40 protein-coding genes and 4 pseudogenes (1 of these 44 only partly in view) are annotated in these 57,671 nt (G+C 70.0%); 33 read left to right on the forward strand and 11 right to left on the reverse strand.

Annotation, left to right across the window (positions count from 1 at the left end; translation table 11 throughout):
* Positions 1 to 6: 6 nt before the first annotated feature.
* The 10 genes from ACFXAE_RS05200 (at position 7) to ACFXAE_RS05245 (ending at position 13,537) form a co-directional block, all read left to right on the forward strand.
* A protein-coding gene (locus ACFXAE_RS05200; RefSeq protein ID WP_384708229.1) for an IS5 family transposase occupies positions 7 to 809 on the forward strand; the annotation gives its coding sequence in 2 pieces (ribosomal slippage) (positions 7 to 348 and positions 351 to 809; 801 coding nt in all).
* A gap of 78 nt (positions 810 to 887) precedes the next feature.
* Positions 888 to 1,868, forward strand: a complete 981-nt coding sequence (locus tag ACFXAE_RS05205; protein ID WP_384708231.1) for a hypothetical protein — start codon at positions 888 to 890, stop codon at positions 1,866 to 1,868.
* Positions 1,869 to 2,101: 233 nt separating this feature from the next.
* Positions 2,102 to 4,042: an ATP-binding cassette domain-containing protein gene (locus ACFXAE_RS05210; RefSeq protein ID WP_384708234.1), complete on the forward strand. Its 1,941-nt coding sequence runs from the start codon at positions 2,102 to 2,104 to the stop codon at positions 4,040 to 4,042.
* A 61-nt stretch (positions 4,043 to 4,103) separates the two neighbouring features.
* Positions 4,104 to 5,240: an NUDIX domain-containing protein gene (locus tag ACFXAE_RS05215; protein ID WP_384708237.1), complete on the forward strand. Its 1,137-nt coding sequence runs from the start codon at positions 4,104 to 4,106 to the stop codon at positions 5,238 to 5,240.
* A gap of 57 nt (positions 5,241 to 5,297) precedes the next feature.
* Complete coding sequence (locus tag ACFXAE_RS05220) at positions 5,298 to 6,791, forward strand: NUDIX domain-containing protein (protein ID WP_384708240.1); 1,494 nt, start codon at positions 5,298 to 5,300, stop codon at positions 6,789 to 6,791.
* A 29-nt stretch (positions 6,792 to 6,820) separates the two neighbouring features.
* Complete coding sequence (locus ACFXAE_RS05225) at positions 6,821 to 8,056, forward strand: M15 family metallopeptidase (protein WP_384708243.1); 1,236 nt, start codon at positions 6,821 to 6,823, stop codon at positions 8,054 to 8,056.
* 205 nt (positions 8,057 to 8,261) lie between these two features.
* Positions 8,262 to 9,089: an NUDIX domain-containing protein gene (locus tag ACFXAE_RS05230; RefSeq protein WP_384708246.1), complete on the forward strand. Its 828-nt coding sequence runs from the start codon at positions 8,262 to 8,264 to the stop codon at positions 9,087 to 9,089.
* Between the two features lie 31 nt (positions 9,090 to 9,120).
* Positions 9,121 to 9,570, forward strand: coding sequence for a class I SAM-dependent methyltransferase (locus ACFXAE_RS05235; protein WP_384708249.1), 450 nt, complete (start codon positions 9,121 to 9,123; stop codon positions 9,568 to 9,570).
* Positions 9,571 to 10,345: 775 nt separating this feature from the next.
* A complete protein-coding gene (locus tag ACFXAE_RS05240; protein WP_384708252.1) occupies positions 10,346 to 10,825 on the forward strand; it encodes a hypothetical protein in 480 nt (159 codons plus the stop codon).
* A gap of 726 nt (positions 10,826 to 11,551) precedes the next feature.
* Positions 11,552 to 13,537, forward strand: coding sequence for a polyprenyl synthetase family protein (locus ACFXAE_RS05245; RefSeq protein WP_384708255.1), 1,986 nt, complete (start codon positions 11,552 to 11,554; stop codon positions 13,535 to 13,537).
* A 60-nt stretch (positions 13,538 to 13,597) separates the two neighbouring features.
* On the opposite strand, the gene ACFXAE_RS05250 is transcribed toward ACFXAE_RS05245, so the two are convergent.
* The 3 genes from ACFXAE_RS05250 to ACFXAE_RS05260 all read right to left on the reverse strand — a co-directional run bounded on the left by ACFXAE_RS05250 (position 13,598) and on the right by ACFXAE_RS05260 (position 16,391).
* A complete protein-coding gene (locus tag ACFXAE_RS05250; protein WP_384708258.1) occupies positions 13,598 to 14,425 on the reverse strand; it encodes an ABC transporter permease in 828 nt (275 codons plus the stop codon).
* Positions 14,422 to 15,027: an ABC transporter ATP-binding protein gene (locus ACFXAE_RS05255; protein ID WP_384708261.1), complete on the reverse strand. Its 606-nt coding sequence runs from the start codon at positions 15,025 to 15,027 to the stop codon at positions 14,422 to 14,424. Before ACFXAE_RS05255 ends, ACFXAE_RS05250 begins: the two co-directional genes overlap by 4 nt.
* Before the next feature lie 356 nt (positions 15,028 to 15,383).
* On the reverse strand, positions 15,384 to 16,391 hold the full coding sequence (locus tag ACFXAE_RS05260) for a terpene cyclase (RefSeq protein ID WP_384708264.1): 1,008 nt from the start codon (positions 16,389 to 16,391) through the stop codon (positions 15,384 to 15,386).
* A 516-nt stretch (positions 16,392 to 16,907) separates the two neighbouring features.
* Here ACFXAE_RS05260 and ACFXAE_RS05265 point away from each other — a divergent pair.
* Positions 16,908 to 18,257, forward strand: a complete 1,350-nt coding sequence (locus ACFXAE_RS05265) for a cytochrome P450 (protein ID WP_384708267.1) — start codon at positions 16,908 to 16,910, stop codon at positions 18,255 to 18,257.
* 50 nt (positions 18,258 to 18,307) lie between these two features.
* Here ACFXAE_RS05265 and ACFXAE_RS05270 read toward each other — a convergent pair whose 3' ends face one another.
* Positions 18,308 to 25,684, reverse strand: a complete 7,377-nt coding sequence (locus ACFXAE_RS05270) for an SDR family NAD(P)-dependent oxidoreductase (RefSeq protein ID WP_384708270.1) — start codon at positions 25,682 to 25,684, stop codon at positions 18,308 to 18,310.
* A 157-nt stretch (positions 25,685 to 25,841) separates the two neighbouring features.
* Here ACFXAE_RS05270 and ACFXAE_RS05275 point away from each other — a divergent pair, with 157 nt between their 5' ends.
* From ACFXAE_RS05275 to ACFXAE_RS05305, 7 genes and pseudogenes are all read left to right on the forward strand, one after another.
* Positions 25,842 to 26,870 (forward strand): 3-oxoacyl-ACP synthase III family protein, encoded by a 1,029-nt coding sequence (locus ACFXAE_RS05275; protein ID WP_384708273.1) that lies wholly within the window; start codon positions 25,842 to 25,844, stop codon positions 26,868 to 26,870.
* Entirely contained in the window at positions 26,867 to 27,808 is a 942-nt protein-coding gene (locus ACFXAE_RS05280; RefSeq protein WP_384708276.1) for an alpha/beta fold hydrolase, read from the forward strand. The genes ACFXAE_RS05275 and ACFXAE_RS05280 overlap by 4 nt, the downstream gene beginning before the upstream one ends.
* Positions 27,805 to 29,382: an AMP-binding protein gene (locus tag ACFXAE_RS05285; protein ID WP_384708280.1), complete on the forward strand. Its 1,578-nt coding sequence runs from the start codon at positions 27,805 to 27,807 to the stop codon at positions 29,380 to 29,382. Before ACFXAE_RS05280 ends, ACFXAE_RS05285 begins: the two co-directional genes overlap by 4 nt.
* On the forward strand, positions 29,379 to 30,419 hold the full coding sequence (locus ACFXAE_RS05290; RefSeq protein WP_384708283.1) for an NAD-dependent epimerase/dehydratase family protein: 1,041 nt from the start codon (positions 29,379 to 29,381) through the stop codon (positions 30,417 to 30,419). Before ACFXAE_RS05285 ends, ACFXAE_RS05290 begins: the two co-directional genes overlap by 4 nt.
* Positions 30,383 to 30,643, forward strand: a complete 261-nt coding sequence (locus tag ACFXAE_RS05295; protein ID WP_384708286.1) for an acyl carrier protein — start codon at positions 30,383 to 30,385, stop codon at positions 30,641 to 30,643. Before ACFXAE_RS05290 ends, ACFXAE_RS05295 begins: the two co-directional genes overlap by 37 nt.
* Entirely contained in the window at positions 30,640 to 31,869 is a 1,230-nt protein-coding gene (locus ACFXAE_RS05300; protein WP_384708289.1) for a beta-ketoacyl-[acyl-carrier-protein] synthase family protein, read from the forward strand. Before ACFXAE_RS05295 ends, ACFXAE_RS05300 begins: the two co-directional genes overlap by 4 nt.
* Before the next feature lie 178 nt (positions 31,870 to 32,047).
* Positions 32,048 to 32,679, forward strand: a pseudogene (locus tag ACFXAE_RS05305) (transposase); the annotation flags it as partial.
* Between the two features lie 5 nt (positions 32,680 to 32,684).
* Here the strand turns inward: ACFXAE_RS05305 and ACFXAE_RS05310 are convergent.
* Entirely contained in the window at positions 32,685 to 33,368 is a 684-nt protein-coding gene (locus ACFXAE_RS05310; protein WP_384708292.1) for a transposase, read from the reverse strand.
* 86 nt (positions 33,369 to 33,454) lie between these two features.
* A pseudogene (locus ACFXAE_RS05315) lies at positions 33,455 to 33,781 on the reverse strand (transposase); the annotation flags it as partial.
* 683 nt (positions 33,782 to 34,464) lie between these two features.
* On the opposite strand from ACFXAE_RS05315, the gene ACFXAE_RS05320 reads away from it, so the two are divergent.
* The 3 genes from ACFXAE_RS05320 (at position 34,465) to ACFXAE_RS05330 (ending at position 40,867) form a co-directional block, all read left to right on the forward strand.
* Positions 34,465 to 34,839 (forward strand): rhodanese-like domain-containing protein, encoded by a 375-nt coding sequence (locus ACFXAE_RS05320; protein ID WP_384708295.1) that lies wholly within the window; start codon positions 34,465 to 34,467, stop codon positions 34,837 to 34,839.
* A gap of 574 nt (positions 34,840 to 35,413) precedes the next feature.
* Positions 35,414 to 40,627, forward strand: a complete 5,214-nt coding sequence (locus ACFXAE_RS05325) for a DUF6531 domain-containing protein (RefSeq protein WP_384708500.1) — start codon at positions 35,414 to 35,416, stop codon at positions 40,625 to 40,627.
* A 6-nt stretch (positions 40,628 to 40,633) separates the two neighbouring features.
* Entirely contained in the window at positions 40,634 to 40,867 is a 234-nt protein-coding gene (locus ACFXAE_RS05330; protein ID WP_384708298.1) for a bacteriocin immunity protein, read from the forward strand.
* A 645-nt stretch (positions 40,868 to 41,512) separates the two neighbouring features.
* Here ACFXAE_RS05330 and ACFXAE_RS05335 read toward each other — a convergent pair.
* The 5 genes and pseudogenes from ACFXAE_RS05335 to ACFXAE_RS05355 all read right to left on the reverse strand — a co-directional run bounded on the left by ACFXAE_RS05335 (position 41,513) and on the right by ACFXAE_RS05355 (position 44,777).
* Positions 41,513 to 41,824 carry a transposase gene (locus ACFXAE_RS05335; protein ID WP_384708301.1) on the reverse strand — a complete coding sequence of 104 codons (312 nt, stop codon included), beginning with the start codon at positions 41,822 to 41,824 and terminating at the stop codon, positions 41,513 to 41,515.
* Positions 41,825 to 41,963: 139 nt separating this feature from the next.
* A pseudogene (locus ACFXAE_RS05340) lies at positions 41,964 to 42,047 on the reverse strand (IS5/IS1182 family transposase); the annotation flags it as partial.
* Positions 42,048 to 42,102: 55 nt separating this feature from the next.
* Positions 42,103 to 42,528: pseudogene (locus ACFXAE_RS05345) on the reverse strand (transposase); the annotation flags it as partial.
* 198 nt (positions 42,529 to 42,726) lie between these two features.
* Positions 42,727 to 43,611, reverse strand: coding sequence for a ParB N-terminal domain-containing protein (locus tag ACFXAE_RS05350; RefSeq protein WP_384708503.1), 885 nt, complete (start codon positions 43,609 to 43,611; stop codon positions 42,727 to 42,729).
* 800 nt (positions 43,612 to 44,411) lie between these two features.
* A complete protein-coding gene (locus ACFXAE_RS05355) occupies positions 44,412 to 44,777 on the reverse strand; it encodes a VOC family protein (RefSeq protein WP_384708304.1) in 366 nt (121 codons plus the stop codon).
* 84 nt (positions 44,778 to 44,861) lie between these two features.
* Here ACFXAE_RS05355 and ACFXAE_RS05360 point away from each other — a divergent pair, with 84 nt between their 5' ends.
* The 12 genes from ACFXAE_RS05360 to ACFXAE_RS05415 all read left to right on the forward strand — a co-directional run.
* A complete protein-coding gene (locus ACFXAE_RS05360; protein ID WP_384708307.1) occupies positions 44,862 to 45,809 on the forward strand; it encodes a helix-turn-helix transcriptional regulator in 948 nt (315 codons plus the stop codon).
* Between the two features lie 861 nt (positions 45,810 to 46,670).
* Positions 46,671 to 47,816: a nucleotide disphospho-sugar-binding domain-containing protein gene (locus tag ACFXAE_RS05365; protein ID WP_384708310.1), complete on the forward strand. Its 1,146-nt coding sequence runs from the start codon at positions 46,671 to 46,673 to the stop codon at positions 47,814 to 47,816.
* 33 nt (positions 47,817 to 47,849) lie between these two features.
* A complete protein-coding gene (locus ACFXAE_RS05370; RefSeq protein WP_384708313.1) occupies positions 47,850 to 48,335 on the forward strand; it encodes a PhzA/PhzB family protein in 486 nt (161 codons plus the stop codon).
* A gap of 129 nt (positions 48,336 to 48,464) precedes the next feature.
* Entirely contained in the window at positions 48,465 to 49,091 is a 627-nt protein-coding gene (locus ACFXAE_RS05375; protein WP_384708316.1) for an isochorismatase family protein, read from the forward strand.
* Complete coding sequence (locus ACFXAE_RS05380; protein ID WP_384708319.1) at positions 49,088 to 50,974, forward strand: anthranilate synthase family protein; 1,887 nt, start codon at positions 49,088 to 49,090, stop codon at positions 50,972 to 50,974. Before ACFXAE_RS05375 ends, ACFXAE_RS05380 begins: the two co-directional genes overlap by 4 nt.
* A 168-nt stretch (positions 50,975 to 51,142) precedes the next feature.
* The gene (locus ACFXAE_RS05385) at positions 51,143 to 51,976 is read left to right on the forward strand and encodes a PhzF family phenazine biosynthesis protein (protein ID WP_384708322.1); all 834 of its coding nucleotides are present in this window, start codon (positions 51,143 to 51,145) and stop codon (positions 51,974 to 51,976) included.
* Positions 51,969 to 52,646, forward strand: coding sequence for a phenazine biosynthesis FMN-dependent oxidase PhzG (gene phzG / locus ACFXAE_RS05390; protein WP_384708325.1), 678 nt, complete (start codon positions 51,969 to 51,971; stop codon positions 52,644 to 52,646). Before ACFXAE_RS05385 ends, phzG begins: the two co-directional genes overlap by 8 nt.
* Before the next feature lie 98 nt (positions 52,647 to 52,744).
* Positions 52,745 to 54,358: an amino acid adenylation domain-containing protein gene (locus ACFXAE_RS05395; RefSeq protein ID WP_384708328.1), complete on the forward strand. Its 1,614-nt coding sequence runs from the start codon at positions 52,745 to 52,747 to the stop codon at positions 54,356 to 54,358.
* On the forward strand, positions 54,355 to 54,597 hold the full coding sequence (locus tag ACFXAE_RS05400) for a phosphopantetheine-binding protein (protein ID WP_384708331.1): 243 nt from the start codon (positions 54,355 to 54,357) through the stop codon (positions 54,595 to 54,597). Before ACFXAE_RS05395 ends, ACFXAE_RS05400 begins: the two co-directional genes overlap by 4 nt.
* A 19-nt stretch (positions 54,598 to 54,616) precedes the next feature.
* Complete coding sequence (locus ACFXAE_RS05405) at positions 54,617 to 55,642, forward strand: 3-oxoacyl-ACP synthase III family protein (RefSeq protein WP_384708334.1); 1,026 nt, start codon at positions 54,617 to 54,619, stop codon at positions 55,640 to 55,642.
* Positions 55,643 to 55,820: 178 nt separating this feature from the next.
* Positions 55,821 to 57,320 (forward strand): methyltransferase, encoded by a 1,500-nt coding sequence (locus tag ACFXAE_RS05410; RefSeq protein WP_384708337.1) that lies wholly within the window; start codon positions 55,821 to 55,823, stop codon positions 57,318 to 57,320.
* Between the two features lie 80 nt (positions 57,321 to 57,400).
* Positions 57,401 to 57,671: the 5' end (the start) of a 3-deoxy-7-phosphoheptulonate synthase gene (locus ACFXAE_RS05415; RefSeq protein ID WP_384708339.1), read on the forward strand. It continues 968 nt past the right edge of the window; only the first 271 of its 1,239 coding nucleotides appear in the window; its start codon is at positions 57,401 to 57,403; its stop codon lies beyond the right edge, outside the window.

Below are 57,671 nucleotides of genomic sequence, written 5' to 3' on the forward strand. Positions count from 1 at the left end.
TGAGGCATGACGATCGTGGAGCGGCTGGTCCCGGACGGGTTGTGGGAGTTGTTTCAGCGGGTGGTGCCGCCCGCTCCGACACGGCCGCAAGGCGGTGGGCGGCGTCGTTACGGTGACCGTGAGGTGCTCGCGGCGATCGTCTTCGTGGCCACCTCCGGCTGCACGTGGCGGCAGTTGCCGCCGGTCTTCGGTCCGTCGGGGCCGACCGCGCACCGGCGTTTCACCGAGTGGAGTGCCGCCCGGGTCTGGGCGAAGCTGCACCGTCTGGTCCTGGACGAGCTGGGCTCGCGCGGGGAGCTGGACTGGTCGCGGTGCGCGATCGACTCGGTGAACATGCGGGCCCTGAAAGGGGGGACCTGAGGGGTCCGAATCCTGTCGACCGGGGCAAGAAGGGCTCGAAGATCCATTTGGTCACCGAGCGGGCCGGTCTGCCCCTTTCCGTCGGCATCTCCGGCGCGAACCTCCACGACAGCCAGGCCCTCAAGCCCCTCGTCCGTGGCATTCCGCCGATCCGCTCCCGGCGCGGCCCGCGCAGGCGGCGGCCCGCCAAGCTGCACGGCGACAAGGGCTACGACTACGACGACCTGCGCCGGTGGCTTCGCGAGCGGGGCATCCGGCACCGCATCGCCCGCAGGGGCATCGAGTCCTCCACCCGGCTGGGCCGGCACCGCTGGACCATCGAACGGACGATGTCCTGGCTGGCCGGCTGCCGCCGCCTGCACCGCCGCTACGAACGCAAAGCCGAACACTTCCTCGCCTTCACCGCCATCGCCTGCAGCCTCATCTGCTACCGCAGACTCGCCAAATGAGACGACGTCTTAGAGGAGCGCATCAACCACCTCACCGGGCTGACCGTCGCGCCCGCAGGTGCGAGCCACCATGACCTGGTGGCCCGCACCTGCGGGGTCCTCAACTACGCCGCGCTGATCGCCTCCGACGTCGGCCTGCCCGACCTGGCCGCCGGCCTGTGCTGGCGCCAGCACCAGGTCTTCGCCGACGCTGGCCGCCTGAGCGGACCGATCGCGGTCATGTCGCTGATGCCGCTCGTCAACCTCGCCCGGCTGCTGACCCGAGCCGGCCAAGGCGAGACTGCCTACAGCTTGTTGATCTGCCTCAACGACGCTGCCCGGCACCGGAACAAGACCGACATCGACGGCCGCACCGTCGACCTGTCTGCTCTGACCGGCACGGACGAGGACCACCGCACGGTGTGTCAGGAGCTGTGGGTCACCCTGCTCGTGGACGGCGCCCGCGCCCTCGCCCAGATCGGGCGGTGGACCGACGCGGCCGACGCCATGGCCCAGCATCGGGGCATTGGCAACCGGCTCCTCGACGGCCGTCAGATCAAGATCATGGCCCTGATGGAGCAGGGCCTGGACCAGCAGGCCCGCGACCTGATCGACACCACCCAGCCCACGGAGCCTTGGGAGAGAGCCATCGCCCTCCTCCTGCACGCCCACTGCCGGCCCGCAGACGCCCCCGTCCCTGAACTCGACCTCGACCGCACCCTTGAGGAGGCCGTCCAGTTCCTTGCCCACCCCGATCCGCCGGCCGCCGCCTTCCAGACCCGGACGGGTCTGTCAGCCCTGGAACTGGACCGCACCGGACGACATGCCGCCCGCGTACTCGACTCCCTCGTCAGCGTCGCCCGACTCGACGCCTACGCCGCACGAGACGCACTGCACCACCCCGTCGCCGCTTCTGCTCTGGACGACGGGGCGACAGATGCGCTCAACGCGGTGATCGCCGCGGCCGGACTGGGATCCGGCGTCCTGTCCGCCCACCACCATGAGGCTCTGACGGGCGCGGTCGGCCACGCCGAGACAGAGCTGGAAAGGCTGCTGCAGGCCGAACCAGATCCCGGCTAGGAGGGGTCGACCGGGATGGCCCGCCGTACTGCCCTCGCTGTTTGGCGGTGTCAGCGTTTCGGCCATTTCCTGCCCGCAGCCGCTCCAAGCGAGACCAGGGATCCCGCGCCCGCGGGGTTCCCTGACGCAGGAAATAGCGGGCTCCCCAGCACGACCGAATGACGTGTGTTCGATATCGCAGCCGTGTCGTTAGACCTCACGACTCTGCCGCAGCGACCGTCCTAGGGGGAACGATGACCTCGGCCATTACGCAGGACCAGCCGCCGCAACCACCAAAGGGGACCGCGCCGGACGACGAAGCGCAGGAGGCCGGTGTTCGAGAGGAGGAATACCTCTACCGCGACGAATCAAGGCTCCAGGCCGGCTCCCTGCTGACCTCCCGCACCATGGCGCGGCGCCTGCCCTCGCTCGTGCGGCGCTCGGTGCAGATGGCCTGGCGCGTGGACCGCGGCGCGACCATCGGCCTGCTGGTATGCCAGATCGGGACCGGCGTCCTCGCTGCCCTCAGCCTCCTGGCCGTCACGGGCACGATCACCGCGCTGATCTCCTCGGGCGACATCACCGAGCGGCTGTGGGACGCCGCCCCGCAGCTGGCCGTGATCGCCGCCGCCACCGGCCTGCGCACCCTGCTGGGCATCACCGTCGTCTGGCTGACCGGCCGTCTGCGCCCGGTGCTCGGCCGGGCAGCGGAGCTGACGATGATCGAGGCCGCGCTCGGCGCGGAATTGGCCGCCAACAACAAGCCCGGCTACAACGACGCCTACGACATCGCCGACCGCGGCGCCCAGGTCACCCCCGACCTCGTCGAAGAAGCGCAGGACGTCCTCGCGGCCACCGCCACGCTCGCGGCCGGCGCCACCGTCCTGACCGTCCTGCACCCCCTGCTCCTTCCCCTGCTCTTTCTCGCCTGCCTGCCGCAGGCCGCCGCCTACGTCCGCTCCGCCCGCGTGATCTACCTCGCCGGGCTGGAGACCTCCGGGCGGCGCCGGATGCTGGGCAAGCTGCGCTGGCACATGGCCTATCAGGAGTCCAGTGAGGAGATGCGCGCCTGCCTGGCCGGCCCTTTCCTGATCGGCCGGTACCGGCGGCTGGCCGCCTCGGTCAACGCCGCCGAACGCCAAGCCGCGAACACCGGTGCCTGGATGGGACTGGCCGGAGCAGTGGCCGGCGGGATCGCCTCGACCGCGGTGTGGGCGGCGCTGCTGTGGCTCCTGGCCTCCGGGCGGATGAGCCTGGCGGCCGGCGGCGGCGCCGTCTTCGCCCTCCAGACCGCCACCGGCTCGGTGCGCGGCATCATCAACGGCGGGGCCCGCCTGGTGCGCACCGGCTGGTACGTACAGGACTGGCAGAACTTCCTCGACAACGCCCACGGCCAGGCCATGACCGACTCCCGCGGCACCGCGCCCGTGACCACGGCCCCGGAGCGTTTCGAGGTCCGCGACGTCACCTACCGCTACGACGGCGCCCCGAAGGACAGCCTGAGCAACGTCTCCCTGCACGTGCGGCGCGGGGAGATCCTGGCGCTGGTCGGGGAGAACGGCTCCGGCAAGACAACCCTCTCGCGCCTGCTGTGCGGGCTGCTGCTGCCCACCGAGGGCGACGTGGCCTGGGACCACGCCTCCACGGCGGACCTGGACCCGTGGGGGTCCTGGGAGCACGTCGCGCTGGTCCCGCAAAAGTTCACGTACCTGCCGCTGACGATGCGCGACAACATCACGTTCGGGCAGGGCGACACCAGCGACGCGGCCCTGCTCGCCGCATGCGAGGCGTCCGGCGCCGCGGAGATGCTGCCGGGCCTCCGCTCCGGCCTGAACACCCTCCTGACCAGCGAGTGGTTCGGCGGACAACAGCTCTCCGGCGGGCAGTGGCAGCGTCTCGTCCTCACTCGCGCGTTCCACCGGCAGGCGGCGCTGCTGGTGATGGATGAACCCACGGCCGCCCTCGACGCCCGCGCGGAGCACCGGATCTTCGCCGGCCTGCGCGAACTGGCCAAGGACCGCGCCATCCTGCTGATCACGCACCGGCTCACCAACGTGGCCGTCGCCGACCGGATCGTGACCCTGGACCAAGGGCGGATCGTCCAGGAGGGCACCTACGCCCAGCTCACCCAGGAGCCAGGTCTCTTCCGGACCCTGTGGGAGCTGCAGCGCCGGATGAGCGGCGACACCCCCTGATCACCCCTAGCCGTTCCGCGCTGCCCACTCGCCCGTACACCGTCTCGGAAGGCAGAGATACGTGACCTCTCCCGTCTCCCCTTCGGATCACGTCTCACCGCGTGCCGCTCTGCCAGCAGCGCAGTACGCCGCAACCCGGCATGCGGCGTGGCTCGGCGCCGCCGCGATCATCACCGACGAGGTCGGCCGGGTCCTGCTGGTGCACCACACCTACCGCGAGGACGACTCGTGGCTGCTGCCCGGAGGCGTCGTCGAAGCCGGCGAACACCCGCACGTCACCTGCAGGCGCGAGATCACCGAGGAACAGGACCTGGATCTACCCCTGTCGGCCGTGCTCGCCGTCCACTCCTTCTCCCCGCACCACCCCGACCTTCAGCCCGCCACGGCATGCCCCGGCGAGATCCGGTTCGTCTTCGACGGGGAAACCCTCCACCCCGACCAGGTGGAGGCGATCCGCCTGCCGCGCGAGGAGCTGTCCGAGTACGCCTTCCTGGAGACCCGGGACGCGGTGCAGCGGCTGCGGCCCGTGGACGGGCAAATCATGCTCGCCGCCTACCGTGCCCGGCTCGGGAACACCGCCACCGCTCACCTCGCCGACGGCCGGCACATCCACGACGTCCCGGCGCTGGACCGCCATGACGTCCACGTCCGCTACTGGCCTCCGTGGGACAGCCCTCTCAATCGCGGCCCCGTCCCCGGGCCGCTGCCCGTGCAGCAAGCCTGGGCGTGGTGCTTCGTCCCCGACGGCCGGGTCGTCCTGGTGGCCGACACCGGCCCGCGGGGTGCGCTGCCGATGCTGCCCGGCGGCACCGTGGAGACGACCCACGTGACTCCCGAGGACACCTTGCACCGCGAAGCCGCCGAGGAAGCCCAGCTCACCCTGACCGAAACGGTGCGACTGGGCTGGGTGCTGGACGAGACCGGCGAGGTCTACGGCGGAGTGGGGTCCAACGCCCGGCTCCGCCTGGCCGCCCGGGTCACCGGCATCGGGCCGGCGGCCGTCGACCCCGCCTCCGGCCACCCCTTCGCCCGCCTGCTCGCCACCCCCGCCCAGGCAGCCGCCCTGCCGGGCTGGGTCCCGCCCGGCGCGCGGCAAGCCCAGCTCGCGGCGGAGACGGCACGCGAGCGGTGGGGCCTGCCCACCGCTCGCCCCGCCGCCATCGAGGAGATCCCGGTGGAGGGGATGCGGCTGAGCTGACCCGAACACGCACCCCGCCTCGACTCCTCCCGCTCCACGCCCCTCTGAGGTAGCCCCATGCCGTTGTCGCACGACCACATCCGCACCACCGTCGAGACCTACCTCGCTCGCCACCCTCACGAGCGCGAGCAGCTCGGCGGCCTCCTGGACGCCCTCGAACGTCCCACCGACATCGCCAGCCGCTCCACCTACACCGGACACGTCACCTGCGGCGCGATCGTGGTCGACCCGCTCGGCCGCGTCCTGCACGTGCTGCACCTGGCGAGCGGGAAGGTTCTCGCTCCCGGTGGACACGCCGAGCCCGAGGATGAGTCCCTGGCAGCAGCGGCGCTGCGGGAGCTGCACGAAGAGACCGGGATCCCGCCGCAGGCCGTGGCACCGTGGCCCGGCTACGAGACTGTGCCGTTCGACATCGACACCCACGACATCGACACCCACCCGGGCAAAGGCGAACCCGGCCACCAGCACTTCGACCTCCGGTTCCTCTTCCGCCTGCACCCCGCAACAGATGTGCCCATGGTGCTGCAGGAAGAAGAGGTCGGCGGCATCGAGTGGCGTCCCGTGGACAGGGTGACCTCCCCCTCCCTGCGCGACAAGCTGCTCAAGCTCCCGCCCAAGACCGAACCGGATACGGCCAACGCCTCCGCCCTGATCTACAACGACCGCGGCGAGTACCTGCTCCACCTGCGTGACTACTTCCCCGGCCAGATCTGGGAGCCGGGCATGTGGTCCCTGCTGGGCGGCGGCCGAGAGCCCAAGGACGCCACCCTGGAAGACACCGTCCGGCGCGAACTGGCCGAGGAAACCGGTCTCCACATCGCCGACCTCACCCCGTTCGGCACCGAGTACGCCTCCGACGACGCCGGCGCGACCGTGCCCATCGCCATCTACGCCGGCCGCTGGAACGGCGATCCCCGCGAACTCCACCTGACGGAAGGGGTGATGCTGGCCTGGTTCACCCCCGACGACCTCCACCGCCTGCGCATCGCAGACACCACCAGCGACCTTGTACGGCGCCACGCCGCCGGCCTCCCGGCCAACGCTTCCCGCACTGCGTCGCAGAGCGGGCTCTCGTCGCACGAGGAGCGTCGCCCAGCTTCGCCGCACGGCACGGTCCTCAACGTCATCGGCGTCCACCTCTACCTGGAGCGGCCCGACGGGACGGTGTTGCTCGGGCTGCGCCACCCCGACTCCGCGTTCGCGCCGTCCACCTGGCACGTCCTGGCCGGCCACTGCGAGCAGGAGAGCGCCATCACCTGCCTGATCAGGGAGGCCCGAGAGGAAGCCGGCCTGCACATCGAGCGGCAGGACGTCGAACTCGTCCACGTCGTCCACCACATCGACCGCGCCGGGGACCGGCCCCGCATCGGCCTGTTCTTCCGCGCCCGCGCCTGGAGCGGCGAGCCGGAACTACGCGAGCCGGACAAGTGCACCCAGTGGAAGTTCTGGGACCCCGCCGCGCTGCCCGACAACCTCGTTTCCTACACCCGCCAAGCCATCGCAAAGATCCAGAACGGGGACCTGTACAGCGAGACGGGCTGGCGCACATGACCGGCACTCCGAGCGGCGCACACCGTCGTGTGTCCACTGCAACTGCGGCCGGCCGTGAGGACACCCGTCTGGTGGTGATCCGCGGCAACTCGGCGTCAGGCAAGTCAAGCGTGGCCCAGGGCTTGCGAGATCACTACGGCCGCGGTATCGCGATCGTGGGCCAGGACGTGATCCGCCGGAACGTGCTCAGGGAACATGACACCGCGCGTGGCGCCAACATCGCCCTGCTGGGCAGGATCGCACGCGAAGCACTGAACGCCGGCTTTCACGTGGTGCTTGAGGGGATCCTGTACGCCGACCGCTACAGCCACTTGATCACGTCTCTGGTGCGGGACCACCGCGGCGTCTCCTGTTGCTACTACCTGGACGTGCCGCTGGAATCGACGTTTGTCCGACACGCGTCGAAGGCGGATGCCGCGTACCTGGCGCAAGTCACCGACAGCCACCTCGCCTCCTGGTACCGCGAGCTGGATCTGCTGCCCGGCGGTCTGGAGACCGTGATCCCGGCCGACAACACGCTGCAGGACACCGTCGCGCGAATCGTGAGCGAAACCGACCTGGCCTCTGCCTCCCCCATCCCGCCACCGCAGTGCAAGCCGTCGCAGGGAGACTCGATGAACCCTCTGGTGTTGATGTCCGATCCGCGGGTCGCCGCGATCCCGGTGCGCGAGTGCGGGGAGCCGCTCGTCGACGTGCGTGACCACAGCTTCCGCGTCGATCCCCGCAAGCAAGATCCACTGGGCGCGTTCGCCCACGTCCGCGAGGGCGTCCTCGCCCGGCTGGAGCACGCCCGCTCGCTCCTGCCCGCTGGCACCGACCTGCTGTTCATCGAGGGCTACCGGCCGCTGGCCCTACAGCAGCACTACTTCACCGAGTACCGGGACGAGCTGGCCTCCGCTCACCCCGGCTGGACTGCTGAGCAGCTGCACCAGGCCGCCAGCCGGTACGTGTCGCCGCCGGAGATCGCGCCCCACTCCGCGGGCGCGGCCGTGGACGTAACCCTCGTCGACCAGGACGGCCACGAACTCGACCTCGGCACCCGCGTCAATGCCTCCCCCGAGGAGAGCGACGGCGCCTGCTTCACTCACGCCCCGAACCTCAGTGATTGCGCGCGCCACCACCGCACGCTGCTGCTCAACGCTATGGAGAACGCAGGTTTTACAAACTATGCGACCGAGTTCTGGCACTTCTCGGTAGCGGATCGGTACGACGCGCTGATGCGGCAGGAGCCGCACGCGCGCTACGGACCGATCGAACTGCCCTAGCGAGCCGGCATCCTCGTCCACTTTCTCGCCACCCACGCCGATCCGGAACCACAGGAGCGCGGCCACCGCACCCTGGCGCGCCTGCGATCCCAAGGCCGCAACGGACGGACCGCATCGAACGGAGGCACGCGTGCCTGACGACACCCAGCAGGCGATCCCAGCCGTCCCGAGTCCGGCGACCGGAGGTGAACCACAAGAGCACCACATGCACCTGCTCGGGCGGTACTACCGCCAAGTGGAAGCAGGCCGCAAGACGATCGAAGTGAGGGTGGCCACCCCGCAGAAGCGCGCCGTCGCAGTCGGTGACACGGTCGTCTTCCACGACCGGGACACCGGGCGGGAACTCGACGTCATCGTCAAGCGGATCACCCCGTACCACTCCTTCGAGGATCTGCTCAGCTCGGAGGACACCGTGCGCATCGACTCGGACGGGCCGCCCGGAGAGCTGCTCGCCAACCTCCGCAGCATCTACCCGCCGGCCAAGGAAGCCCTCGGCGTTCTCGCCCTCGCATTCGACCACCGCACTGCCCGGCCAGGCCGCCCCATGCCGATGACGCCCACGCAGTACGCGCAGACCGTCCCCCACCACACGGTGTACGGCTGCCTGTACATCCGCGACGAACACGACCGGCCGGTCCAGCTCCGCTCGGTCTACGGCTCGAGACTCTGGCAGTTCCGGGGCGGCAACCTGGACGTTCCAGGCGAGGACCCGCTGCAGACCGCACGGCGAGAGGCGGTCGAGGAGACGGGCCTCGAACTCGGTCTGGACACGCCGAAGCTGCTTCTGACGCACTTCCTTCATGCCGGGCCGCGCCTGCCGCTGAACAAGGTGGGGCTCATCTTCGACGGAGGCCAGCTGACCGCCGACCAGCTCGGCCGGATCCGACTCGATCCCGCAGAGCACGACATGTGGGCCGTCCACGACCTCGCGACCTGGCAGGAGCTGATGGCGCCGCGCGCCTTCGCCCGCCTCGACGCCATCGAACGAGCCCGGCGCGGCGAGGGCCCCGCCTACCTGATCACGCACACCTGATCTCCCCAGCACCCTCACCCAGGAGGCAACCGTGCCCGCCGAGGACACCAACACCCGGGCCTGGCAGATCTACGGCCAGCGTCAACTGGCCCGCGCCTACACCCCGCCCATCCCCGACCGGCTCGGCTGGACGCCCTGGGAAGGGATCGGACCGGGTGCAGAAGTCCTCGGTGACATCGCCGGCCGCCGAATCCTGGACATCGGGTCCGGAGCCGGCCACCACGCCGTCCACCTCGTCCAGGCTCACGGAGCCCGCGTCACCAGCATCGAGCTGTCCCCGACCCAGCATGAACGCGCCGTCTCCGCCCACGCCGACGTTGACGGCGTGGAGTTCGTCCAAGCAGACGTGACCGAGTACCTGGCCGGAGCCGAGCCGTTCGACGCCGCGTACGCGATCGGGACGCTGGCCTTCATCGACCCGCACCGTTCGCTGCCGGCATTGCGCGACGGCCTGCGTCCGGGCGCCCCCTTGGTCCTCTAGCTCCTGCACACCGACCTGCACGGCCGCGGTCCGTCCACGGAAATGGCGCCGCGCGAGCAGATGATCCTGCTGCGCGACGACCCACCCCTGCCGACACAGATGTGGGTCCTGGTGTGACGACGCAGCCTTGTTGGCAAGAGCCGGAATCGGCTGCCACTGGTCAGAGAGCTATGACGCAACGTAGTTGGCAAAGGCAACGCAAATTAGTCGGTGACCTGTTATCACAGATTGTGATCGGTCCGGCTGCTCTCGACGAGGCACCGCACCGACTTCGAATGCTCTGTCAGGCCCTGATTGTCCGCCGGTGCCAGGGCGGCGCTTCCAACGGCAGACCAGAGTGAGCGCGCCCCCGCAGAGCCTCGATGCGCCGTCCCTCACACGGGGGACAGAGCGCCACCAGGTAGGGGTGACGCCTCTACCGTTCTGGCAAGGCGTCACGCGGTGCCGGTGACCATCAAGGGGGGCGCGTGCGCAAGCTCCTACGGCATGCCTTCTGTTGTATCCGCTGGCCAGCGCCATGTGACAGGGCTCCAAGTCGCTAGATCACCAGCCCACATGCCGGGAAAGTGCCCGTATCCTGCACCTGCGTTCGTTCTGTGATCGAGCGACAGGCCGTTCCGGACCAGCCCGTTCAAGTAAAGGAGCATCAACCATGGCCTCTCGCCGTATGAAGTGCACTGTTCTGACGACCGCGGTGGCCTCCGCTGCGGTCTTGGCCGCCTCGGCGCAGGCGCTGACCGCACCGTCTCAGCCGCCTGCCTCGGCCTCCCGATCCATGACCGTCACTCCTCAGATGCTGAACGCGGGCGCCCAGAGGCAGGCAGCCCCGCTGCCTCCGGCATGTTCGGAGGCCATCTTCAAGACGCAGGAGAAGTTCCCCACCACCCGCTACACCGTTCCCGACGAGCCGTGGAACGCCCTGCTGGGTGAGATGAGCAGGCTGACCGAAGCCGAGCAGGCGGAGTTCACCGAGAGCGCCTGCGCGGCGTGGAACAGCTGGGCCACAGCCAACGGTCCCGCCGTGGCGCAGGACCTCGACACCCGCTGGCAGAACGCGGCCGCGCCCGCGTGCAACAAGTTCGCCGTCGCGACCATGGGCTCGGTCAAGAAGTACGCGCCCACCATCCCTGCCGAGACCCGCAAGCTGGAAGTCGTGGTCAAGAAGGTCTGGCAGGGCGCCATGACGAAGCTTTCCACCGAGGCCCCGGACGCGGCATGCCGCACCGCATACACCAAGGTCAAGGCCGGCTGGTAGGCGCGAATGCCGGCACGCTGACGGGTGTGGCGTGGGGGCGGCTGGCGCCGCCCCTGTTGCCGGGTGCTGGCGGGCGGGTCGTCGGTAGCGGGACCGCTAGCGGTTGATCAACGGGGTGTTGTGTGGGTTGCCGACGGGTTCCTCGGGACGGGACCGGCCGGAGCGTTATGGGCCGGCGAGAGGTTCGCCCGCTGGGAGGCGGACGGCACGCTGCCCGCCTGCTTCAGGAACTCCAGGTCAGGGACGACTCGGCCAGGTCGGTGGAGTGGGTGTTGTCGGTCGCCTCCACCGACCCGGCCGGGCCCCCTCAGCGCGCCGCTGACGCTCATGGAAGCGGGCGGCGGCGGAGACGGACTGGAGATGCGCCATGTTCGGCGCCCGGCTGGTTCCGCAGAAGGAAGTGGCCGCACTACACGGAGAGGTTGGAGAAGGGCTCACTGGCCAGCGTCACAGATCAGCAGATTAGACCAGTTCATGCGATTAGGTGGTTTAAGTCAGGACTGTGCGCGCACTGCCACAGGTTTCTGTTTCCTGGTGCGAGACGCGGGGGGTGGTCACAACGGGGAGCGGATACTGCGACGTCCTGCTGCTGCGTGTCGGCTGTCCTCCCGCTCGTTGAACACCGACCAGTGTCAGGAGCGCAGAATGCCACCCTCTGGGATTGACCCTGCCGTTTTTCCGTGTCTGGAGGCGGACTTGGACAGGGTCCGTGACGCTCTGGGACCGGTGCGCATCCAGGGCAGACCCGAACTCGACGCGCTCACTCAGGAAGGGCCCGGTACGTCCCGCGGCCTGGTCCGTCCCACCCTTGCTCTGCTCTCGTACTACGTTCTTACGGATCCTTCGGTGCCGGCCGATGACCGGGCCGTGCGTGCCGCCGCGGCCGTCGAGCTGCTGCACCTGGGCGCGCTCTACCACGATGACGTCGTGGACCACGCTCACGAGCGCCGGGGCCGCCCCAGCGCCAACGCGGTGTGGGGTGAGCACCTCGCCATCCTCGCCGGGGACTGCGTGATGCTGACCGGCCTGAGCATGCTGGCGCAGCTGGGGCAGCGTGAAGTCATCGCCGGGACGATGGCGAACGAGCGGATGTGCGCCGGCATGGTGATGGAGGCGGCCGACCTGTATTCGTCCTCGCGCAGTGAGCAGGCTTACCTCGACGCGATCGGGGGCAAGACGGCGCATCTGTTCGCCTTGGCCTGTCGTCTGGGGGCGATGCAGGCGGTCAGGGACGGCGGCCGGCAGGAGGGCCGGGAGGAGGCGCTGGCCGGGTTCGGCTGGCAGTTCGGGTACGCGTATCAGCTGCGCGATGACATCCTCGATCTGACGTCCACGGCCGAGGAGCTGGGCAAGCCCGTCAACTCGGATCTGTCCGAGGGCGTCTACACCCTGCCGGTGATCCGCGCGGCTTCCCGCGACCGCGACCTCGCCCACTTTTTGGGCAAGGAGCTGACACAGGACGAGGCCGCACGCGCCCGGGACCTCGTTCTTGCCTCCGGGGCCGTGCAGGAGGCACAGGCGGCGGCCGACGCACACATGGCCAAGGCCGCTGATGAACTCTCCCGCCTTACCGATCACCCTCATGCGCTCGAGGGGTTGACGGCCTACGCTCGGGCCGTGCTCGACCGGCCCACTGCTTCCCGCCCCGCGGCCATTCCCCGCCAGGCCCGGCAGGCCCCTCAGCCCCAGGACAGCGTGCAAGCCCAACAGGTCACGCAGGGGATGAAGGACTGGCTCGTGGAGACCGGCATCGCCGCCACCCCAGCCGAGGCCGATCACCACCGGCTGTCGGGCGCTCTGTCGATGATTGAGCGGATCATTCCTCGGGTGGCGGACGGAGCTGGCAACGCCGATGGCAGCGACGATGACCTCTTCGAACGGAAGCAGACAAGCGCAGCCTTGGGCATGCTGTTCGGTCTGTGGGACGACCTGTTCGAGGATCCACAGCTGACGGACCCGCAAGCCGTTACCGCACTGAGGGAAGGACTGGTGACGACGTTGCGCCAGGACCCGGGCGCACCGTGCACACACGGCGCGATCCCGACGGCCTGGGCGCAGTTGTGGCCGCGCCTGTGTAAAGGCAGGACAGTGCGATGGCAGGAGGCATTGCTCGACAACATCGAGGAATGGCTCCACGCCTGCGAGCGTGAGGCAGGTCACCGCATCAGCGGCTACATCCCCTCAACAGCGGACTGGCTGCCGCTGCGGAGGTCGACCGGTGGATTCGAGGTCGGCCTGGCGTGCTCGGAGATCGTGCAGGACCGGGAGATGCCGCCGGCGGTGCGCAGCCACCGCATGGTCCGACGTCTTGAGGATCTCGGTTTCTTCGTCGTCTTCGCTGAGAACGACCTCGCGGGAGTGGACCAGGACGAGGCAGACCAGGTCCCCTACAACCTGGTCAGGGCGATGCGTCACGAGATGGGGTGCAGCCTCGCGGAAGCCATCGAGCGCGTGGAGCGCCAAGTTGCGGAGAAACGTGCCCAATTCAAGGCGGTATACGAGTATGTGCCCGTGCTCTTCCGCACGTTGCCCGGCCTCTCCGGCCAGGGTGACCGTTATGCGGCAATCTACGACATGTTGAAACTGTTCTTCGATATGCGACAGGGCGAGTCTGAGAGGTACCAGCCGCAGACCACGGCCGCGGGACCGGACCTGGAGCGTCTGCGTCGTGAGATCAGCCGGCCTGCCGCCCCGGCCCCGTCCACGCGGTAGTCCCGGGGGCTAGAGGAACGCGGTGTCCTCGCGCGGGCTGCTGGCGCAGGGACACCGTCCTCATCGATTCGCCGCCTTCCCGAACGGCGCCGGGTCGGCATCCGCCTGTCGGCCGATCCGTACGGCGGCTGTCAGAGCGGACCTGGTGCGCCGGTGGAAGGCAAGCAGCCCGATGAGGCCGACGGTGGTGAACCAGGCCAGCTGGACGGCGAAGTCCACGGCGGGCACGGTGGAGGAGAAGCCCGCGGCCGTCGCGGCCTGCATGGCACCGTAGGAGGGCAGCCAGCGCACCATGTCGCTGTTCGCTCCGCCGCTGGCGAGGGGGTTCTGCAAGCCCAGGTCCACGACACTGATCATCACAATGGCGAACATGCCCTCCACCTCGCGGCGCAGGAGCGTGCCGAGGGCGACGCCCAGCGCGCCGTAGGTCATCGCCGTGCAAAACAGCGCCGCGCCGAGCATGACGGGCTGCCTGGGCGACCAGAAGCAGCAGATGACCGCGGTGGCGTAGGAACAGACCACCACTGACGCGATGACCAGGCAGGCGACCTTCGCCAGCCCCAGCGGAACCCGGGGGAACCCGGCCATGGACAGACGCCGGTCGAAGGCCCCATTGCTGAAGGTCGCCGCGAACATCATGAACCCGATGATCAGCGTGACCCCGTTCAGCGCCCCGGTGATCTGGGTGATCTTTTCACCGCCGGCGGTCAGTACGCGACCGGTGCCGTGCAGCCGGAACTGCACCGGCTCCTTGGCGATGGCCCAGCCCGTCATCATGACCCACACCGGCAAAAACACCGCCACCAGCAGCATGGCGAACCGGTTCCTGGCGTGCTCCACCAGGCCATAACGCGTGGCGATCTTGAACAGCCGCATCCCCCGCCTCACCGCACGTCCTCCTGCCGTCCGTGCAGCACACCGTCCCGCAACCGCCACACCTGATCGAGCCGGTCGGTGTCGTAGGCCAGATGCGAGACGACGAGGACCGATCGGCCGGCCGCACGCAGGTCCCCGACCAGATCCCAAAAACGCAGGTACGTCTCCCAGTCGAAGCCCTGGTACGGCTCGTCCAGCAGCAGCACCTGCGGGTCGTGCATCACCGCGAGCGTCAGGTTCAGCTTCTGCCGCGTGCCGCCACTGAGCGTCCCCACCAGGGCGCCGACGTACTGGGCGAAACCCAGGATCTCCATGACCTCCTCGGCCCGCCGCAGATCCGCAACGTCATAGGCCGCAGCGAAGAACTCCAGGTGCTGGCGCACCGTGAACACGTCGTTGAGCACCACCTGCTGAGGGCAGTACCCAAACCGCCCACCGTGCCGGACCGTACCCCGGTCCGGTCGCAGCTCCCCCGAAAGGATCTTCAACAGCGTTGACTTGCCCGCCCCGTTCTCACCGACGATGCCCACCACCGACCCCGCAGGCAGCGCCACGTCGATACCGCGTAATACCTGCCGAACGCCGTAGGAATGGTGGACTCCCTCTGCCTCCATCAACGCCCCCTCCCTCAGCCCCGATGTAGGTCATATGGATGTCCCACAGCTGCCAACGAACCAACGGTCGCAAGGAAACGCCCCAGCAAAGGTGACAGGGCAAGCCGACACGGGCAGATGCGTGTGACGACGAGATGAGCGGCGGAGCTCGGGGCGCGCTCACCGGTAGTGCGCACCGTGCGTGGCCGCCGGGCCGGACTGTGACGGGACGGTGGCCTGGTGTCAGCAGCCGTCGGGGTGGAACCGGTGATGTGATCGAAGCCGTGCATGTCCGTGAGCTCCTGGGTGCAGTCGCATCGCCGGGCTCCATTCCGCGACGTCCAGCGCGCGCTTCCGAGGCATGGCGGCCGGGAGGTTCAGGCGTCGAGGATGTTGTCGAAGTAACCGGGGCCGGAAGGCGGCAGGGTCTGGTTGGTGTGGGTGTAGCGCAGGGTTTCGGTTTGCCAGGCGTGGTAGCCGGACATCCACGCCGTCATGACCCCGGCGTACCGCTCCACGGTGGCCTGCTGGTGGGGCTCGAGCCCGAACTGGGCGCAGAGAGCCGGAACCTTGTCGGCGAGGTGCTGGAAGCGTGCGATGCGGGTGGTGACTTCGCGGCGGGCGGCTTCGACGGCCTGGGGGCGGGTGTACTGGTGGGTGTGTTCGAGGACCAGGACGAGGTTGTCCATGTCGCCTCGGGCTTCTTCCTTCTCCAGGGAGTACACGTCGTTGCACATCAGCGGCACGTCCACGGCGATCTCCCGCATCAGACGCAGCTGCGGGCTGTGGAAGGCGGCAGCGGGGACGTCGAGGTGGGCGGCCAGCTCGCCGCAAGAGATGGTCAGGGCGGTCCCGGCGATGCCCCGGCGCACCTGGAGGCAGGTGTCCATGTCGGCGGGTATGCCGCGCAGCCGGCCGGCGGCCTCGTGGGCCTGGGCTGCGAAGTAGTACTCCCACTCGTGTGCCACACGCGCCACCCACCCGGCGGGCGCACCCTGACGGCTGCGCTGCCACAGGCCGGCGAACGCCCTCGAGCACGGGTCGACTCCCGGGCCCGGGGCGGCGCCGTGGACGATGTCGATGAGTTTCTGGCAGATGCGGGCGACCTTCTCGGGGCGGCGGGAGAGGGGGCCGTCGAGCTGGTCGTCGAAGACGAAGAAGAACCCCATCACGTCCGCGGCCAGGTCCAGTTCCGGGCCCTGGGCGTAGGGGAAGCCGTAGGCGGCCAGGCGGGGCATGTCCCACGAGACGTACCACTCCAGCCCGGCCTGGCTGGTGACCAGTCCCTGCTGCTGGACCCAGTGCAGGTTGCGAACGCGCGCGCCTTCCAGGTCGGCGCTGACGCGCAAGGGGAAGGGCAGAGCGAAGTCGATGTCCTGCGGCATGCCGACCGTCCTCATCCGTGCGTGCGGGTCACAAAGGGCTTTCTGCTTGATCGCGTACCGCGGCCACGGCTGCTGTCACGCCCGCGGGAAGGGCATCGCGCCCCCAGCGAAGCCGAAGGGCACTGGAGTGCGAAAGAGCGAGAACGGGCCGCAGGGGCGGCCACCGACCAGACCGGTTGGGCCCTTCCACCGGTCAGGCGGCCGAGCCATGGACCGTCGCGGCGAGGCCGGCTTCTGTGGGGCCCAGGGCGGCCTGGGCCCTCACCAGGGACGCAGTTCGTGAACCCCTCGGGCGCGGCCAGCAGGGCGGGTCGTGCTGTGGAGGACCGGGCCAGGGCGGCGGAGGTGCCAACCTGAGCGAGGCTGTGCGGGCCGCGGTCTCAGATCCTGCGTGGCCGGATTTCCACCAGTGCGGGGCACGTCGAGTTGGAACACTGGAAGCCGTTCAGATGTACCTCCAGCGCACTTCTCGGCTTCCTCTCGCACGCCCGATCCCCTTCTTCCGCAGGAGTGAGCATGGGCATAGTCCGCACGGCTCCCCAGGCCCCCGGTGCACTGCCTTTGCTCGGTCACGGTCTGGCCCTGCGCAGGGACCCGCTGGCGTTCATGATGTCGCTGCCCGCCCACGGCGACCTGGTGCAGATCAGGGTGGGACCCGTGCGGGCGCTGGTGGTCTGCGACCCGGGTCTGGTTCAGCGGGTACTGACTGACGACCGGACCTTCGACAAGGGCGGCCTGCTCATCGAGCGGGTCCGCGAGGGACTGGGCAACGGCCTGGGGACGTGTCCGCACGGCGACCACCGCCGCCAGCGCCGCTTGACCCAGCCCGCCTTCCACGCCCAGCGGATCCCCGCCTACGCCGAGGTCATGACCCGCGAGGCCGCACTCGCTGTCGACGGGTGGGTCCACGGGCGGGACATCGACGTGCTGCCCGTGATGCAGGAGATCGCCGCCCGCACGACCATGGCCACGATGTTCGCCGACACCCCCGGCTCCGACACCACCGCCGTGCTGAAGAGTTTCAACGTCTTCTCCCACGGCATCTACCAGCGGATGCTCCTGCCCCACCCGCTCGACCGGCTGCCCCTGCCCGCCAACCGCCGCTATGACCAGGCCCGCGCGCGCCTGCACAAAGCCATCGGCTCGATCATCGCCGACCACCGCGCCCGCGGCGTTCAGGGGGCAGATCTGCTGTCGATGCTCCTGACCACGTCCGAGAACGGGCAGCGCCTGACCGACGACGAGATCGCCGATCAAGTCATGTCGTTCTTCTTCGGCGGCATCGAGACCGTCGCCGCCACCCTGGCCTGGGCCCTGCATGAGATCGCCCGCCACCCGCAAGTGGAAGAGCGCCTGCATGCCGAGGTCGACGCCGTACTGCCCGCCGGGGCTCCCGCCACCTTCGACCTGCTGCCCCGCCTCGCCTATACCGGCCGGATCGTCACCGAGATCCTGCGCCTGTACCCGCCGGGCTGGCTCCTGACCCGCATCACCACGACCCCCACCGACCTCGACGGATACCCGATCGCGAAGGGCGCCACCGTGGTGTGCAGCCCCTACCTCATCCACCACCACCCGGACCTGCACCCGGATCCGGAACGTTTCGATCCCGACCGGTGGACGGGCCAGAGCGCCACCGGCCGCAACGGCCTGCTGATCCCCTTCGGTGGGGGCGCCCGCAAATGCATCGCCGACACCTTCGGCGTCACCGAAGCCACCCTCGCATTAGCCACCATCACCGCCCGCTGGCGCCTCACCCACACTCCCGGCACAGACGTCACTCCCGCCCTCGGCGCCATCCTCAACCCCCGCGGACTACACATGCGCCCCACCACCCGCGAACCGACACGCACCCGAACCATGTAAGCACTGGGACCTGGCCGAACGGGCGCCAGCCTCGGCCGGCCAGGCTCCGTCTATTGCCGCTCGTCGGCGCTCAGCTCCAGCCGCTGGTGGACCAGACGGGCGAAGTGGGCCAGGGTGCGTCCGGTGGCCAGGTCGGCCGGTCCGAGGCGGATGTCGAACAAATCCCGGGCCTGCATCAGGAACTGCATCCCCAGCAGCGAGTCCAGTCCGAAGTCGGTGACGTTGACCGTGGGCTCGAGATCGGCCGGGTCGGTCTGCAGGACACCGGCGAGGAGCTGGGTGATCACGTCGGTGATCTTGCGCACCGCCTCGTCCGCCGGGAGGTCCGCCAGCGCGTTCAGGAGTTCGTTGCGGGCGTCCGGGGACGCCGCGGAGGACGCCGGAGCCAGCGGAGCGAACCGGGGGGTGGCCAGGGCGGGCAGCAGATGACGTGCGGTCCCCCAGCGGTAGCGGCCCGCTCCGGCGACGTCGGTGCCGGCGGCCAGGAGGTGGTCGGCGGTGGTCAGGACCTCGGTGGGGGTGAGCAGCTCGAGGCCGCGTCCGGCCATGGCGGCCTCCATGCCGCTGCGGGCGACGTAGCCGGTTTCGCCGATCGGCCCCCAGGCCAGCGCCGTACCCGTCCGGCCGGTGGCGCGCCGGGCCCGGGTGAGGGCCTCCAGGTAGGCGTTGGCCGCCGCGTAGGCGGACTGTCCCGGGTTTCCGATAGTGGCGGAGACGGACGAGTACGTGAGGAACAGGTCCAGGTCGCGGTCGGCCGTGAGGTGGTCCAGCAGGGCAGCGCCCGCCGCCTTGGGCGCCATTACGGCGGCGAACCGGTCGTCGGTGAGGTCGGACAGCACCGCGTCGTCCATGTGCATCGCCGCGTGCACGATGCCACGCAGGGGGTGCCCGGTGGCGTCCACGGCGTCGAGGACCCGGCGCAGCGACGCTTCCTCGGTGACGTCGGCAGCGTGTGCGGTGGCCTGCACACCGCGGTCGGTGAGTTCCCGGAGCAGGGTGTGCGCACCGGAGGCGTCGGGTCCGCTGCGGGAGAGCAGGGCCAAGTGCCGGGCCCCGCGGTCGGCCAGCAGGTGGGCGGTGGCGGCGCCGAGCCCGCTCAGTCCACCGGTGATCAGGTAGGTGCCCTCGCTGTCGAGGCGGAGGGAGCCGCGTACGGGTTCGACGGGGACGGGTTCGTCCAGGGGGTCGAAGGTGACGACGACCTTGCCGGTGTGCCGGGAGTGCTGCAACAGGTGGAAGGCCTCGTCGACACGGGCGGCGGGATAGGCCGAGTGGGGCAGGGGCCGGTAGGCGCGGGATCCGATCGCCGCGTCGAAGACCTCGACGAGCCGGGTTCGCAGGGCTGGGTCGTCCACGACGGCGTCGAGGTTGAAGCCGATGAAGGTGAGACTGCGGTGGAAGGGGCGAAGCGTGATCGGATTGTTGAGGAAGATGTCCCTCTTGCCGAGCTCGATGAACCGGCCGTTGGGGCGCAGGAGGTCCAGGCCCTGGGCGATGGCCTCGCCGCTGAGGGAGTTCACCACGACGTCCACGCCCTGACCACCGGTCAGCTCCCGCACTCGGGGGACGAAGTCCAGGCTGCGGGAGTCGAGTACGTGCTCGACGCCGAGCGTGCGCAGCAGGTCCCGTTTGGTCTCCGTGCCGGCGGTGGCGATGACGCGGGCGCCCTGTTGGCGGGCACACTGCAGGACGGCCAGGCCCACCGCTCCGGCTCCGCCGTGAACGAGCACGGTCTCCCCGGCACCGAGACGGGCCTGGTGGACCAGGGTCTGGTGGACGGTCAGAAAGGCGACGGGGAAGGTCGCCGCCTCCGTGAAGCTCATCTCGTCGGGAACGCGGACGACGGCGAAGGCGGGGGTCGTGGCGTGCGAGGCGAGTGCGGCGGGCACGAGGCCGCAGACCCGGTCGCCGGCCTTCAGGTCCCGTACCCCCGCTCCCACGGCACGCACGATGCCGGCACCGTCGGTGCCCAGCCCGCGGCCGAGCGGACTGTTCTCCACCGCTTCGGGCGGAAGCAGGCCGTTGGCCCGCATGGGGTCGCGGTAGTTCAGGGCCACGGCCCGCATCTCCAGTAGCACCTCGCCCGGTCCCGGTTCGGGGGCGTCCGTCTGCCGCCAGACGAGCCGCCGGTGCAGGCCCGGGTCACGGGCTTCCAGAATGAACGGCGTACCGGCGGGGACGCCCGGGGGCTCGTCCACTGGTTGCTGTACCTGCCGGGGCACGAACCGGCCCCGTGCGGTCAGAATGATCTCGTCCTCCAGAGCGCTTCGGTCGTCGTCACTGGGTGCGAGAAGTTCGCCGGCCAGGCGGCGGGCGTCGGTGTCGGTGTCACCGGTGCGGTGGCAGGACAAGCGGCGCAGGCACAGGTCCGGGCGCTCGTTGGCGAAGGTGCGGCAGGCCGCCCAGACGGCCGCGTCCACCGGGTGCGTCGGCTGCTCCGGGGCGGGAAAGAGGCCGGTCGGTCGGGTGACGAGCCATACCTGAGGGCTGCTTGCGCCCTTCAGGCCGTCGCAGGCGGTGGCCAGGGAGCGCAGGAGTGCCGCGCGGCGGGTGGTCCGCGTGACGGTCTCGTGCGGGCCGGGGGCGGCGAGCAGCAGGACGACGCGCGGATCGGGGTCCGTGGGCAGGGCCGCCTTCCAGGCGGCGGCCTCGTCGGGCGCGGTGATCACGGTGGCCTTCCCGAGGCGGGCGGCCAAAGCTCGCGCGGTCGCCGTCTCGGTGCCGTCCTCGACGGCGATCACCCAGGTGGCGCCCGGTACCGGCCGCGCTGTCTCGGTGGTGGCCACCGCCTGGCTGTGGTCCGCCGCGGCGAGAAGGACGGAGCGGTCCTCGGGCCCGGTCTGCACCACACCGGAGAAGCCGCACCGGTGCAGCAGCGGTGCCCACCGGTCCCGGGCGAGGATGCGGGACACGGGACGCAGGGTGTGGTCCCCACGCTCCCAGAAATCGTTCAGCGTGCCGTACAGCAGGGCCTGGAGCGGGGCGTGATGCGGTTCGGTGGCCAGCAGGTGTCCGCCGGGCGCCAGCACACCGTGCAGCCGGTGCAGGGTCGCGGCCAGGTCGGTGGTGGTGTGCAGGGCGTCGCCCGCGAGGACGAGGTCGAACCCGCCTCGGGGAAGACCCTGGTCGGCCGGATCGGCGTTCGGGTTCAGAGTCCGGTAGTCGACGAAATCATGGGCCGAGAAGCGGTGTTCGGCGCGGGAGAGGGTGCTGCCGGTGGGTGCGGTGCAGGTGTAGCGGGTCCGGTCGGCCGGCAGCACGGGCAGGACCGCGGCCGTCAGGGCGGTGGTGGTCGCACCGAACTCCAGGACGCGCAGCGGACGGTCAGCGGGCCAGCGGGCGACGATGTCACCGAGCAGGGCCTGCACGGCACGGTGGGCGAAGCGGTGGGCGGGACCGGACTCGTGGAGTTGCTCGTAGGCACTGTCCCCGGTCGGCAGGAGTTCACGTGCGTCGGCGTGTCCCCGCACCACGTCGGGCAGCCGGCGCAGATGCCGGTTGAGGAGCAGCGTCTCGGCGCCGTACGCGGGATGGTCCTCGACCAGGCCGCGCAGCATGGCCTCGGCGTGGGTCTCCACGCCGGTCAGCCGCCAGGTCTCCCCCGCTGGCCCGGCGAGACCGTGCTCGGCCAGCAGGGGCAGCATCAGCCGAGCGAGCCGCCGGTGCCGCGGCTGGAGGCCCCCGGCCACCAGGTCGTCCATCGAGAATGGGGCCGCCGGGTCGGCGAGAAGACCGCGCAGCGTCCCGGCCCAGCAATGGGCGCCGGCCTGCTCGGCGGCTGCGGTGAACCGACGGTGGCCGCCGTCGTCCAGGGCAGTGCGGGCGGCGGCGATGCGCGGCTCGGCCGCGGATGCCACCTCGGTGGGCGTGGGAAGCGGGGAGGGCGGGGCGGCGGCGTCCGGGTGGGGGGCGGCCCTCAGGACGGTGCGCTGGACGGTCAGCGGGGTGTGTTCGGTCAGGTGTGCCCGGCGGGTGCGGCAGCCGTCGATCTCGACGGTGACCGTGCCGTCGGGGTCGGCGTAGGTGATGTCCCAGCACATCTCGTTGGCACTGCGGCTGCGGCGGCGCAGATGTACGACGCCGGTGGGCGCGGGGGTGCGCCACACGCGTACGGCTCCGAACACGGTCGGGAGGAACGCGGCGGACTCCCCCGGCGCCTCGGCGAGGGCCACGGTGGCCTGCAACGGCGCGTCGATCAGGACCGGGTGGGCGGTGTAGGCGTCGGCGGGGTGCTCCAGCCGGTAGCTGACCAATGCCTCTCCGTCGCCGGTGTCGACGCGGTCGATGAGCTGGAAGCCCGGCCCGCAGTGCAGACCGATGCCGTGGCACATGCGGTAGAAGCCCGGGCCGTCGACGCTCCGGTCGCAGCGTGCCCGGAGCGCGCCGACGTCGAGCGGGGCCGGTGCCGTGCCGAGCAGGCTGCGGACCTGTGCGCGTACCACGGGCAGGCACTCACCGCCGTGTTCCTCACGAACGCTGATGGTCACGGCGCCGTCGTCGGGGGTGACCGCGGTCTGCAGGGCGACCGGCGTCGGGTCCGGCCACCGCAGGGACAGCGGACGGCCGATCTCCAGGTGCCGTACCTCGACCGGGCGGTCCATGGCCCGGCGACCGGCACTCAGGGCCATCTCCACGTAGGCGGCGGCCGGCATGAGGACGTCGCTACCGATCCTGTGGTCGCCCAGCCAGGGCACCAGTTGCGGCTCGACGGTGCCGTGCCACACGGGGTGCGGGGCGGGCATCCGCTCGCCCACCAGCGGATGATCCAGCAGGCCGCTGCCGCTGGTGTGGGCGACCAGGTCGTGCGCGGTGCCGTGCCAGTGCCGTTCGTGCTGCCACGCGTAAGCGGGCAGGTCGACCACCCGGCCGGGGCGGGGGAAGTGGTGCCGCCAGTCGGTCGATGTGTCGGCGGCGAGTACGGCGGCGACGGCCGCCGCGGTCTCGCGGAGGCCGTCCCCGTCGCGGTGCAGGGTGGGGACGCAGATGGCGCCGGTGTGGCGCAGGTAGGGGCGCAGCACCGGGTGCGGTCCGATCTCGACCAGGACGCCGGCGTGCTCGGTGGCGAGGTGGGTGGCGGCCTCGGCGAACCGTACGGGCTCGCGGACGTTGCGCCACCAGTACGCGGCGTCGAGTTCGGGCCCGTCCAGCGGGGCACCGGCGACGGTAGAGACGAACGGGATGCGGGCCGGGGCGGGTTCGAGTCCGTCGAGGGCGTCGAGCAGTGGCTTCCTGATGGACTCCATGACCCGGCTGTGGAAGGCGTAGTCGAGGTCAAGTTCGCGGAAGAAGACGCCGCGACCCGTGAGTTCGGATCCCCAAGCCGCGAGCGCGTCGGCGTTCCCGGCGACGGTCACGTCCCGGTCGCTGTTGATTCCCGCGATCTCCAGTGCGCCGTCGTGGCGGAGCAGTTCCTCGCGTGCCTGTGCCTCGGACAGGCCGACGGCGGCCATCCGGCCCCGGCCCGCCGTGGTGCCCTGGGTGCGGCTGCGTTCGGCGATCACCAGCACGGCCTGTTCCAGGCTGAGGACCCCGGCGGCGAGGGCGGCGGCGACCTCGCCGACGCTGTGTCCGGTCACCGCCCGCGGGCGCACCCCGTGTGAGGCCAGCAGCGCGGTGAGGCCCACCTGCACGGCGAAGAGGGCGGGCTGGGCCACCTCGGTGCGCTGCCACTTCCGGGGGGACGGGTGGGCCAGTTCCTTCGCCACCGACCAACCCAGGTGGGGTGCGAGGGCCGCGTCGGCCTCCTGGACGGCCCCGCGGAAAACCGGGTCGCCCCGCAGCAGGTCGGCGGCCATGCCCGGCCACTGGGAGGCGTTGCCGGAGAACACGAACGCGATCCCGTCCCGCTCGCCGACGCGCACCATGGCCCCGCTCGCGGGTTCCGCGGCCGTCAGCCGGTCCAACTGCCGGGCGGCATCTTGCGGGTCGGTGGCCAGTACGGCGGCACGGTGCGGGTGCGCGGTGCGCCGTACGGTGCTGGTGTGGGCCACGTCGTAGAAGTCCGCCGGCTCGGCGTTCCGCAGCCGCTCTGCCATACGGGCGGTCATCTGCTTCAGCGCCTTGCCGGACCGGGCGGAGACGACGAGTGGCAGTGGGCGCTCGTCCGGCACCGGGTTCGGCTCGGGCTGCCGCGCGGCGGGCGGCTGAACGACGACGGCGTGGGCGTTGGCTCCGCCGAAGCCGAAGGCGCTCACTCCGACGGCCGCCCTCTCCCCGGGGTCCAGCGGGACGGGGTTGACGGCGGGGGCCAGTCCCAAGGCGTCGAAGTCGATGCGGGGGTTGAGGGGAAGGGCGTGCAGGGACGCCGGCACCATCCGGTGGCGCAGGACCAGGATCGCCTTGAGCAGGCCGGCCATTCCGGCGGCGGGTTCCAGGTGGCCGATGTTCGTCTTCACCGAGCCGATCGGCAGTGGTCCGCGGCTGCGGCGCCGGCCCAGAGCCTGGCCGATGGCCTCGGCCTCCGCCGGGTCACCGGCCTGGGTGCCGGTGCCATGGGCCTCGAAGTACACCAGGTCGTCCGCGTCGATCCCGGCCTCCGCGTAGACCGTGTGCAGCAGCGCCTCCTGGGTCTCGGCGCTGGGCACGATCATTCCGGTGCTGCGGCCGTCGGTGTTGTTGCCGGTGGCGGCCAGTACGGCGTGGACGCGGTCGCCGTCCGCCACCGCGTCCGCGAGGCGCTTGAGGACAAGCACCGCGCCGCCCTCCGCGCGGACGAACCCGTCGGCGTCGGCGGAGAACGCCGCGCAGCGTCCGCGACGCGACAGCATGCCCGCGTAGGAGAATCCGGCAAAGGAGTAGGGGTTGGACAGCACGTTGACGCCGCCGACCAGGGCGACGCGGCCCGGGCCCTCGCGCAGAGTGCGGCAGGCCCGGTCCAGGGCGACCAGGGCGGAGGAGCAGGCCGTGTCCACGGCCATGCTCGGCCCACGCAGGTCGAAGGCGTACGACATCCGGTTCGCCGTGATGGACAGGGTGGCGCCGGGCATGGTGTGCGGGCTCGTGTGGTCCTGCATCATGGACAGGTTCACGCCGTACCCGGGGTCGGAGACGCCCACGTACACGCACGTGTCCGACCCGGCCAGTGACTCGGCGGGGATGGCGGCGTCGTCCATTGCCTCGGCGGTCATCTCCAGCAGCAGCCGCTGTTGCGGGTCGATGTGCCGGGCCTCCGCGGGTGAGATACCGAAGTAGGCGGCGTCGAACGAGGCGACGTCCTCAAGAAAACCGCCGGCGGCAGTGTAGCTGCGGCCTGGCCGCACGCCGCCCGGGTCGACGGTCCGGTCGCGGGGCAGCCGGTCGGCGGGCATTTCACCGACCATGTCACGCCCGTCGCGCAGCACGGCCCACAGGCCGTCCAGATCGGTGATGCCTCCGGGAAGCCGGCACCCCACGCCCACCACCGCCACGGCCCGTTCAAGCTGCTGCATCGCCAAGTCTCCGCCCCTTCGCGCCAATCACTGGCCTTCGTGCGGATTGAAGAGGATGAAGCGGGCGCGGAGTGGAAGAATCCTGGATACAGCACTCGTTATAGTGAATATCATTACACGTACGCCATGACGGTTTCGCACCGGTTACGGTGACCCGGTGCCCGAAGCCATCCGTGCCCGTATCGCCGCCGTCTCCACTCATCTTCCTTCTCGTTACCGGACCTTGGACGAAATCCGCGTCAAGATCACCGAGACGGGTGGCTACGCCCCGCCGCCCGGTCTGCTGGAGGATCTCACCGGTGTGCGCGGGGTCCATGTCCACGAGGACGGCGAGAACGCCTCCGACCTCGCCGTGGCCGCCGCCCGCAGCGCGCTCGACGCAGCCGGTCTGAAGATCGGCGACGTGGACCTGCTGCTGTTCGCCGCGACCTCGCAGGACCTGATCGAACCCGCGACCGCTCACCTCGTGGCCACCAAACTGGGCGCCTCCTGCCCGGTGTTCGACGTCAAGAACGCCTGCAACAGCTTCCTCAACGGCATGGAGGTGGCCGCGTCGTTTATCGAGACCGGCCGCTACGGCACGGTCCTCATCGCCTGCGGTGAACCCTCCACCCTGGCCACCCGCTGGCACGTCCCCCACCGAGAGGACCTGCTCAGGGCCCTGCCCGGCTACACAGCCTCCGACGCCGGTGCAGCGATGGTGCTCACCGCCGGCCCCGCGGGTGACGGCGATCCCGGCATCCTGTCCCTCCGGTTCGTCAGCAACTCCCCCGCCTGGGAGGCCTGCACGGTGGCCGGCGGCGGAAGCATGCACCACCTCTCCGTCCACGACGACCACACCACCCTGCGCCTGAACGGGGACCTGCGACAGAGCGCGCTCGACGTGCTTCCCCGGATCATGGACACCGTCGGGGACGAACTCCGGGCCGCGCAGTCCGGCGCCTTCTCCTTCATCGCCTTCCATCAAATCGCCATGCCGCAGTACCGCGAGGTGATCGACATCTTCTCCCTGCCCGAGGACCGGTGCATGCCCGCGGTGGCCGAGCACGGGAACTGCGCGGCGGCCTCCCTGCCCCTGCAACTGGCCAAGGCGCGAGAGGCCGACCGCATCGAGAGCGGGGATCTGGTGGCGATGATCGGTCTGGCCAGTGGTTTCAGCTTCGGTCTGGCGCTCGTCCGGTGGTGACCGCACGAGCCGGGCACACCCCGGCACCGGATTCCGCCGCCCTGGAACGGCTGATGCCGGGCTATCCCGCGCCCCGGCACTGGCGGCGGGTGCCGGTCACCGGCCAGCACTACCTCGACCTCGGCTCCGGCCGGCCGGTGCTGTTCCTGCACGGCAACCCGTCGTGGAGCTACATCTGGCGCAAGCTGCTGCACCGGCTCGCCCCGCACGCCCGCTGTCTGGCCCCCGACCTGCCGGGTTTCGGGCTGTCCCGGCACCTGCGGCCGGCGGACGGGGTGCCCGACCCCTACGAGGCTCAGTTGGAAGGCCTGGACAGCCTCCACCGTCACCTGGTGCGGAACGAGGGCCTGCCCGAGCGGGGCTGGACGTTCGTCCTGCACGACTGGGGCGGCCCGCTCGGAACCGCCTGGGCGCTGCGCAACCCGGGCGTCGTGGACCGGCTGGTCGTCTGCAACACCGTGGCCTTCCCCTTCCCGGACGGTTTCCGGCTGCCGTTCTACCTGCGCTGGATCCGTGACCACCGGCCGGTCGCCGCGTTCGTCCACGCCACCAACGCCTTCGCCCGCGTCGCCGTACGAGCCGGAGTCCACCACCAACTGCTCCCAGCCGAACGGCGGGCCTACCTACGGCCCTACGCCCGCCGCGCGGAGCGCCGGGCGCTCACCGACGCCGTACGCGCGATCCCCCGCGGCCCCACAGCCCCCGCGTGGCACCTGCTCGAACCCCCCGGCACCGGGGCCGGCTTGGCGGACCTGCCCCTGCTCGTCGGGTGGGGCATGCGCGATCCCGTCTTTACTCCGGACCTGCTTCAGGAGTGGGCACGCCGGTGCCCGCAAGCCGTCATCCACCGCTTCCCCGGCGCCGGGCACTTCGTCATGGAGGACGCCGCGGCCGAACTGGGCGACCTCATCCGTGACTTCCTCCAGGGAGCCTCATGACCACGACCGCCGCGGACATCGCCGGGAGCCTGGCCGAGCGGCCCGACGCCATCGCCCTCATGGAAAGCGGTCAGGGAAGCTGGCGGACGACCCGTCGCGGCGAGCTGGTGCGCCACTGCCGCCGCATCGCCCAGGACCTGCGCGACGCGGGGGTCCGGCCCGGCCACAAGGCCGTCGTGATGACCCGCGATGCCCACGATCTCACCGCCGTCTCGTACGCACTGGTCCTTCTCGGCGCCGTACCCGTGCTGATCGAACCGCGCGCCGAGGTGGGCCGCTGCCTTCAGGACATCGCCCCGGACGTCTTCATCGGGGAGCCGCTGGCCCACCTCGGGCGCCGGGCGCTGGGGTGGGGCCGCCCCCACGTCCGGATTGCCCTGGTCACCGGTTCCGCGCCGCTCCCCGTGGGACGGCGACTGGTCACCCGGATGCCGGCCGGCGGTACCTCGCTCCCGCAGGTGCGTGAGACCGACGGCGACGAACCGGCCCTCATCGCCTTCACGTCCGGCTCCACGGGCCGGCCGAAGGGCGCGGAGTACCGCCACTCCACCCTGGCCGGGCAGCTCGACGCTCTGACGACACTGATGGACCCTCGGCCCGACGACGTGCTCCTCGCCGGATTCCTGCCGGTCGCGCTGCTCGGTCCGCTGCTGGGTCTGACCACCGTCGCCCCGGCGGTGAACCACCTGGCCCCGGCCCGTACCCCGCCAGAGGAAATCGTCGGGCCCCTTCGGGAACACCGGGCGAGCATCATCCTGGCCTCCCCCGCCGTCCTCACCCTGATCGCCCGTCACTGCGCGCGCCGCGGCATCGCCCTGCCCTCGGTCCGGCAGATCCTGTCCTTCGGAGCCCCGCTGCGCATCGGTCTCGCCGACGCCCTGCGCAAGGCTGTGCCGGACGACGCCGAGATCCTCAGCGTGTACGGCGCGACGGAGTGCCTGCCCGTGTCCGCGATCGGCGACCACGACCTGCGGGCCTCGCGCGCCGCGCCGCCCGCCGGGCACTCGGGCACCTGCCTGGGCCGGCCACTGCCCGGCATCCGCGCGCGGATCCTGGACGCCGACGCCACCGGGCTCGGCGAGATCGCCGTCACCGGCCCCACCGTCAGCCCCGCCTACCACGCCCGTCCCGACGCCGACGCCACCACCAAGAGCGACACCGACCAGGGCGTGCTGCACCGCACCGGGGACCTCGGCCGACTCGACGACGAGGACCGGCTGTGGTACCTGGGCCGCAAGGCCCACCTGATCACCGGCCCCGGCTTCACCCTGACCACCGAGGACATCGAGGCCGCGGCGGACACCGCCCCCGGCATCCGGCGCACCGCCCTCGTCGGCGTCGGCACGGCCGTGTGCCAACTGCCCGTGCTCTGCGTGGAACCCCTGCCCTCCACCCCACGAGCCTCCGCCCTGGAGGCTGTCCGCGCCGTTCTGAAGGACCACCCGGACGGGCACCGCGTCGGCGCCCTGCTGATCCGTACCGCCTTACCCACCGACCCCCGGCACAACTCCAAGATCGACCGCATGCGACTGGCCGGCTGGGCCGCCAAGCGCCTGCGCGGGAGGGATCGATGAAGGTACTGATCACCGGAGGAAGCGGCTTCCTGGGGCTGGAGATCTGCCGTCTGCTCCGCGCACGCGGCGACGTCGCCTCCTCCCTCAACCGGCGCCCGAGCAGCGCGCTGGAACGACTGGGCGTCCACCAGCACCTGGGCGACCTCTCCGATGCCGCCGCGGTCTCCCGTGCCGTCGCCGGGTGCGACGCCGTCATCCACAACGCCGCCCTCGCCGGCGTCAGCGGCCCTCCACGGCCCTACTGGGCCACCAACGTCGTCGGCACCCGCCATGTCATCGAGCAGTGCCGCGCCCACGGCGTGCGCACGCTCCTCTACACCTCGACCGCCAGCGTCGTCTTCCGGCCCGGCGGCCTGGAGGGTGTCACCGAGAGCCTTCCCATCGCTCCCCGTCACCTGGCCGCCTACCCCGCTACCAAGGCCCGCGCCGAGGCCCTGGTGCTGGCGGCCCACGGCCCGGAGCTGGCCACCGTCTCGCTGCGCCCGCACATCATCTGGGGGCCCGGCGACCCCCATTTCGCCCCCGCTCTCGCGCGCACCGTGCGAGCCGGCCGCCTGCTGATGCCCGGTGACGGCAGCAACCTCGTCGACACCACCCATGTCCGTACCGCCGCCCACGCGCATCTGCTCTCCCTGGACAGCCTGCGGCAGTCGCCGGAGACGGCGGGCGGCCGCGCCTACTTCATCGGTCAGGGCGACCCGCGTCCGCTGCGCGAGATCACCCTGCACTTCCTGCGGGCCGCTGGCATCGACGCCCGCTGGTGCGCCGTACCGCCCCGGCTCGCCACCGTCGGAGCCGCGGTCAGCGACACGCTGCTGCGCGCGGCACGCAGTACCCGCACCCACGCCCTGAGCCGCTTCCTCGTCGCAGAGCTGCTGCATCCGCACCACTTCGACCTCACCGCGGCCCGCCGCGACCTGGGCTTCGCACCGCCGGTCGGATTCGACGCCGGTATCGCGGAACTCACCCGCTCCACCCCGAACGACAACGAGGAGACACCGTGCCAGACACCTACGACACCATCCGCTCCATTCTGAACAGCGCCTTCCGCATCCCCCAGGACGAGATCCGGCCCGACCTCACGCTGGGGCAACTGGACCTGGACTCCCTGGCCCTGACGGAGCTGGTGCTCATCGTGCACGAGCACTTCGGGGTGAAGCTCGACAGCGCGTACGCCTCCCGGAGCACGACCGTCGCGCAGGTCGTCGACCACCTCGACGCGTTGCGCACGGGTGACACCGGGGCGGTGGCCCCCTCGTGACCGAGCCCGTCGCCGTCACCGGCCTCGGCCTGATCACCCCTGCCGGGGAGAACACCGGCGCCACCTGGGACACGGTCCGCCGCGGTGCGGGCACCGCGGCCGCGCACGATCCGGCGCTGGCCGGGCTTCCCGTCGACTTCTCCTGCCGCGTCCCGCTGCGCCGCGCCGACCTGGACCGGCGCGTCGGCCGCACCGCCTGGCGCCTGTCACACAACGCCGTGCTGGCGGTGCTCGCCGCCCGCGAGGCGGTGCACGACGCCGGCCTCGACGCCCGGACGTGGGACGGCGACCGGGTCGCCGTCGTCATCGGCTGCGGGTTGGGAGCGGACGCGGTGCGCGAGGAACAGGCCAGGCGGCTGGCAGAACGGGGCGCCGACATGGTCTCCGCGCTCACCATTCCCCAGATCATCCCGAACATGGCGGCAGGGGAGGTCTCCATCGACCTCGGGGCCCGCGGCCCCGGCCTCGCCCCGGCCACCGCCTGTGCCTCCGGCGCCACCGCCGTCGCCGTCGCCCGCGACCTCCTCGCCGCCGGCCAGTGCGACATCGCGGTGGCCGGAGCCACCGAAGCCGCCATCACCCCGCTGGTGACCACGGGCTTCTGGCGCGCCGGCGCGCTGTCCCGGCGCACCGACGCGGTCACCCGCGCGTCCCGGCCCTTCGCCGCCGACCGTGACGGCTTCGTCATGGCGGAAGGCGCCGGCGTCCTCGTACTGGAGCGGACCGCGGACGCGGCCACCCGTGGTGCCCGTGTCCGCGCCCTGTTGGTGGGCTGCGGCAGCACCTCGGACGCCCACCATCCCACCGCACCCGCCCCGGACAGCCGGGGCGCGGAGGCTGCCCTGCGCACCGCCCTGGCGGACGCGGGTCTGGCTCCGCACGACGTCGACCACGTCAACGCCCACGGCACCTCCACGGCGGCCAACGACGCCGCCGAATCGGCACTGATCGCCCGGGTACTGCCGCACCGCCCCAGTGTCACCGCACCCAAGGGCGTACTCGGCCACAGCCTGGGCGCGGCGGGCGCCGTGGAGGCGGCACTGACCGTGCTCACCCTTCAGCACAGTACGGTGCCCCCGGTCGCGAACCTGGACGCCCCGGCTCCGGGGTTCGACATCGACTGCGTCACCAAGGAGCCACGCCGACAGGACGTCCGTATCGCCGTCAGCCACTCCTTCGGCTTCGGCGGACACAACGTCGTCCTTGCTCTGGCCAGGGCCTCCTGACCGGGTCGGCGGCCCGATAGGAGCGGCTGGGCGGCGCGGGGCACGACGGGCCCGCGTCGGTTCAGCGGGAGTCCGGGGCAGCTGTCGGGCGGCAAGCCGCCGCGTCGACCACGACGTCGCCGCCGGTGCATCAGTCCCGTCCGCCGTCCCAGCGCTGCGAACTCGGCCAGCGCGCCGACTGCTGAACGGCCTGCCCGTCGAAATCTCCAGTCGGCTCCGCTCCGATCGCGTGATGCGCCGGCCGACACCACCGCGGGTCTACAACCCCAAAGGGGGCGACCGCCCAAGCATGGCGGCGAGTTCGTCTTCGGAGACTCCAGCACCTGGAGCACCGAACAGACTGCGACGACCACGGACACCCGGCTCGATGGGAAGGCGACCGCGCAGGCGTGGGACCGGTTGCACCGGCGGTCGACCCGGCGGGCGGCCTGGCTCGACCACGACGGCCCGCTGCCCATCATCGAGGGCACCGTCGTCCGGCTGATCGTGCAGAAGCTGCCCAGCGGCGGGGTGAACAAGCCGGTCTGGCTGGAGTGGTCGGGCACCGGCGCGTCCGAGGCGGACGCCGACCGCTGCTGGCAGTCCTTCCTGCGGCGATTCGACATCGAACGCACGTTCCGCCTCTTCAAGCAGGCGCTCGGCCGGATCAAGCCCCGGCTTCGCAGCTCCGAGGCGGCCGGCCGGTGGACCTGGCTGGTGATCGCCGCCCATGCGCAGCTCCGGTTCGCCCGCCCGCTGGCCACGGACCTGTGGCGGCCTGGGAGAAACCGACGGAGCCCAACAAAACTGACACCCGCCCTCCTCCGCAGACGCCCCTATAACGCGGGGGTTCGGGAAACCGGTCTGACCAGGTTGAAGACCTCGCGGGCGGCATACCGCTTGAGGCATCGGATGATCTCGCGTCGGGTCTTGCCCTCCTGAGTGCGGCGTTCGTAGTACGCCCGGGTGCGCGGGTCGTGGCGCAGGCGGGTGAACACGATGCGGTGCAGGGCCGCGTTGGCCTGTCGGTCGCCGCCGTAGTTGAGCCGGCGCGTGCTCCGCCGGCCCGAGGAGTACTCGATGGGGCTGACTCCGCAAAGGGCAGCAAAGGACGCCTCGGTGTTCAGCCGTTCGGGATTGTCCCCCATGGTGATCAGGAGAGTGACGGCGCTGTCCGGACCGATGCCCACCGGTACGAGCAGCTGTGGGGCGTGACGTTCGACGAGCCGGGTCAGTCGCTGGTTCAGCTCATTGATCTGCCCGGTGAGCTGTTCGATGCGCTCGGCGAGCATGCGCAACGTCAGGTGGGTGGCCTGGGCCGCCGCGTCCTCGTCTCCCCCGCCATCGGGTGGGCTGAGGGTCGCGCAGGTGCGGAACAGCTCGGCGTTGCCCAGGCTCGACAACCGTTCCCGCAGGGCGGGGTCGGCGATGACCAGGACGGCCTTGAGCTGGTTGATCGCCTGGGTGCGGGCCTTGACCGCGGAGTCCTTGACGAGCTTGAACATCCGGGCGCTGCGCACCGGACCGCCGCCGGACTTGGCCCGCGCCGGACGCGGCCACTGAGCACGGCCCGCGCGGCGGCCTGGGCGTCGAGCGGGTCCGACTTCCCGAGCAGCCGGCGGGCCGAGCGGTCGGGTCGGTTCACCTCGTACACCTGGATCTGCTGCGCCAAAAGGTAGCGGGACAGGCCCGAGCCGAAGGTGCCGGTGCCCTCCACCCCGGCCCGGCGCACCGTACCCCGCTTGCGGGCCCACACAAGCAGCTGCCGGCAGCCGGCCGCCGTCGCCGGAAAGGACTCGGTCCCCAAGATCTTCCCGAGCGGGGAGATCACGGCGGCGACATGGACTTCGCCGTGCGTGTCCACGCCCAGGACGACCTCGCGCCGAACGGGCGGATCCGTGCTCGAGGAGGTGCTGCAATGTCGGGTCTTCATGGTGGTCGGCCTCCCACGTGATGACGTGCTGGCTGGGTGGATGGCACCGGCCTGCTCGGGCGGTCTGAACCGTGATGGCGCCGGAAACTCGGCAAGGCCCCTATTGGGACACGCCTTGTGGCTCGGTGACAGCAGAAAACATCCCGCAACGACAGTCGACAAGCCTGTGACTGGACACTTCGGTCATAGATCTCACGAGTCAGACCCCGTCCGGGACGGCATCGCGCAACCGTCCCATCGAACCCGGCACACCGGCACGTCCCGACCACAGCCGGACGGCTTCGCCCGAACCAGTGCCCAACCTGGCCCGGACGGGCTGACAAGAAATTCACTCTTCGTTCACTCGTGACCGGCATTGGCAGACAGCCGTGTGGCCCTCCTTACCAGCTGTCCTTCGTTGACCATGACACGAACGACCTCGGGTCCCCTATTGGTAAGCGGCTGTCCATAAGTCCTGTAACTGCTACGTGAGATCCTCGCCGGCTTTGCCTGGGCTCCGTCCACGGCGATGAGTGATAGGGCCCGCACTCGGGAATCGTCACTCCCGACGCGAGGGTGCGTGTCCGCTACCGGTTGGCAGGCGGTGGCGCGGTCACTCGGGTCGAGCTGCTCCAGCGGGTGGCCCATGAGTATCTCACCGCGGCCAAGCGTACCCGGGCCGTCCACCTGGGCCGACGGACACCGTGTCGCTCGCCCGTCAGCAATTGCTCCATCGGATGAACAGCACGAACGTCTGCTTGATCGACGTCCGCCCCGCAGAGGATCGTGCCGTCGGCCATATCCCCGGAGCTTGCTCGCTGTCATTGGACGAACTTAACTGGCATTCGGACGAGTTGCCCGAAAGACGTACGCCGTCGCCTGCGGCCGCAGCCTCAACTGCCTGTTCACTCACGAGGCCGTCCGTCTGCTCACCATCCACCGTCTGCATCACCGAGTTCAGAGCGGATGACTGGCGGATCCGCCGCTGGGCCGACCGGCACCAGGGCGAACTCCGCCTCGCGGGGGCACGCACCCGGGCCTCCGCTGTACTCGTCCTGCGGTTGGGACCCTCCTCCTGAGGCGGGTAATCGCAGTAGCACGTCGGTGCGACGGCACTGAACGGCCAGCGGGTCGGCCATCGATCCCTCAGTCGTGACAGACAGGTGTATCGCCTGCCCGAGGCCGGGGAAAAGGTTCCACTCAAGCAGCCCGTTCTTCCGTTTCCGGTCCGCTGCCTTTCCTTGGCTCACCGTCAAGAGTCCGTTCACCCACGCCACCTCGCGCTCTGGATCACCTTCGCGCCAAAACGCGCGGCCAAGCGGAGCTCTCCGTCCGCTCAGCCTGCAATCTCATGGCCAGGGCGAGTGGGGACTCCGTCGCGTTTCGGCCCCGCTTTCCACGGCACGTTAGTTCGAGATTTTTCTGATCATGCATCACCGCGACCTCTCTTCACTCCTGACCCACAGGTGATGCACTGTGCGCACACAAGCGCGAAGACTTGTCACGGTCGTTCTGGCCCTGGCTCTGCTGGCACTAGCGGGGGTCGCCCCCTCCTGGGCGTCGCCCGTGGACCGTCCCCACTCCGCGGTCACCGCGGCCATCACACACGCGCAGGCCCGGACAGCCGCCGACCTGCCCAAGCCCCCCAAAGCCATGACGCTGGCCGAGCGCCGCAAGCAGGTCGACGAGGACCGGCACGAACGGTCGCCGATGCGCGACTACATGAACGCGCCGGGGCGGATGTCCAAGGGGAAGCCCCACAGCCGACCGGACACAAACCGCGTCGAACGTGGGCCCGCCGCCGAGTCGAAGGTGGCTTTGCAGCCTCTCGCGGCGGCGGCCGAGAACCCGACGTGGGTGTCGTCCTGGGCCACCGCGTATCCGGGGATGCTGTCGATCGGCGGGCAGGTGAAGTTGCCCAAGCGGGGAGATTCGTATACCGGGATGTGGCTGTACGTCCTGGACGAGGGCGGCTCCCCCGTCGTGCAGCAGGAGATCAAGAAGTCCACGGACGATCCCAGCGGCGACACCCCGGACACCGGGGCCTGGTGCTACGACTGGTGGGCGAGCAACTCCTATCCCACGGACCAGTGTTTCTGGTGGGCCGGCAGCGCGCTGGGCGGAATTCTCGAGGACGGCAAGGAGTACTATGCCTGGGTCTTCCTCAACAGCGCCGACGGGACGTCGAGCCCCGGCGGGACCACCTCGCCGCTGGTGGAGGCGTTCTACACTCCGGTGATCCCCGGTGCGCAGGCGGGAATCTGTACCTGCTACGCACAGGCGCACCGCGCCGACCCGGTCAACACGGCCACCGGCATGTTCTTCGAACAGCTCACCGACGCCTCGCTGGTGAGCCCCGGGGTGCCGCTGACCCTGGAGCGCACCTACCGCTCCGACTCGAGTGCCGTCGGTCTGTTGGGGCGCGGCTGGGCGACGCCGTTCGACGCCAAGCTGACCGCGGCGACGGGGAAGGTGACGTACCGGACGGACGACGGGGCGTCGTTCGTCTTCACACAGAACAGTGACGGCACGTACGCCGCTCCGGCCGGGTCGGCGGCCAAGCTGGTCAAGGACACAAGCACTTATACGATCACCACGCCGGACCACACCAAGCGGACGTTCAACAGCAGCGGTCGGCTCACATCCGTGGTCGACAGAGCCGGCAAGGGACTGACCCTGACGTACCCGTCCGGCACGCTCGCCTCCGTCAAGGACGCCGCCGGCCGCACCACCACGTTCACGCCCGGTGCCGACGGACTGCTGTCCAAGGTGGGCCTGCCGGACGGCACTTCAGTCTCGTACGGCTACACCGGAGGCCTGCTGACCTCGGTCACCGACCCGGCCGGCAGGACATCCTCGTACACCTACGACACGAACAAGCGGCTCTCCTCCTACACCGACCCGGCGGGCGGCAAGGTCACCAACGTCTACGACTCCACGGGCCGCATCAAGTCCCAGACCGACCAGAACGGCAAGACCACCACGTTCACCTGGGACGGCAGGAGCGAGTCGCACACCACCGCGCCCGACAGCGGCGTGTGGACCGATGTGTACGCCGGCAACGTCCTGATGGAGACGATCGACCCGTACGGCAAGAGCATCACCTACGACTACGACCGTCACCTGCGGCCCGTCGCCATCACCGACCAGCGCGGCAACACCACGGAGATGACGTACGACAGCGCCGGGCGGATGCTCACCCGCAGCGCCCCCTCGGCCCTCGGCTACACGGAAAGCTGGACCTACGACAGCGCGGGCAATCTCACCAGCCACACCGACGGCCGCAAGAACAAGACGACGTACACCTACAACACGTCGAACCAGCTGACGTCGGCCACGGACCCGCTGGGCGGCAAGACCGGCTACACGTACACCGCGCTCGGCTCGCTGGAGACCGTGACGACGCCACGTGGCAAGGTCACCATCTACGGCTACGACACGGCCGGCAACCGGACCTCGGTCACCACGCCGCTGGGTGAGAAGACGACGTTCACCTACGACAAGGCCGGCCGGATCCTGACGAAGACGGACCCGCGCGGCAACGTCACCGGCGCCGACCCGGCCGACCACACCACGAGCTACGCCTATGACGGCCGCGGGCTCCTCAGCTCGGCCACCGACCCTCTGGGCCGCACCACGACCTACGAGTACAACGGCGCCGAGCAGATGACGTCCGCGCGGAACCCGGCGGGCAACACCACCACGTTCGCCTACGACGACGCAGGGCACCTGACCCGGACCACCGACCCGTCCGGCAACTTCGTCACCCGCACCTACGACGCGAGCGGACGCCTGGCCTCCGAGACCGACGCGACCGGCGGCAAGATCACCTACACCTACGACAAGGTGGGCCGCCTGCTGAGCAGCGTCTCGCCGCGCGGCAACGTCTCCGGCGCCGACCCGGCCGCCTACACCACGAGTTACGCCTACGACGCGGCAGGCAACACCACGAAGGTCACCGGCCCGACCGGCGCGTCGACCAACACGACCTACGACGCGATCAACCGGCCCCTCGTGGTCACCGACCCCCTGGGCCACACCACCGGCTACACCTACGACGCGAACGACAACGTCACCAAGGTCACCGACGCCGCAGGCGAGACGGTCACCTCCGTCTACGACAAGAACAACCGGCTGACCAGCAGCACCAATCAGCTGGGCAAGACCACCACCAACGCCTACGACGCCGACGGCAACCTGCTCAGCCGCACCTCCCCGCTCGGCCACAAGGAGAGCTGGACCTACGACGCCGACGGCCGCCAAGCCACCGCCGTCGACCCGCGAGGCAACGCCGCCGGCGCCGACCCCGCCCCGTACACGACCACCTACGGCTACGACCCGGCCGGAAACCCGACCACGGTCACCGACCCGCTGGGCGGCGTGACCACCACCGCCTACGACGCGGTGAACAACGTGGTCAAACAGACGGACGCCGACAAGCGCGCCACCGTCTACGGCTACGACAACCTCGACCGGCTGACCGAGGTCACCGCTGCGGACGGTGCGGTCACCACGTACGGCTATGACAAGGCCGGCAACGTCAGCGAGCGCACCGACGCCAACGGCCACATCACCACGTACGGCTACGACGCGGCCCGCCGCCCCACCTCGGTCACCGACCCGCTGAAGCGGGAGACCACCTACGCCTACGACGCCGCCGGCAACCTCACCAAAAAGACCACGCCCCGCGGATCCACCGGCTACATCTACGACCCGCGCGGCCTGCTCACCAAGGTCGACCACTCCGACTCCACCCCCGACGCGACGTTCGGCTACGACGACGCCGGACAGCTGACCGCCCGCGCCAATTCGAAGATCTCCGAGGACTTCGTCTACGACGCGGTCGGCAACCTCACCAAGACCCGCGGCTTCGCCTACACCTACGACGCCGCCGGGCAGATGCTCACCCGCAAGTACTCCGACGGCAACACGATCACCTACACCTACGACAACGACGGCCGCACCGCCACGATGCTGGCCGACGGCAAGACCACCACCTACACCTGGGACCCGGCCGGCAACCTCACCAGGTCCGCGCTGCCCAACACCGAGACCGAGGACCGCACATACGACCGGGCCGGCCGCCTCACCGCCGTCACCTCCGCCAAGGCCGGCACCACGGTCACCAAGACCGCGCACTCCCTCTCCCCCGCGGGCCTGCCCACCCACGTCGACATCACCCGCGCCAACGTCGGCACGACCGGCTACGACCTCACCTACGACACCGCAGGCCGCCTCACCTCCGGCTGCTTCCCCCAGCCCTGGGTCGCCGGCTGCGCCGCGAGCCGCGCCACGTCCTACACCTACGACAAGGTCGGCAACCGCCTGACCTCCACCCTCGGCACCACCTCCACCAGCTACGCCTACGACGCGGCCGACCAGCTCACCTCCACCACCACCGGCACCACGACCACCGCCTACGACTACGACGCCGAAGGCAACCAGACCAAGAAGGGCGCCGACACCTACACCTACGACCTGGCCGGGCAGATCTCCGCCGCCACCGTCGGCGGCACCGCCTACACCTACGACCACGATGCCAGCGGCAACCAGGTCGCCACCCTCAAGGACGGCGCGGTCACCCACCGCACCCAGTGGGACCCCAACGCCCCGCTGCCGATCCTGGCCACCGAGTACGACAGCGCCTGGACCATCAAGCAGTCCTTCCGCTACGACCCCCTCGGCCAGCCCACCTCCGTCAAGACCGGCACAGGTGCGCTCTTCTACTACCACCACGACACCCAGGGCTCACCAGTCGACGTCACGGGCAGCACCGGCACCCTCTACCAGCGCTGGGCCTACGACCCGTTCGGCACCCGGGTCCTGGGCACCACCACCGGCGGCGCCCCCGCAAGCCCTCCCTCCTACACCGGCGCCCGCTACGAAACCACCACCGGCAACCTCGACCTGCACGCCCGCCAGTACAACACCACCACCGGCCGCTTCACCCGACCCGACCCCGCCACCCGCGCCCAGACCACGCCGTACATATCGCCCTACGCCTACGCCGACAACGTCCCCACCCTCCTGACCGACCCCAGCGGACTGACCCCCGACGACCCGAACAACGACAGCGTCGACAGCCTCGGCGAAGCAGCGGGCATCTTCGGTGACGCCTTCGTCGACGTCTTCAAGTCGCCCTTCGTCCTCGCCGGGGACCTGCACGACGCATTCACCGGCGAGAACGGCGGCGCCGGCGCCTTCGTCGACAAGTACCTCCCCGTCCGCCCCGCCTACCGCCTCTACCGCGCCGAATACATGCTCCGCCAGCAGGGCTGCGACGCCCTCGCCGACCTGTACGCCGAAACCGCCGAAGAACTGACCCAGCAGATCGCCCTCGTAGGCATCGGCGGCCTCACCGGCTGGCGACGACAAGCGGTCGAGCCAGAGACCTCGGTCCTGGGCGCCGAAGGACTGGGTAATCGCCTGGCCATACCGGGTACCAGGACGGCCACAGAGCTAAGGAACTCCCCAGGCGCTGTAACAGGTGGCGGGCGCCTGTCCGACATATCGGGCGGATGGCTCAAGGGGACTCATGGGAGTACAGGGAAAATCCCAGGACAGATCGGCCGACAGCTGCAAGGGAAATCCTTCAAGACATTCGGAGATTTTCGCGAAGCTTTCTGGAAAGCTGTTGCCAATGACCCAGGCCTGGCGGCAGGTTTCAGTAAAGCGAACAGGACACGCATGGCTGCGGGTAGAGCACCTTTTGTGACGAACCAGCAGGCCGTAGGGAAAAATAATAAGTACGTCCTGCACCACGTGACACCAATTCAACATGGCGGTGGTGTCTATGATCTGGATAACTTGATAGTTGTGACACCTCGGTATCATGCTGAGGTGCTGGACCCCGACTATCACCAGTGAGGTGTGGTGGACGTGCGTGACCTTACTCGCGATCAGCTCGTCGAGCTCGTTCGGAAAATCATGGTCGCAAATGGGACGGAGGAGGAAGACGATAAGCTCGTTGAGATTCTCGAAGCGAACGTACCTCATCCTCGCGTTCTCAATCTCATTTACCACCCCGATGCGGAAGGCTTTACAGACGATCTGACGGCAGAAGAGGTCGTGGACACTGCTTTGGCCTACACTCCTTTCGCTTTGTAAGGAGACGTGGTGTCCTGGATGGCCAGTCGGGGTACGCCAACCTCTCACCATGGCGAAACTTCTCCTCCTGAGGACAGACTGATGTTGGACATGGAAGAGGCGACGAGGCTGGCCGAGAAGTTCCTGGACGAGAAGGTCAGTCACGAGGGCATGGCCTTCGCGCTTGTCGAGGGAGAGCGCACCCAGGTGGGAAGCATCTTCTACTTCGACTGCCAATCGGTCGCCTACCTCCGTAGCGGAGACCTCCGGGACATGGCTGGTCGGCACGGGCTATGTCAGCGTCGCCGGGGAAACAGGAGAGTGCCGCATGCTGGGAGCGACCGAGTCCGCCCAGCTCGACCTCTTCTGACCTGTCCCGTCACGCCCTTTGGTGTGACCCGATGAGGAAACAGGCCGGTGGCATGCGGCGATATCCGGCACATGCCACCGGCCCGGTAGCGTCGCCTTTCCACAAGGCGCCGACCACGACCACGGGTCGGGGACGTTCTTCGGGTCGGGAAGCGCCCTGGTGCCGATGAGACGGATGGCAGACTCTGTACGGCCCGCTGGGCACAGCGACGGTTGCGAGACGGGTCCAAAACGCCGGGACGGTCACGTCCACGCGACTCACGCAACCTCGGGGGACAGGCAGTGTCGCCGACGCCCCTATAACGCGAGGGCGCGGGAAACCGGTCTGGCCAGGTTGAAGACCTCGCGGGCTGCGTATCGCTTGAGGCATCGGATGGTCTCACGGCGGGTCTTGCCCTCCTGGGTGTGGCGTTCGAAGTACGCCTGGGTGCGGGGGTCGTGGCGCAGCCGGGTGAAGACGATGCGGTGCAGGGCGGCATTCGCCTGGCGGTCGCCGCCATAGTTGAGCCGACGTGTGCGCCGCCGCCCCGACGAGTACTCGATGGGGCTGACTCCGCAAAGGGCTGCAAAGGACGCTTCGGTGTTCAGCCGCTCGGGATTGTCTCCCATAGTGATCAGGAGTGTGACGGCGCTGTCCGGACCGATGCCCACCGGTTCGAGCAGCTGTGGGGCGTGGTGTTCGACGAGCCGAAGCGCTGTCCCGTAAATGATCTACGACGTGCTCGTTGACCTGCCCGCTTCTTCGTTCCCCGGCGAGGGTGAGGTTGTGGAGGCGGGCGGTGCCGAGCATGGCGTGGTGGACGCCGTCGCCCTTGCGACGTCCTCTTCGCAATGCTCCGAGACGGCACCTTCTACCAGTCACCCACCCCGGCTACAGCTTGACGAAGCCCATAGAGGCACCTTTTCAGGGCCCGCATGTTCACCGAGTCGATCGCGCACCGCGACCAGTCCAGCTCGCCGCGGGAGCCGAGCTCGTCCAGGACCAGGCGGTGCGGCTTGGCCCACACCCGGGCCTTGGTCCACTCGGCAAACCGGCGGTGGGCCGTGGCCCCGGACGGCCCGAACGACGCGGCGGGCAGCTGCTGCCACGTGCACCCGGAGGTCGCCACGAACACGATCGCGGCCAACACCTCACGGTCGCCGTGGCGATGCCGGCCACCACCCTGCGGCCGCGAAGGCGCCTCCGGCACCACCCGCTGGAACAGCTCCCACAACTCATCCGGCATCAGCCGCTCAACGATCCCTGCCACGACCCACAGCCTACCGAGCCAATTGAGATGGCTTCTAACTATCCGGCCACTCGAACAACCCATTTCCGCAGGCGAAGCAGGTCGTTTCCGAGCGTGGTTCGGACAGTGTCCACCGCATCGCCACGCGCGAGCGTCGACGACGCGGTGGATGCACGACGGATCATCTACGGACCGGTTCCGGACACCGGATTCCTCGAATTTCCACAACCGGACAGCCACCTGCTCCGGGGGGCCGATCGCGCCTCCTGCTCCACCTGGCCCTCAGGCGGACTTTCTGCACTCTTTTCCGCCCTCCATCTTGCGTGCCGTGGAGGCCCACAACGACACACAACCCTGAGCTGCCCGGGAAAACACCGGACGGGCGTACTCAGGAACAGCCTGAAGGATCCTTCCCCATTCCTCGTCGTCCACGTCGTGCAGGCTGAGGAGCCGCAGGAGGAACCGGCCGTGCTCGCTGTAGCGCATCGCGGGGTCCGACTGGAGGGTGCGCATCGCCCGCCTCCAGTTCTCCGGCGCCTGACACGTATCCGCCGGGGGCTCCGGGCGCTCTTCACGGATCGCCGTGGTCGAGGCCAGGGTCTGCTGACGCAGCAATTGGCTTCGCACGGCCCGAACGGTCTCCGGGGAGATCCCAGAGGCGCGCGCCACCTGCCTGAGGGACTGCTCGGGATTGGCCCGGATGAGCTCCGCCGCACGTTGCCGCCCCGCGTAGGCGTTGAGCGGACGTACGCGGCCGTCCTGTCCCACCCGGCTCCCTTGCCCGTCGCCCTTCGCACGACGCAGGCTGCTCACGGTCTTGGGGCTGATTCCGGCGACCCGGGCGATGCGCCGGTCCGACCAGTCCGGGTGGAGGTCCATGATCCGCAGGCAGGCGGCCTTTCGCTCCTCAAGGGACAGCGGCAGTCCGTGCGAAACGTTCGACCGTACAGCAAGCACGAACGCTTCCGACTCGGTCCCCTTGAAGAGATGTGCTTTTATTGTTTCGCGACCACGCAACTTCGCCGCGCGGAGCCGATGCACACCGTCTATCAGCCGCATGGTCTCGGAATGAACAAGGATCGGTGGCAGCGACTCGAATATTTCGGCGAGCATCCGCACGTGCTCTGGATCCTCGCCACCGTCCCTGATGGAACCGCCTTCACGCACCTTGTCCAAGGACAAAGATATCGCTTCAGCTTCTAACATGCCTTCCATTACCGAATTCCCCCAGTTTTCCAGACTTCCATGGCCGGGTGAACGAGGAGCTAGAACGAGAGAATATTCTTCACGACGACAGGGTGCGGACAAATTGGGCTCCCATTCGCCACAGCTCAATCCGCAGGCGAGACTCGGCAATCAGCGTATAGCTGTAGATCGCACTTTAACAACAGGCACGCCCGTCCCACGACGCACCGAACCGGAACCGGACGCGGTCCCTCGGCCGGCGCCGACGCGGAGGCGCAGGGCGAGGTGCCACAAGGGCCTCGCGCCCCTGCGGCGGACGCCACAGCAATCCATGCCGGGCAGAAAGAGCCCCACTCCGCGGGCGCCCCGCGCGGACGGCGTCCGCGCCCCGGTCGGCACCGGCGTCCGAGGAGGCTCTCCGCGCGGCAAGCACCAAGGGACCGGACATCCGGGCGACCGGCGCCGACATGGGTCTGGTGGCCCGGGGCGCGCACAAAAGGGGACTGCGGTGCCGGCGCTCGGCACCTTCCCTCGACGGGCTGCCGCCGGGCGGGTCGTTCGCCGAGGAGTCCGGACCGTCAGCCGGGGAGCGGCCGGGACGCCACCGATTCTCCGGCCGGTACCGCTTCGCCGCTCTCGCCAGGGCAACGCACCCGTACCCGGCCGTTCCCACCCGGCCCGGGGACCGCCTCGGCCGGGCGGCACTGGAGGTGCCGTCAGGCGGGCCAGCCACGCCCCTCTCCCGTGAGCGGCGTACCAGGACGCGTCGCAACGGCCCGTCGTCAGTCGACCGGGGCGACTCGGATCAGGTTTCCGTCCGGGTCCGCGACGACGAACGTCCGCCCGAACATCTCGTCGCGCGGTTCGCTCACCACACGGACCCCCTTCGCCACCCACTGGTCGAACTGGCGTGTGATCGCGTCGGGCCCTCCGGGCAGCGCGACGCAGACCTCGCTGGTGCGTGGCACCGACGCGGACAGGTCGTCGAACTGCCCACTCCAGAGTGCGAGTTCCGATCCTCCACCGAGTGCGAAGGTGATGTATCCGGGGGTCTCGAAGCTCGGCTTGATCTCCAGAAGGTCTCCGTAGAAGCGGGCAGAAGCCGGGGCGTCGCTGACGTAGACGATGAACACGATGGAAGGCGCCATCGCACACTCCTTGGGTCGATTGCTCGGCGTGAGTATGCCTGTCAATCATGACGCTTTCCGTCATGTTTTGGGATCCTCGACGGCATGACACCCCATCGCTTCTTCTCCTTGCTGCTGGCGCTCCAGTCCCGGGAAACCACGACTGCCGCCGTGCTCGCGGCTCAGGTCGGCGTGTCGGTCCGCACCGTTCTGCGGGATCTCCAGTGGTTGGAGGAAGCGGGCTTTCCGCTGGTGATCCGCCGCGGACGCTGGGGCGGGGTGTCCCTCCTGCCGGGTGGCTGGTTCGACACGTCGGGGCTCACCCCGAACGAACGGGACCACCTCGCGCTCTACGGCCTCGACGACGCGCAGCGTGAGCAGCTGGGAGCCGTGTCCGACACCCGTCGAGCGCACCAGAAGGTGCGCTCGACGCTGCGCCCGCCGGACCCCGACCGATTGCCCCTGAGCACGGTCGTCGCCACTGACAACCGACCGTGGTTCTCCCCGCAGACCGAGGGCGTGCCTCCGGCCGCGCTGGTGGGTGACCTGCGGCGCGGTGTGCGGTTACGCATCTGTTACCGCCGGTCGGAGGAGGGTTCGGGCACCTGGCGGGTCGTCGACCCCTACGGACTGCTGGCCAAGGCGGGAAAGTGGTACCTCGTGGCGGATTCCGAAGGCCGCTCCCGCCTGCACGCGCTGGAACGACTCGTCGACTGGGAGCCGATGCGCACGGTGCGTCGGCTGCGTCCGGGCGCGACGCTGGAAAGCGTCGCGGCGGAGCTGACGGCGAGCTGGGAGAACTCCAAGACCTTGCAGATCCATGCTGAGCTCGCCTCGGACCAGGTCAGCCGGGCCAGGCGCATCTTCGGCAGGAGGCTGACCACCGGCGAAGCCGTGGGGGCGCACCGGGTGCGGATCACGGTCACCGGACGGGACGTGGAAGACGTCCGTCTGTTTCTCCAGTTCGGCGACAGCGTCACCGTGACCGACCCCCCGGAAGCCCGGGAGCGGATCCGGCAACTCGCCGCGGAGATCCTGCGGACGTATGCGTAGAAACCGCCGTCCGGCCGGCCCCGATGCCGCGGGTGTCCACGCCGTACCCGTGACAGGTGCGCCTTCATCACTATCCTTGACCTGTCCCCCCACGAGTCGTCGACTGCGCACCCGGTGAGTTCCGCGCCGTCACGCGCCAGGTGACGGACACCCGCGGCCCGGCGCGCGGAAACTTCGTCGCAGCGCGCGAGGAATCAGCGCGGCAGCGCACGGGCGCGGCGTCCACGTGCCCGGCCGGCTGCACAGCCTCTGGGCAGTGGCACCGAAACTGCCGGCCCCGGCAGAGGGCCGAGCCGCACCTGTGCCGGGCCCACCGTTGCGGGGAGTTCCCGGCGAGATGCCCTCGCCCCTCCCCCGGCACGCCCGGGTGATGACCGCGTCCCCGCGCCGGCGGTCCGTCCGGGCCGCCGGCGTGCGCCGCGGCAAGGACCGCCGCCGACCGGGTAAAGCGTTGTCCAAGTGTGGCCCGTTCTCAGTTGGACAACGGTCGCTCCCCCCTCTCAGGGCTGTGGCCGGCGGTCGTCCAGCCGCACCACTCGACAGCAATTCCTGCGCGCTGTAAAAATTCTCTCGGCTTGCCGCGCCGTCAGCGCAGCAACAAATAGCGGTAATCCTTCGACCGGAGCGACGACGTCTCGCAATCATCCGGGCCACTTTCACTTCCCCGGGCCGTCCCCACGGTTCGATCACTGAAATTACCGGAAGGCCCGGCCGGAAAGAAACGGGCAGGATGCCGCGTCGGACTCCACCTGATTAGACAACCGTGCCGCACTCGACCGTTCGCCCGTACCGAGCCTCTACTTGTGGGGATACATGCGCGCACTTTTCTTGCCTTTCACCGGTGTGGGACAGGCATTTCCCGTGGTTCCGCTCGCCTGGGCATTCCGCGGGGCGGGCCACGACGTTCTCGCCGCGACCACGGGAGACGGCCTGTCGATCAGCGAGGCCGGCCTTCCGGTGGTCGACCTTGCGCCCGGCCGCGACTCGCTCTCCTTCTACGTCGAGGCCGCCGAACGCCGGCCCGACCTTGCCGCGTTGCAGCGGCCGGGCGGAGAAGTACGTGGGCTGGAAGAATCCGCGGACCTCTACGCCGAGGTCACCGGCACCGTAGTGGAGCAGACGGTGGCGCTGGCCCGTTCCTGGGCGCCCGACCTCGTCGTCGCACCGGCGAACAATGCCGCAGCACTCGTCGCCGCCTCAGCTCTGCGCGTGCCGGCCTTCTCCCTGGGCGTCGGACTCGGCCGGACGACCGGGCTCGCCCAGATGATGCACGCCCGGCTGCGGTCGGTGTTCGCGGAACAGGGGGCGGACGGCCTTCCGGCTCTGCTGCATCTGGATGTGGCGCCCCCGAGCATGCTCGACGGCCCGCCCGACGGGCATGCGATGCGTTACGTGACCTACAGCGGCGGCAGTGTCCTGCCCCCGTGGCTGCGCGAGCCGGAGCGCGACCGTCCGCGGGTGGCGATCACCCTGGGCACCGTGTCGGTCAGGACGGGCGGCCTTGAGGCGTTGCGCGCTCTTCTCGCGTCCGCCGCGGACGTCGAAGCGGAATTCGTCCTGGCGCTGGGCCATGTCGACCTGAGCGAACTGGGGGAGGTGCCCTCCAACGTGCGCCCGGCCGGCTGGGTTCCGCTCTCCGAACTCCTGCCCACCTGCACGGCGTTGATCCACCACGGTGGCGGCGGGACGGCCATGTCGGCGCTGGCCGCAGGCGTCACCCAACTCGTCCTCCCCGACGGCGTGGACCGCCGCGACAACGCCGACGCCCTGCATGCGCGGGGAGTCGCCGTCGCCGCCCGCGCCCAGGACGTCGACCGGCAGCTCATCGAGCACGTCGTGCACAGCACGGCCATGGCGACCGCGGCGGCCCAGGTGCGCGCGGAGATCGGCGCCATGCCGTCCCCCGCGTCCCTCGTCCCGGTACTGACCGGGATCGCCGAGAAGGGAATTCCTGCGGACGAGTGCCCTGCGCCCACAACACACCGGCCCACCCCCACGCACGCCTGACCCAGAGGCCGGCAACCGATTGGAGAAGCGAACATGACAGATTCGTCAGCCTTCGAGAAGGACCTCGACCTCAGAAGGCGCAACCGGGAAACCGTCGAGAAGTACATGGAGCAGATCAAGGGTGAACTCCGCCTCGAGCGCCATCACCTGTTCAGCGAGGACGGATCCGCCGGGCTGTACACCACCGACAGCGGCGAGCCGATCGTCTTCAGCGGAAAGGAGAAACTCGCAGCACACGGACGCTGGTCCCTGGAGGTTCTTCCGGACTGGGAGTGGACGGATGTGCAGATCTTCGAGACGCAGGATCCGAACCGTTTCTGGGTGGAGTGCGGCGGCCGCGGGAAGATCCTTTTCCCGGGATATCCGGAAGCGATCTACGAGAACCATTTCATCCACTCCTTCCTGCTGTCCGACGGACGGATCAAGGAGCAACGAGAGTTCATGAACCCGATTCGGCAGTACCACGCTCTTGGCATCACGCCGCCCCGTATCAAGCGCGCGGGAGTTCCCGCGGACTGACCCACGGGAAAGGGCCGCCGTCCGCCGCGTGCTCCTGTGGCACCGCGTCACCCCGTCGGCGCGACCACTCCGCTCACGCCCGCTCGGATCACCGGGTTGCCCACCACCGGACCCGAAAGGTAGACCTCCATGACAGCGAGCCTCCCGGCCATCGCCCCCTACGACTTGCCCTCACGGGCGACGCTCCCCCCCAACACGGCTCACTGGGAACCGTCCGCCGACCGTGCGGTCCTGCTCATCCACGACATGCAGCAGTACTTCGTCGAGCCCTTCGATCCCGGCTTCCGCGACGAACTGGTGGGCACCATCACCCGCCTGCGGGCCAGGGCCGACGCCCAGGGCGTCCCGGTCGCCTACACGGCCCAGCCCGGCGACATGAGCACGGAGCAGCGTGGCCTGTTGCGCGACTTCTGGGGGCCAGGAATGCGCCGCAGCCGCGATGACCGCCCTGTGGTCCCCCAACTCGCCCCGCGCCCGGACGACTGGCGGTTCGTGAAGCTCCGCTACAGCGCGTTCTTCCGCTCCGGCCTGCTCGACCGGATGCGTGCGGCCGGCCGTGACCAGTTGGTGTTGACGGGCGTCTACGCACACATCGGCGTGCTCTCCACCGCTCTGGACGCCTTCGCCCACGACCTCCAGCCCTTCCTGCCCGCCGACGCGCTCGGTGACTTCTCAGAGGCTGACCACAGAATGGCGCTCGACTACGCCGCGCGTCGGTGCGCGGTGGTCCTCCAGGCGGATGAGGTCTTCGCATGAGCCTCCCTCACACCGACCTCCTGGGCCGGCTGCTGACCGAGCGGGAAACACCCCCTTTCGCCGTCCTCCACCGCGCGAACTCCCCGCTGTCCGGCACGGTGGACGTCTTCCTCGGGGAGCCCTCCACCATCGAGTCGCTCTCCGACGTGCCACTCACTCCGCAGGACGAGGGGGACGGGACCGGGGTCACGTACGAGGTGCTGTTGCTCGTGCCCTACCGCCAGCTCGCGGAACGCGGCTACCAGGCCCCGGACGACGGGACCCCCCTCGTCGCGATGACGATCACCGCCCAGGCGAGCGTGCCGGTGGACGAGGTGCTCCGGCGTGTCCCCGCGGCCACCGTCTCCTTCACGGGTGGCGACTTCGACACGAGCGACGAGGAGTACGCCGGACTCGTCCGTCAGATCGTGGACGAGGAGATCGGCACCGGCGCGGGCTCGAACTTCGTCATCAAGAGATCGTTTCGGGCCGGCATCGACGGCTACTCACCGAGGACCGCGCTGTCCCTCTTCCGGCTCCTCCTGGAGCGGGAGACGAACGCGTACTGGACGTTCGTCGTCCACACCGGCACGCACACGCTCGTGGGTGCCACCCCGGAGCGGCACATCTCGCTGGATGCCCGGACCGCCGTGATGAACCCCATCAGCGGCACCTACCCCTACCCTCCGGGCGGCCCCACCCTGCAAGGAGTCACTGACTTCCTCGCCGACGCCAAGGAAGCGGACGAGCTGTACATGGTGGTCGACGAGGAACTGAAGATGATGTCGCGCATCTGCCCGGACGGGGCGGTCGTCGTCGGTCCCTACCTGAAGAAGATGTCGCGGGTGGCGCACACCGAGTACTTCATCGAGGGGCGGACCGACCGCGACGTGCGGGAGATCCTGCGCGAGACGATGTTCGCCCCGACCGTCGTGGGCAGTCCGCTGGAGAACGCGACCCGGGTCATCGCCGAGTACGAACCCGGTGGGCGCGGCTACTACAGCGGCATCGCGGCACTGATCGGGCAGGATACCGAGGGGCGGCGTGCCCTCGATTCCGCCCTGCTGATCAGGACCGCGCAGATCTCCCCGGAAGGGGACATGCGGCTCGACGTGGGCGCCACCCTGGTACGCCACTCGGCCCCCCGGGCCGAAGCCGACGAGACACGGGCCAAGGCTGCCGGTCTGCTCGCCGCGTTCGCGCCGCGGGACGAGGTCCCCTCGAACGACCATCCCGAGGTGCGCACCGCCCTGGCCGCCCGGAACGCGCGGCTGGGCGGCTTCTGGCTGCGGCCACCCCGCTCGCGCGCCGACCAGCAGCCGGACCTCGTCGGTCTGCGGACGCTGATCGTCGACGCGGAGGACGCCTTCACCGCGATGATGGCCCAGCAGGTCGCTTCTCTGGGGCTCAAGACGGATGTCCGGCGCTTCGACGAGCCCTACTCGTTCGACGAGCACGACCTGGTCATGATGGGGCCCGGCCCCGGCGACCCGAGGAACCTGGAGGACCCGCGTATCGCGCACCTGCACCGGGCCATCGGCACACTGCTCACGCGGCGGCAGCCGTTCGTGGCCGTGTGCCTGAGCCACCAGGTGCTCAGCCTGTGCCTCGGTCTGGAACTGACACGCAGAGACATCCCCAACCAGGGCGTGCAGCGGGAGATAGACCTGTTCGGGGAGCGCCAGGCGGTGGGGTTCTACAACACCTACGTGGCCCGCAGCGGTGAGGACCGACTGCTGCCGGAGGGCCTCGGACCCGTGGAGGTCAGCAGAGGTCCGGACGGCGAGGTCTTCGCCCTGCGCGGCAGCCACTTCGCGAGCATGCAGTTCCACGCCGAGTCCGTACTCACCCGCAACGGCCCGCACATCACGCTCGCCGCCATCCGCCGGGCGGTGGGCCGATGACGGCACGGCCGGCCCGTCCCCCACACCCTCCCGCCGGCGGGAGGATCCGCCGCCCCGCCGCCGTCGGCTCCTGGAGCCTCGGGCGCGCGCGGGTCCTGCCCGCGTCGCGGCGCCCGCCGGGCCGCCGCACCCCGCACCTCTCGCCGGCGAAGCCCACGGAGTCTTCCCATGCATGAGTACATGATCGTCGACGCGTTCTCCCGTACTCCCCTCGAGGGCAATCCGGTCGCGGTGTTCTTCAAGTGCTCCGACCTGAGCACCGGCACGATGCAGCGCATCGCCAGGGAGATGAATCTCTCCGAGGTCACCTTCGTCCTGCCGACCGACGAGGAGGCCGACGCGCGGATCCGGATCTTCACACCGGTAAACGAGTTGCCCTTCGCCGGCCACCCGATGCTGGGTACGGCCGTCGCACTCGGTGAGGTGTTGGGCAAGGACGACCTGCGTGTGGAGACGCGGATGGGTGTGATCCCGTCCTGTCTGACCCACTCCGGGGGAGCCACCTTCGTACGGATGCGACAGCCCGTCCCGACCTGGGAACCCTACGCCCACGCCGCGGAGGTCTGCTCGGCACTCGGCGTGGAAACTCCCACGACCGCGGTGGACATCTACCGCAACGGTCCCCGGCACGCCTTCGTCGGCCTGGACAGCGTGGCGGCCCTCTCCCGGCTCGCTCCGGACCACCGTGCCCTGGCGGCGTTCGAGGACGTCGCGTTCAACTGCTTCGCGGGGGAGGGTGACACGTGGCGCACCCGGATGTTCTCCCCCGCGTACGGCGTCGTCGAGGACGCGGCGACCGGCTCCGCGGCCGGTCCACTGGCGATCCACCTGGCCAGGCACGGTCTGGCCCGCTTCGGTCAGGAGATCCGCATCGTCCAGGGTGTCGAGATCGGCCGCCCGTCGACGATGTGGGCGACCGCCCACGGAGACGGTGGCCCACCTCGGGAGGTTCGGGTCGGAGGGTACGGAGTCGTCGTCGGCAGGGGTGAACTCCATGTCTGAACGCGACGGCGCGCCAACGCCCGCGGACGTTCTGCGCAGCAGCCGCCACGAGTCGCTCACCGGAACGGTCGACACCGCCTTTCCCGAGTACGCAGATCCGCCCGGCGAGCCGCTCGGTCTGGCGCAGCGCTGGCTGGCCGACGCGGTCGCGCACGACGTGCGGGAACCGCGGTCGATCTCCCTGGCGACCGCCGACGGCCGTGGACACGTCTCCAACCGCACCGTCGCGGTGGTCGAGCTGTCGGCCCGCGGCCTGGTCTTCACCAGCCACACCACGAGCCTGAAGGCCCGCAACCTCGCCGAGAACGCCTGGGCCTCCGGAATCTTCTACTGGCGGGAGACCTCCCAGCAGATGGTGCTCTCCGGGCCGGTGCGGCGGCTCGACGACGGGGAGTGCGAGGAACTGTGGCGGGCCCGCCCGGCCGCCCTGCACCCCATGACCACCGCGTCCCGCCAGAGCGAATCCCTGGCGGACACGGAGGCTCTGCGCGCCGAAGCGGTGCGTCTCGCGGTGTCCGGGGTTCCCCTGCCCCGACCGGACCGTTTCGCCGGCTATCTGCTGGAGCCGACCGAGGTGGAGTTCTGGAGCGCCAGCGCGGACCGGCTCCATCACCGGCTCCGCTACGAGCGCATCGGCCGTACCTGGCTGTGGGCTCGTCTCCAGCCCTGACCGGGCGAGGCGGTCGGGCCGCCCGGTCCCACCGCGCCCGGGTGCCCGTCCGTCCCGCCCACAACAGCACACGTGAACTGGAAGGCAGCACCATGTCAATGAGCCCTCAGCTCCACGAAGACGACACGGGCGCGAGGGGCCTCGCCACGCCGGAGTCCGCCGACGGCGCTCACACCCTGGTGGCGGCGCTGGCCCGATGCGCCCGGCAGCACGGCGACCGGGCCGCCGTGGTCGCCGAAGGCGAGGAGGTGTCCTACGGGCAGTTGGACACCTGGTCGGCCGCGGTGGGCGCGCACCTGCGTGAGCTCGGCATCCGGCCGGGTGACCGGGTGGCCGTGCGGCTGCCTGCCGGGCCGCTCGCGACCGTCTCGATTCTGGCCGTTCTCCGCGCGGGGTGCGCCTACCTCCCGCTCGACATGCGCATGCCCGAATCGCGCAACGAGGTCATCCTGCGGGACAGCGGTGCGACGGCCCTGATCGGCACCGCGCAGGGCGACCTCGCCGAAGGGCTGGTGCTCGTCCGCCCCGAGGAGGTGGCGGGGCTGCGGGACGCAAAGCTGCCCGAGCCGCCCGCGGAGCCGGACATCGTGACACCCGACACCACCGCGTACGTCATCTACACCTCCGGAACGACGGGCAGGCCGAAGGGTGTTCCGGTCACCCACGGCGCGTTGATGACCCTGCTCAAGGGCGCTCGCAAGCTGTTCGGGTTCTCGCCCGAGGACCGCTGGCTGCTCTTCCACTCCCTCTCCTTCGACTTCTCGGTCTGGGAGATGTGGGGGGCCCTCACCACCGGCGGGGCTCTGGTGATCCTCCCGTACTCCGTCACTCGGTCACCGGAGGAAACGCTGCGAGCGCTCGGGGAGCAGGCCGTGACCGTCCTGAACCAGACCCCCACCGCGTTCGCGGCCCTGTCCGCCGCCGCCCGGCGCACCGGTGCGCACCTCCCGCTCCTGCGGTACATCTTCTTCGCCGGTGAGAAGCTCGCGCCGGAGACCCTGCGTCCCTGGGCCGAGCACAACGGGCTGGACCGTCCTTCGCTGGTCAATCTGTACGGGATCACCGAGACCGCCGTGCACTCCGTCTACCACGTGATGACTGACGATGACATCGCCGGCACCGACTCGGTCATCGGAAGGCCGTTGCCCGAGGTGACCTGCCGGGTGCTGAACCCGCAGGGCCAGGACGCGGGGCAGGACGAGCGCGGAATCCTGTGGCTGGCCGGCCCGCAGGTGAGCGAGGGATACATCAACCTGCCGGAACTCACCGCGGAACGCTTCCGCACCCTGCGGGGCCCCGACGGCGTGGCGCACCGCTACTACCGGACCGGTGACATCGTCAGGCAGCGCGCTGACGGCACACTGGTCTATCACGGCCGGGAGGACGACCAGATCAAAATGCGGGGTTACCGCATCGAACTCGGCGACGTGGAGTCGGCGGTCAGGACGCACGAGTCGGTCCTCGACGCCGTCGTATGGGTGCACGAGTACTCCGCGGACGACTCGCGGCTGGTGTGCGCCTACACGACCGAGGACCCGGCCGCCGCGGTCCCCCAGCGCACGCTGCGGCAGCACGTCGTCTCCCGGCTGCCGGTCTACATGCGCCCCTCCAGTTACCACCACCTCCCCGAGCTGCCCCGCACGGTCAACGGCAAGGTCGACCGCAGGGCGGCCATTCAGATCTGGAAGGAAGAGAAAGGGGTGCAGGAATGACCACGGCTTCGAAGGAAGAAGTCCAACGCATGACGGTGGAGTGGGCTGTCGCTCTGCTGGACGATCCGGACGTGACCCCGGAGGACAACTTCATCGACCTCGGGGGGCACTCGGTCCTCGCTCTGAGGATGAACCGCCTCGCCAAGGAGCGCTGGGGCGTGGAGTACGACCTCATGGTGCTTCTGGAGTCCGACCTCGCCGCAGCGGCCGACGACATGGCGTCGCGCCTCACACGATGACCGAACAGGAGATCACGACGTGAGTCCACCCGTCGATTTCGGGATCTCGTCCTTCGGCTACGTCTTCGGAAAGGACATGGACGTCGCGGAGACCGCGGGCCAGTACACCAGCCATCCGGAACGCGTGCTGAAGTGGGGATTCCGCACGTACCACCGGGCGGACGACGACCTGCAGACGACCCAGTTGGCCGGGCAGGCGGCGACGCGGGCGCTGGAGCGACTGGGGCTCGGCGCGGAGGCCGTCGACCTCCTCGTCCTCGCCTGTGCCGACCCCCCCGAGTACCACTACTGGGACGGTTCCGTCTCCCTCGCCCGGGAACTGGGTGTCCGGCGGACCCAGACCCTCATGCTGACCGAGGGGTGCGGCGCGGGGGTCCATGGATTCCACTACGTGGCGGCGGCAATGGCCCTGCAGCCGGAAGTCCGCACCGCCGTGTTCGTCGCGGTGAGCCGGGTCAGCGAGTTCCACCGCAACCGGATGAACACCGTCGGCGCCCCGCTCAGTGACGCGGCGGTGGCCGTGGTCCTGGAGCGCGGTCACAAGGCGAACCGCTGGCTGGCGACGGAGCAGTTCACCGAGCCCGAGCACGGCGAGCTGCTCCGCGTGGAGTTCGGCGGGTCCGCCAACCCGCTGCCGCCCGACGGCTGGTCGAGCAGGGTGGCACCGGGCGGTTACGACACTCTGCGCGAGCACTTCGGCGACGACAGCGCCGCCCTCTCCCGATACCTCCAGAGGCGGTACGACGGCATCACCGAGGTGATCGACCGGGCCTGCCGCCGCGCCGGCATCGCTCGTGAGGACATCGACCACCTCCTCTACTTCAACGACACCACGGAGAGCATCCGAGAAGTCGCGGAGCCCCTCGGCATTCCGCCCGAGCGGACCAACGCGGTGGTCTCCCCCGACCACGGACACATGGGCGCGGCCGACCAGTTGATCTCGTTCGCGCTCCAGCACGAACGGGGCGCGGTGAAACCCGGCGACATCGTGGCGCTCAGCGGCATCTCCGTGGGCCGTTGGTGCACGACCTTGTTCCGGGCCTGACCACCATCCGGTGGATCGGCGCGCCGCGGGCCCCGGCCGTTCCTCCACCGGTCCGGCCGGCGGCCGTAACCCACGGCTGCCGGGCTCAGGACCGCGTGCACGCAGTGCGGGGCCAAGGGCCCGGCGTGCGGGTCGCCTTGCACGTTCGCGAAACCAGATCGCCTGACAAGGGAGAGGCATGAGTCCCAGCGAGATCGAGCGTCTGCTCGCCCAGCACAGCGATGTCGCGCACGTGGCCGTGGTGCCCTCGGACAGCACGGCCGGAGCCGGCTCCACGGACTGCGTCGCCTACGTGACGCTCCGCGCGCTGGCCTCGGACGCCGGCACACGTGCCGAGGAGCAGGTCACGGAGTGGCAGGAAATCTACGACCGCCTATACACGGCCTCGTCCGACGCCGACTTCGGGGAGAACTTCGCGGGCTGGACCAGCGCGTACGACCGGCGCCCCATCGGCCTGGACGCGATGCGCCAGTGGCGGGACATGACGGTCGACCGGATCCGCGGACTGCGGCCACGACGCGTTCTGGAGATAGGCGTCGGCAGCGGGTTGCTGCTCTCCCGGCTGGCGCGGGACTGCGAGGAGTACTGGGCCACCGATCTGTCCTCGGTCGCCATCGACGAGCTCGCCGAGCACATCCGCTCCAACGCCGTGCCGGCCGGACGCGTCCGGCTGCGCAATCAGGGTGCCGACGACGTGGACGGGCTGCCCCAGGCGTACTTCGACACCGTGGTCATCAACTCGGTGGTGCAGGTCTTCCCCAGCGCCTCCTACCTCACCACCGTCATCGACCGGGTGCTGACGCTGCTGGTTCCCGGTGGTTCGTTCTTCATCGGGGACATCCGCGATCTGCGCACCCGTGACTACCTCTACACCGCCATAGCGCTACGCAGGGCGAAGTCCGCCGACGCCGCGGGCGTGCGCCGCATCATGCGGCGGCACGAGGCGAAGGACGAGGAACTCTTCGTCCACCCCGACTACTTCACCGACCTCGCCCGCTCGCACCCGGAGGTCGGCGGGGTCGACATCCAGCTCAAGAAGGGTGAACACCACAACGAGCTGACCCGCCACCGGTACGACGTCGTCCTGTACAAGAAGGCCGCCGCGGTGCTGGACGTCGCCGACTGCCCGCTGCTGCGCTGGGGTGTCGATGTCGACTCGCTCCAGGCTGTGCGCGACCGGCTGGCCTCCTCGCGGGGGCCGCTGCGGGTCGCGGAGATCCCCAACGCCCGTCTCGCGGGCGAGGTGGCCGCCTGGCAGGCTCTCACGAAGGACGACGTCCGGGGGGCCGGGGAAGCCGTCGCGAGTACCGGCTCCGGCGCTGTGGACCCGCACGAGATCGTCCTGCTGGCGACCGCCGCCGGCCGTCACGCCGTGTTGGCGCCCAGCCCCGGACCGGCCGACCGGTTCGACGCCGTCCTTCTCCCGGGAGAGGGCAGGACTGCAGGTACCCGCAGGGCACCGCGCTCGGTGCCGGCACGTCTCGCCGAGGTACCGGCGGCGACCCGCCGGGGCGACGCGCTCGGCGCGGAACTGCGGGAGTGGCTGAGCGGAAAGGTCCCCCGGGAGTTCCTTCCCTCGGCGATCGTCGCACTCGACGACCTGCCACTGCGCCCGGACGGAACCCTCGACCGGACCTTCCTCGATCACGTTGCGCCCGGCGGGGGACGCGCGTCGTGACGGGCCGCACCCGGCGCGGCGCCCGGATCCGCCGTCCCCCGGCCCGCACCCCGGCCCCGATACGAAAGGCAGGGAAGCACATGTCCGCAGTACCCGGCGCGCCGGTTGGCGCCCTGCGCGCCGAACAACAACCGGACTGGCCCGACGCCGACCAGCTTCGGCGCGTCACCGATGAGTTACGGACACGGCCCGCCCTGGTGCGCCAGGACGACGTCACCGCGCTTCGCCACAAGGTGGCCCAGGCGGCGGCGGGACGGGCCGTCCTGCTCCAGGGCGGTCCGTGCGCCGAGACCTTCGGTTCGCTCGCCGAGACGGAAAGGACCGTCGCCACGCTCGGAAGGATGGCGGAGG

It is taken from the genome of Streptomyces sp. NPDC059454 (assembly GCF_042749965.1).
In the GTDB taxonomy this organism is placed as follows: Bacteria; Actinomycetota; Actinomycetes; order Streptomycetales; family Streptomycetaceae; genus Streptomyces.

Excerpts from the sequence above, each read along its gene's own strand:
- ACFXAE_RS05265 (WP_384708267.1), top strand. The coding sequence starts at position 16,908 with ATGGGCATAGTCCGCACGGCTCCCCAGGCCCCCGGTGCACTGCCTTTG.
- ACFXAE_RS05410 (WP_384708337.1), top strand. The coding sequence starts at position 55,821 with ATGAGTCCCAGCGAGATCGAGCGTCTGCTCGCCCAGCACAGCGATGTC.
- ACFXAE_RS05290 (WP_384708283.1), top strand. The coding sequence starts at position 29,379 with ATGAAGGTACTGATCACCGGAGGAAGCGGCTTCCTGGGGCTGGAGATC.
- ACFXAE_RS05385 (WP_384708322.1), top strand. The coding sequence starts at position 51,143 with ATGCATGAGTACATGATCGTCGACGCGTTCTCCCGTACTCCCCTCGAG.
- ACFXAE_RS05240 (WP_384708252.1), top strand. The coding sequence starts at position 10,346 with ATGACCGTCACTCCTCAGATGCTGAACGCGGGCGCCCAGAGGCAGGCA.
- ACFXAE_RS05355 (WP_384708304.1), bottom strand. The coding sequence starts at position 44,777 with ATGGCGCCTTCCATCGTGTTCATCGTCTACGTCAGCGACGCCCCGGCT.
- ACFXAE_RS05210 (WP_384708234.1), top strand. The coding sequence starts at position 2,102 with ATGACCTCGGCCATTACGCAGGACCAGCCGCCGCAACCACCAAAGGGG.
- ACFXAE_RS05255 (WP_384708261.1), bottom strand. The coding sequence starts at position 15,027 with ATGGAGGCAGAGGGAGTCCACCATTCCTACGGCGTTCGGCAGGTATTA.
- ACFXAE_RS05220 (WP_384708240.1), top strand. The coding sequence starts at position 5,298 with ATGCCGTTGTCGCACGACCACATCCGCACCACCGTCGAGACCTACCTC.
- ACFXAE_RS05285 (WP_384708280.1), top strand. The coding sequence starts at position 27,805 with ATGACCACGACCGCCGCGGACATCGCCGGGAGCCTGGCCGAGCGGCCC.
- ACFXAE_RS05375 (WP_384708316.1), top strand. The coding sequence starts at position 48,465 with ATGACAGCGAGCCTCCCGGCCATCGCCCCCTACGACTTGCCCTCACGG.
- ACFXAE_RS05270 (WP_384708270.1), bottom strand. The coding sequence starts at position 25,684 with ATGCAGCAGCTTGAACGGGCCGTGGCGGTGGTGGGCGTGGGGTGCCGG.
- ACFXAE_RS05395 (WP_384708328.1), top strand. The coding sequence starts at position 52,745 with ATGAGCCCTCAGCTCCACGAAGACGACACGGGCGCGAGGGGCCTCGCC.
- ACFXAE_RS05380 (WP_384708319.1), top strand. The coding sequence starts at position 49,088 with ATGAGCCTCCCTCACACCGACCTCCTGGGCCGGCTGCTGACCGAGCGG.
- ACFXAE_RS05335 (WP_384708301.1), bottom strand. The coding sequence starts at position 41,824 with ATGGGAGACAATCCCGAGCGGCTGAACACCGAAGCGTCCTTTGCAGCC.
- ACFXAE_RS05370 (WP_384708313.1), top strand. The coding sequence starts at position 47,850 with ATGACAGATTCGTCAGCCTTCGAGAAGGACCTCGACCTCAGAAGGCGC.
- ACFXAE_RS05400 (WP_384708331.1), top strand. The coding sequence starts at position 54,355 with ATGACCACGGCTTCGAAGGAAGAAGTCCAACGCATGACGGTGGAGTGG.
- ACFXAE_RS05260 (WP_384708264.1), bottom strand. The coding sequence starts at position 16,391 with ATGCCGCAGGACATCGACTTCGCTCTGCCCTTCCCCTTGCGCGTCAGC.
- ACFXAE_RS05230 (WP_384708246.1), top strand. The coding sequence starts at position 8,262 with ATGCACCTGCTCGGGCGGTACTACCGCCAAGTGGAAGCAGGCCGCAAG.
- ACFXAE_RS05325 (WP_384708500.1), top strand. The coding sequence starts at position 35,414 with ATGACGCTGGCCGAGCGCCGCAAGCAGGTCGACGAGGACCGGCACGAA.
- phzG (WP_384708325.1), top strand. The coding sequence starts at position 51,969 with ATGTCTGAACGCGACGGCGCGCCAACGCCCGCGGACGTTCTGCGCAGC.
- ACFXAE_RS05360 (WP_384708307.1), top strand. The coding sequence starts at position 44,862 with ATGACACCCCATCGCTTCTTCTCCTTGCTGCTGGCGCTCCAGTCCCGG.